This is a genomic window from Bacillus sp. NMCC4 (genome assembly GCF_002998555.1).
Lineage (GTDB): Bacteria > Bacillota > Bacilli > Bacillales > Bacillaceae > Bacillus.
In genome coordinates this window covers 1-57,671 of record NZ_PVRA01000011.1, presented here as the reverse complement: position 1 = coordinate 57,671, position 57,671 = coordinate 1, and the positions used below count along the sequence as shown (strand labels likewise).

The window sequence follows — 57,671 nt, the reverse complement described above, 5'->3', positions numbered from 1 at the left end:
AGTTCAAAGAAATACCCATCGATCAGATTCATGTACATACTGTTACCAAAATCTACGTTAAAACGAGAAATATTCAAAATTAGCTCCCCTTTTTTGTTAACATTTTTTATAACAATACCATTTATCCGTGAATAAGTCAATCATCTGATAACGTTTAAAATCCCTATATAATAAAGGTTTATTTTAAGTAAATTTGTTAATCGTTAACGGTGTTAACATCTTTTTTCGTTGTTAACGCCTGAACTCTTTACGATGCGGATGAAATCATGTATATTAAAAGCGTGAAGTTATTTTCATGAATTTTTGTTTGTTTTCCTTGACAAAAATATCCTCAAAAAAACAAAAAAAATAACCTTGCTCGATTTGAACAAGGTTAAGAATTTCAGCTTTTGTATTGTACATAAAAAACTAAATATAAACGAAAACGAAAAAGTGTTCGATGCGCCAACATCAAACACTGGTAGTGATTGAAAGATAGCGCCTTTCAACCGTTTACTTAATGGATGATTTTATTGTACTAATTTTCCTTGTTTTAGTCAAGGTTTTTTAGTGCTTTTTAAACGACAGTAAGCGATTGTTATTGCTATTTTTGACAATCATTTACTGTCGTTTTTTGTTTGTCACCCAGCTGCCGTTAAGGGGTGTAAAAAAAACACGTCAGGCGTTGCTCCGTGCACTGCAAAAACGGAGATATACCACAATAAGCGTTCCTTGCTACGCTTGTGGCGAATGGCGAGGACGGCCATAAACGGTCCGGAGAATGTGGAGAAACCACTAGGTTGCTTGGCGCACTACGGTGCGGGTAACCACAATCAAGCTTTTATTTTGCAGGTTGTAACTAAACGATTTGCGTGAGAGAACACAAGACAAACTCATAAAAGTAAGCATGTAGGACAAGCATTGCATGTAAAAAGGTTGTGGTGAGTGAAAACTCGTCGATAAGCAAGGCTGTACTGGAAACCTCAGCTGTCTCTATGACGCTAGTTTACGCTATCAGATCGATTACTTATGTTGTCTGTATTTTTTTATGCAGACAACATAGGTAATCGAATTTCGCGCCTGTTTCCTAGACTATCAGCTATTCTGCTAGTTCGCTTGTTGTAAAAGTCAAGTAAAATATGAAAATACTGCGAAATTCTTTAAAAACCGAATGGTTTTTAAATACCTTTTTGAAACGGTTTTTGAGCATAATTCGTAATAATTGTCAAGAGAACATAAATTGAAAAAATGTAAAGTGATTGTATATTTACTCGATGATATGTATACTTCGGTATATAATCATGTGTCCACACTGTGGGCTATATTAGGTGGTGTAGAGTTGAAGAAAAAAGGAGAATCCCCGATTATTAAGTTTAGAGCACCTACTTTAGAGCAAAGAATGCTTATTGACATAGTTAAACACTATAATGATGTGAAAGATCCATTAAATTCGTATGATAAGTCTAAAATTTTGAGAATGTTAATTCGGAAAGAACATAGAGAAATATTTGAGTAGTTAAGTATTCCTGTTTTGTTAAAAAGTTCTTTTAAAATTATGGCATATTTGGGATAATCAGATCATCATAAATAGATTTTTAGGAGTCATTGGAAGGGGAAAAGGTATGTTCTCTGCACAAAACAAAGCGTCTTCTGCCTATGTAGCCGAAATTATTAATGAATGGAACAATGCAATATCATTAGGATCGCGTGATGAATCACTAAAATATCAAAATAAAGTTGAAAATTTGTTAGACATTATGGAGGATAGTATTGAAGTTGTTTCCTTCTTCATGTTAACTGATTATTATCATGGAACGGTCTTTAATGTGAAGGTGAATACTTCTGCGAACAGTTTGAAAAACATCTTCTCCGATGGTAATTTTGATTTATGGAGAGAATACTATAGTGTTTACTTTAAAGGGCTTATTGAATTTGAAAAAAAGCAATTTACTGAGGCAATTAATTATTATGATTTAGCAGAACAAAAGTTAAGTGTAATACCTGGAGCTGATGAATTAAAGTTTGCTGATTTCCATTATAAAATTGCTGAAGCTTATTATCAAATCGATCAATATTTATTTTCAATTAGTCATGTAGAAGAAGCCAGGAAAATATTTTTAAAACATAAAGAATTTCAATATGAGGCAACTGAATGTGGAATATTAATTGGAGCGAACATGTATGATATGAAACGTTTTGAAGCAGCCCACAAAAATTATCAAGAAGCCTTGACCGAAGCAAAACGTTTTAGATATGATAAACTTATCTCTAAAATTTACCACAATCTTGGGTTGATTCATTGGCAACAAGAAGAAATGGATAAGGCAATCGCGTATTTTAAAAAGGCCCTAGAGGACGAAATTTTTGAGAAGAAATATGGTGTTCAACCAGTTTATATGATGTCTTGGATATTGTATGGATTGGGTGACAGAAAAGAAGCGTTTAAGCTGTATGAGGTTGGTAAAAAGAAAGCAGAGGAAACTAATAATACGGAATTTATGGCAAAACTAAATATTCTGTACCATACTTATGAACAAACAGATGTCAGCAAAATATTGACTGAACTATCTGTATTAGAAGATTTAAACACATGGCCGGATTATTCAGAAATCACTGTGCGTACAGCTAGTTATTTCGAGGAAAATTCGGATATTCTAATGAGCCATAAGTTCCTTAAACTCCACGCTTTTGCCAATACTCAAATAAAAAAAATTACGGAGGCGTTAGCATGAAGAATTTGAAAAATGTTCTTTTAGCGGTAAGTGCTGCAGCTGTCATTACTGTACTCACGAATGCGTATTTATATCAAGAACAGATTCAAGTTGCAGTGAAGGCAATTACTTGAATTTGTTCTTGACTCTCTTTATGAATTAATTATAATGGGTAGTGAAGACTATTACAATAGTCCCTGTTGTATATTTAAAACTTGGCTAACTGTCTTTGTGATAGTTAGTCCTTTTTATTTGATCCATTCAGATAGTGATAAGCGTTCTTAATTCTTAATAACTCAATATATTTTATAACATCTTTAATATCACTCTCACTTAAACCTGTGACATTGAATTCTCTTATACGAGTTGATCCATTATCCAATTCAATAGCGTCTTGTGCAGGAGAATCATCAAATCTAAAAATGTTTAACAAGTCTCTATTTGGTATCTCTAATGCAGTTCCTATTTTCTTAATAGTTTTATATGCAGGTTTTTTTTGTCCAGATTCTAACATTGAGATATAAGAAACTGACAATCCTGTTTCTGAAGCTAGTTGCGTTTTTGTCCACTTTTTCTCTTTTCTTTTTTCCTCAACTATTTTTGCAAAATCAAATTCTTCATCCAATTTCGGTACACCTCATTCACCTTTGATTGAGTTAATAATTCCAGCAAAATTTCACTAGTGGTGAAAAAATTCACTTTTAGTGAAAAAAGTTCTTTACTAAAGTGAAAAATAGTGCTAATATACAATCAAAGCTAATCTTGGTAATCTTTATAGTAGTTGGGTATAATTATCTATTGGCGTAGATAGTTTTAATAATACTGACACGGGATTACTACATAATAATATACTTTTTTGAGAAATTTTACAATTTTTCTGTATTAATTAGGAAAACATAACAAAAAAAGGGCGATCAATAAAAAGGCTGGTAACCAATTTATTGATATAGCTCACAAAAACAGTGGCATCTGTTGAGTGAACTTGCCCCATTGTTGTATTAGACATACAACACTACCCACTATAATTATTTTTAATTACTTTGTCTAGTGTGTAGTTATATGTTTGTCTTTACAATTTTTGGAGCTGTCAGTCATTATGCCTGGCAGCTTTTTTATTTAAGGAGGATCTTTTGTGAAAAAGAAAAATGCAAAAATGATGGATCTTGAAATGACAACTAAAGATATAACTACAATTGGAAAGTCTATCAAAACATTTGATGGTAACGTCTATGAGGTCTGTGGAACAAGTGTTGTTAATAGTATAACAAAAACCATTAGACCGATAAGTGAAATTTTTAGGTATGTTAGAAATGTGAAGAATGAAGATGGGATTATAATTGCAAAAAGAAAGAACAAACATAGTAAGCTTTGCTTCACTACCGAAATTATTAGAAAACCTCAAAATCGTCGGGGGCATTCTGGATCTCGTGATTTAATGTTCATAGCAACATCGTCCAGTATACGTAAGGCACCAAAACCTAATCGTAACTGTCGCGCTAAAGAAGTTGGAATCCTGCTAGAAGAAACTGTTTTTGATAGCAAATCGAAACTTCAACAAGAATTAAATAAAGCTGGTGCAAAAAAAGTGTCATTCTATGAAACATCAGTTGGTACTGTAGTTGTAGCTGATCCGTATAGTTTGCTAGCTGAGTATAAGAAAAAGTAATCTTTAGATCTTTAAGAACACCAGGGTTTGCACGTTTGTTAATGAACTCTATGTTTATTAACGATTAATTGAATATTAGGATTTGCCCTCCTCCAATGGTATAACAGCCATGCAATACTGTTGGGTTAATATTCTTCTTGCTACGAGTTTATAGATAGCAAGTTTGGCGGACATTGTCAGATTTACTTTTTAGTAAATACTTTGCTGGCATAGAGTTGGTGAGTTACAACTGCTATAAACTCACAAAAATCGGGCTTACAATCATTAATAAACGTGTGTACCTTGCTTTTTTATAGTAAAATAAAGGTAAAAAATAGCAAAGGGGATTGTTACTGTGCGTTCTAAAACAAAAAAATGGATTGTGATTTCATCGTTATGCGTGCTGACAATTGGCAGTGTTGGTGCTGCTATTAGTTTCAAGGCAGCGGAAGCTAGGACGAAAGCTGCTGAAGCAAAAGTACAAGAACAAGCTGCTACAAATTTATCGCGTAAAGCTCATGAGGTTGTAGGGAGTCTTTTTAATTCAAAAACAAACACTCTAGCAAAAAATGTTACATTGAAAGATATTACAAGTGCAAGAAATAAAGTAGAAAAACTATCAGATCAGAATGAAAAGAAGAATCTGTTAGAAAGGTTAGATTATGCGTCACATCTTTTTAATGCAGAAACATCAATTGATAAAATCATTAAGAAGGGTGTCATAGTCACCGGCATTAATTCAGAAAAAATAAATAGTGCAGAAAAAGCAGTGCAAAAAATTGACGCATTTGACCATAAGGTATTCAAAGAGCTTTTCTCAAAAATTAAAGAAGCGATCAAACAAGTAAACTTCATTGAAAAGACCGAAACTCAATTAAAAAAGGTGAAAACAAAAAAAGAATATGATCAAGTAAAACAACGAATCTCTAAAGTGAAAAACAAGGAGGTTCAAGATAAATTAAAATCTGATTTGAAAAAGGTTGAAAAATCAGTAGCTAACCCAAAAACTCGTCAAGATGGGTCTTCTCCTAGCAAAGCTCATTCTAATGATAATAAGCAAGAAGAATCAGTTTCAAATAATGACGTTTATAAAGAACCTAATTATGGTGCAAGCAATAAAAAGAGTTACACACCATCATCTGGAACTTCTAGAGGGTCAGATGGTTCGAGTTCATATAGAAATAATTCAAATTCAAGTAATTCTAAAAAACCTATTCAAAAATCAAAACCAATCCAAAAATCAAATCCTAGTCAGAATAATGCTAATAGGAATGTAAGCAAGCCAAAGACTGATTCACACTCAAACAATAATAAACAAGATTCTATTAACAATTTCGTCAATGATTTTAATTCAGGCAACTATGAGAAGACTGGATCAGGTAATAATGGTACAGGTAATAATTATGATGTATATGAGAAAAAGTAGTTTAGTTGGGATGACAATGAGGGATCATTCTGAAAAGATTCAATCAAATAATTAATTTCATCCTAAAATTTAGACAAACATCAATAAACGCCTTAAAAATATTTCTTTGGTCATTGGTCATATTGTCAATAGGTGCAATCTTCATCATTCCAACTTTAGGGTACGGAGAAAGCATGATGGAAAGCTACAATCAATGGTACGTGGTAATAACATTAATTACTCCAATTTGGTTTGGTCTAATAGTTTTTAAAATATATATGGATAGATTAGAAGGACAGAAATTGACGTTTAAAAAGGTTATGTATCTAATTGGTTCTCTTTTATTAACTTATAATGTGATTTTTCAATTAGCTACTTGGGAATCAATAACCGGTAAATTCACGGTCGCTGTTTACGTTGTTTTGATAACGTTGCTGCTGTATTTAATAATTTGTTTGTGTGATTTAATTCTCTATGCTTGGAAATTTTGGAAGGCAACGCTTAATTAATATGTGAGGCAAAAAGAGTCTAATTTTAGGCTCTTTTTTCTTTTTTAAAAACGTATGAAGAAAGGTGGTGAGAACAAATGATGGGAATGTTGGCTCTCTCTCAATTGCTCTTGTTAAAACAACAGGCAGAAAAAAAGGGATCATCAATTATTGTAATCGATCCAGCAGGAGAATTAGAAGGTATAAAGCAAGATTTAAGTTTAACTGAACAGCAAAGAGAAATTCTGGTCAAAGCCATTAACTTATTTGAAAAGAAACGAAAGGATGTTTAGAAACAATGGGAAGACAAAACATCGGCTATTCCTTTGCCATTACAACATTTTCAATCGTTTTAACAGTCTTATTTTTGTTTAGTAATGCAGATAGTGCAGCAGCAGCTAGAGCAGAAGCAAAAGGGCCATATTCATGGACTGATCCAGGTGGCATCACTCACAGTACCGCATTAATCAAAATAGGCGATAATATCGTTTTCTGTATTGATCCTGATATACCAGCACCATATGGAGGACACAATTATAAATCAGGCGAACGACAGTATGATGATGCTGTGAAAGCTATTCTATATTATGGTTATGGAGGTGACGGGAACGAGCTTGGAAACACAATGACAGATATGGTTAAGACTTATGTGGCTTTGAATAACTGGAAAAGTGGTAAAAGAACTCAAAGCACATACAGTAACCAAGATAAAGAAGTTTGGTCGTTGATTCAACACGCAAAGCGCGGTGATGCACCTAGTTACCAGGTTAGTTTTCAGAAGAAAAATCTAAAGACTACTTTGAATGGAGAGAATCAAAAATCAGAAGTGAACAAGCTCCAAGGTAAAGGATCTGTAACATTAGAATTACCCAAAGAAGTGACCATAAACATAAATGGTAATAAGAAAACCGGCGGTAAGGTTACCATTAAGGATGGACAGAGTTTTTATTTTACTGCTCCTTTAAATTATGGATCAACCTTTAAAACGGGCAATGTCAATGGGAAATATAATGAATTAGCTTCGCTATTATACATGCCTAACTCAACGAATTACCAGCGTTTAATGGGTAGTGTATTGGTAGTGGATCCTATAGTTTCTGCTGGATTTAGTGTTGAGTTTGAGAAACGCCAATCAACAATAACCATAGAACACCGTGACATTTATGATAACACTCTTCTTGAAAGCAAAAATGAATTGAAGACGATCGGTACCAAGTATAAATATCAAAGCCATAAAGAGATTAAGAAAAATAATAATGTATATGTACCTGTCAAAAAAGAGATTAAAGAAGGAACTGTTGGGGTTAATAATAAAAAAATAGTCTTTTATTATAACTTAAAAAGGGATGTAACTGTTTTACACAAGGATAACAGAGATAAGAGGTTATTAAAGAAAGAGGTATTTAGTAAGCTGCGAGGTGAAAAATATTCTTATGGGCCAAAAACAAATTTGAAAAAGGGCGAATATACTTATCGGCCAATTAAATCCGATAAGGTAGAAGGTCAAGTTGGTAGCAAGAATATAACAATCACTTTTTTTTATGACGTTCCTCTAATTAAATTAGAACTGAAAAAGCTTCAAATCTATACAGCAAAAGCAAATACTGGTTTACCTGTTAAAGTACATTTAGGAAAGGTAAACATATACCCAAATGATACTCCAGGCATGAATGACGCAAATATGAACTTGAATCTATATCAAGGTGAACAAAAGTTAGCAAGTAAAGAATTCACAGCAAAAGACATACCGAAGTTAGTGGAATTCAAGATTGAATCAAAAAACTTGAAAATCAACTCAAATAAGCCTTACACGGTGAAATTAGAAGGTTTTAACCAAAATGATATAGATGTACTAACCAACGCATCAAGCTTAACTACACATGGTTTTACGAGTTCTGAGAGGGTAATTACTGCAACCCCTGAAGAAAATACTAGAGTGAGTGAAAAAGCTGTTGTAATGACTGAAATCACTCCTACCACTAAAGAAAAGAGATATTACGAAATTTTCAGGTTTGTTCTATCTGATATACCTACCATGAAGACTGGATATGGGTTTGAAAAAGAATTTGAGTACACTTATCAAAATGAAATAGGACAAAAATTTAGGGATGGAGATTTTCATTTCAATGTACCTTCTAAACTTATAGATAGTTACTTGAAATATGATAAGAGTAGGGTGCCATTTGAAAAAATCAAGGAAACCTCAGAGAACGAAGGTGATGTTATAACAACGACATCTTTATATGCTTTACCGAAAGTGTATGTCGAAAGAATGACTGGAAATTTATTTTCAAGCAAGGACAATGATCCAAGATTGAAACATGAATTAATCGATGGCGGCAGAAAATTTTATCTCCCTATCTGGTTGGAACTGGGCGATTATAAAGTTATTACTGAATCAAACAAACTAGGTGTAAACCAAGTAATGTTTGAGATTTATGACAATATAAACGTCAAAGCTTCTATGTATGCAACAAAAGATTCTGAAACTATTGATGAAGATGAAATTCTTTTGCATCCTGTAAACGGAGACAATCCATTTCCTTCAGGTTTACCTGATGGTTGGACAATCGATGATATTAAATGGATTACAAAATAAAGTAACTAAGCCTCATTTCCAGTGAGGCTTTTTAAAATTTCAAAAGGTGGTTTTTAAAAATGTATGAAGTATTTGCCAATCTGATTATTGATCACAACCTAATTGTTCAAATTGTCGCAGCAGTGGTTTTATTATATTCCATTGTAATGCTGGTTACTGCGCCTAAAAAAAAGGAAAAGCAGCGAGTTTCTTATAGAGTGCTATTTGGTTTGTACACAATTATGCTCGTTCTATTGAATGTCTTTATCTATTGGGTTGGTCATAGATGAAACAAATTGTAATAATTATTTTAATTGTTGTTGGTGCTGCAGGCTTGATCTTTTCCTTTACTTATGGGAAAGAGCATTTGCGATACAATTCAATGATGTCAGCAATTGACGAATCCATGCGGATCGCATCGATAAAAAGCTTGGATAACAGCGCAAGGGTTAAAAGTGGAGAAGCGCGTATCTCTGAAGAGATTTTTGAAAAAACGTTTAAAAAACAAATGAAAATTAGCTCAAATTATAAAATTGATAATAAAAAATATCTGTTTGAGTATTTGAAAACTGATGATGGTGCTATAAAGGCTATTAAAGTAGCTGTCTATGATGATAAAGGTACGATGTACCCTAGAACTTATGTGGCGAATATCAGTAGCAAAAAGTAGGGAGGAAGAAATGAATAAAGAACTAGTTGCAAAAGACGTAATCAATGGCCTCAAAGCAGATTTAAGAAAGAATGATGCTGGATTATTTATTAAATCTTTTGAAGATGAAAGCAAAAAAAGTGAATTAATTGATAAACTGCATGAACTGGCACCTGAAATTATGTCAGATCCTGCAATGAAAGAGTACGTCATTCAGGAATTAATGGGGTTGGGTTTAATTGAAAGAATTAAAAAGGATAAAAGCGTTACAGACATTGGATTCAATGGAACAGACTTAATTGTAGAGGCCAATAATAAGCCTAAAGAGAGATATGATATTGCTGACATCCCAACAGATTATTTTGATAGGTTAATTCAATCATTTGCGACTGATGAGGATAAGGAGTTTAATTCAAATCATCCTATTTTAAGTGCTGCAGTCGATGATATAAGGTTGAGTGCAGTTCATCCTCATAACGCGCATTACGGGCCTACACTTTCAATGAGGGTATTAAGTAAAAGATTAGTCATTGATGATAATGCATTTGTGGAGATTGCTTCAGAAGAAGTTTCCAATCTTTTAAAAAGCTTAATCAAAGTTGGGTGTAGCACTTTAATAGCTGGCCCAACGGGTACAGGGAAAACTGAATTGCAAAAATATCTAACAAGTCCTATCCCATTTGAGGAACGTATTATAAGTATTGAAGAAGAAATGGAAACTTTCATGAAGGAACTATATCCAGAGAAGGATATTTATTCTTGGAGAACAAGAGAGAATTTAACGCAATCTGATTTGATTAAGGCAGCTATGCGTAATCACGCGGTTTGGATTATGCCAACTGAATTGCTTGGATCGGAGGCATATGAGGCTGTAGAAGCTACAATTACGGGGCACCATGTAATAAGTAGTTTACATTCTAGTTCTACTAAGACAATTCCAAGAAGAATGTTCTATATGGCTGGACAAGGCAGAAATATAAATGAATCAACATTTCTTCAAGATTTCTTTGACGGTTTTCAAATTGGTATTCATGTGACAAAAATTTATATTAATGGCATTCCATTTAGATATATTGATGAAATTGCAGAGTATACTCCAAAGCAGGAAATTAACATTTTATTCAAGAAAAATGTCTTGCATGATGGAAGGGAAAGAATTGAGTATGGCCGCATATCTTCAGATCTAGAATTAAAACTTTCTGACGCAGGTGTTCAAATTCCTTCTTGCTTTGTAGACCCAATAGAGGAGAAGGTTTTATGAAGCAGAGAGGGCGCTTATTTAATTTAGAAGAGTTAAATGCCTATAAGATTGCCTATGGTGAACCGATTAAAGGTAAGGATATTTATCGAGAGATATTTATTCCATTTTTAGTGGCTGCTGGTCTTGTTTTTTCACTCTATTACTACTGGTGGTTATCGTTACTAGCTGGATTTGCAGCTGTTTTTTATTCTTTTAAAGTTGGTTTGCCGCGAAATATAAAAAAGGCATACTATTTGGATTCGTTTGAAGAAAGGAATAGATTTGTTAATGAAATGACTCAATTCTTATCTAATGAAAATCTTACGGTCCAAAGTGCATTGAAATTATACACTTACCGAGCAACTGGAGAATTCCAAAAGGACCTGTTGTACTTGGAAGGAGGATTACGTGATGCGACTAATCAAGAGAAAATTAGTCTATTCAACGACCTTCGGAAAAAGTATTCAATGGATATTCCCTTTGATATGTTTGTTGAACAGTTGTTAACGTCAATGCTGGAAGGTAGAAGAAGCAGCGAATCAATGATGGAGATTACCAAATATCATAATGAAGTTAAAGAGATGCAAAAGAAATACATTCGAAGAAAAGATAGACATGAAAGAGAATTTAGACTTTCGGCAATGTATGGTGTAGCAGTAATAGTCGTACTCACAGGATTTCTAGGGTGGGACAAGTTTATTGATGCGTATGCTCATACACCTTTTAGTTGGGTTTTCAGTACAATTTATCTTATTTATATGGCAAAACTTTATACGCGAAAAGAAAGCCAAATGGCAGATGATAATGTGATGGAGGTAACACTTTGAGCAAAAAATCAATATGGCATACATTTGCTGAACCCGACCTATATGAGATGGTACTTAAAATGGGTTATACCGAGAAGCATTTTTTGTCCTTTCAACGAAGACGATTCTTTAAATCTTGTTTAATTACATTAGCTGCAGTTCCCCCTGGTTTACTAATTAATAAGCTATGGTTTTTGTTTATGATTGTTTTGTTTTTTTATGTTTGGTTTACCGATTACAAGAAAGCAAGGAAAGAGTATCAATTCTTTTTGTTTAAAAAACAATTGGTTTTTGCTAAGTTTATGCGAATTGTTCTCCCATATCTTAAAGACAGGACTAACAATGTCTATTCAATATTAAAGAATATTGTAAGAAGAATCGATGATGTAGTCGATAATAAGCCAGATGAGTTAGAATTGAAAAAATCCTTAGAAAAATTACTTTTTGATATAAGGATGTATCCAGGATCAATTGAACCTTATAAAAGATTTGCAATTGAATCAGGTGGAACTGATAGTGCTGTATCATTTATGACAATTCTGTATGATTATGAACAACAAGCTACGGATGAACAGGTTATAAATGAGCTTGGGAAAAAGGCAAGTAATGAGTTGTTCGATGGGATTGATGAGATTGTAAGAATTAAACTCAATAGATTTGCATTCTTCCCAACGAAAATCACACTAGCGCAATTTATAATCTTTATTGGAGTGATGAGTGCTGCAATTTATGATTTATTAACTAATTTGAATTTTGAATAGGGGGTGTGTTCATGGATGAACAAAATGTTACATTAACGAATATGATCATAGCATTCTCTCTTTTGTTTTTCGGCATCTTATCAGCTGCAACAATTGCCCTGCCCTTTACTCAGGCAATTGATATGAAAAGATATGTAAATGATCAAATAGAAAGGTATGGTGGGCTAACTAATGATGCCCAAAACCAGATAAAGTTGTACAGTGAAAAAAATTTTGGAGGAAAGTTTACTGTGGTTAGTCTATCAGGAAATCAAAAGGCGCAGTTTGGAGAAGAGATTAATTACAAACTAAAGGGAGAAGCTGAAATTAACTTTTTTGATCTTCCATCAATACCTTTTGCATTGAATGGTAGCGCGTCATCAAATGTAAGAAACGTGAGGTGATCATAATTTTTGTAGGCAATATAAAACGTTCATTAATTTTTATTGCATTGTTATCATTTTTAGCTGGTACGGTTTATATTGTGGGCGAATTTTTAGACGAAATGCCAGAATTGGTTGAAAAATATTATACTTTGTTGATACCTCGATAATACTTAAAGTTTAGGCGTAACAATGCAAAGCATTGTTTTTTTTTATGCCATTAAAGGGGGTGAGAGATTGTTTGAAGCCAACGCAGATCGTTCGATTCACGGAATTGGTTCAATCATTGTGGGATCATTGGTTATCTCAATAATGAGTGTCGCAATGCCGGAAGTTGTACAGCTAGGAGTGACATTCCTGAAGAATAAATTAAACACAGCAGTGGCGTAACAATGCAAAGCATTGTTTTTTTTATGCCATTAAAGGGGGTGAGAGGTTGTTTGAAGCCAACGCAGATCGTTCGATTCACGGAATTGGTTCAATCATTGTGGGATCATTGGTTATCTCAATAATGAGTGTCGCAATGCCGGAAGTTGTACAGCTAGGAGTGACATTCCTGAAGAATAAATTAAACACAGCAGTGGCGTAACAATGCAAAGCATTGTTTTTTTTATGCCATAAAGGGGGTGAGAGGTTTGTTTGATACAGAACAAATCCATTCCGCGCTGCAGCTACTAATATAAAAATGACCGGGGGAAGGTAAAGGTGAAGAAGAAAGTATGCAATCTGTAAAAATTACTGCGAGTTTGAAGGAAGTAAGGGACAAAAAGGTTCGGGTGCCGGTTGGCACTGATGTTCAAAAAAAGAAAAGGGTGGATGTTTATTGTAAAGATAACAATACTCTTCACCAATTTATAGTCAAAAACTTTGTTATTCAAAAGACATGCATTTTAATAAATTTAGCTTGAAGGAGGCAGTTCTATTGTTAAAAAAGCCGACTTCGAAGGAAGCACATAAAAAATCTAAAGACTATGCAACAATTACTTTAGAAAGCCAAGGACTAGACTTTGAAAACATCGTTGAAATTGAAGTAGCAAGTGAATTGAAAAAAAAACAGGATCTCAAAAGATTACACAATAAACAAATAGCCAGACGGAAGTTACATGCATTATTAAAATTTGATTATGCGCGAGTTTTAATTTTTCTCTTGAAAGTTGCTCTGTTGATTTCTATAACCCTTTTCTTTTGTAAATTGTTTTCAAGTTTACCTGTGAAAGAGGGTGTAGAGTTGCCTGGTTGGATCCAAACGACGCAAGAATACTTTAATAGAATTTATGGCTTTTTTAAAGGAGCAAAATGAGTAATTCAGATCGAATCTTAAAGCAAAAAAAAGTCTGGCTGTTGCTTGTAATTCTTTTAATCATGAGCTTATTCGTGATGATAACAAAAACGCATGAAACAAAGGTTGAAAAATACGGTGTTCAAGAAATTATTTCAGAAAATATGAAAAGTTACTCGCAAAAAAATGAGCATTATTTTGTCTTAGTTACTTGGAATAACTCACAACGAGTAAGATTATTAGACAAAATCAACGAAGCTGCGAATCAAGAAAAAGTGATTATTATGGATTTAAATCTAAATTCTTCTTCAATTCCAGTTAATTCATCTCAAACCGATTTTGGAGTTGATATAAATCAAAAATTAGACAGCCTAGCTTTCTACTCGAATGGAAAAATGAAAGACGAAATATCACTTGTCAATATTAAAGATAGTGAAGACTTTCAATCGGTCATTAACTTTATAAAAGCAAACAAAAAATAAAAAGGAGTAGATCATGAGTATTTCGCCTAAAGATAAAAAATTGACAAGGGAATTGGCAATGCGAATCTTACAAGTAAAAGGTGAAGACCATTCAATATGGCTTCACGAACAATATAAAAGCGTTGTAGAAGAAAATCAAGAGGTTATTTTACAGGGACTTAGTTCACTTTCTTCAAATACAGATAAAGGAAAAGAGGAATTTTAGAATGTTAGATCTAATGTTAAACTCACTTAATAATATGTTACTAGGTGATGCTATGAGTGATCTTGTAAGTTCAGGAAAGAGCTTTTTAAAATGGCTGCAGATCGGTGCTATTGTTGCTTCAGGTATTGCCTTTTGTTTTGGTGGTTATTTGTTAATATTAGGTGGGGCAGGAGGTAGGCAAAAATGTATTCCCTGGTTCATAGGTGGAGCTGTCGGATTAGTTATTGTTATGGGTGCATTAAAGCTAGCACAAGCTGTTGATTCTAATATTAAATTTTAAGCTATACCTACGGGTATAGCTTTTTTTAAAATTAAAGGAGAGAATATAAGATGTTATTTGTTCTGCACAGGAACCCTCTAGATAATGAAAGTGGTAATGTTATATCATTTGCTGACGCGGTTTCTGTCACTTCCAGGTATGAAAAAAAATCAAGGGAACAGAAAGAAGAAATAGCTTATGACTTTACGTTACTTAATGAAAATCAAGACGAGTTATATGATGGAACTATGCAGTTGGGGTCCGGTAAAGCAAATGATCTGTATGACCATATTGTGAAAAAGCTTAATGAATTTCCTGTTAAGGATGATGAACAAAGGAAAGAAAAGCAAATACTTTTAGAAAAAATGAAGCAGTGTCTCCCAAATGATTATGAATACGACGCCAATAAGGGAAAGAATTTGGATCTACAAGAAGATAATCAAAGGAAAAAAGTTTTAGGCATATCCTTGATGGTCATTCAAAAGGTAACACTAATAATGTGTTGTGTTTTGATTGTTTCGCTTATTGGCTTTGCAGTTTATAGCCAGTTTTCATTAATCACCAAGGATAAAATCATAACAGACTTAAAAACAGAATTAAGACATGAAAAGAAAAAAGATGATCAACAAAAAAGTCAAAGCGAAAAACTTAACGATTTACAGAATAGACTATCAAATCTCGAAAAAAACATTCAAAAAAAACAAAATGATTAGGTGAGTGCCTTGGTTAAAAAGGAAATATTAGCACAAAAAAAAGTGCTCATCCCTTTGTGTGTCTCAGTAAGCTTACTTATCATAATGATTTCGAACTTCCTATTACACATGGTTCTCCAGTTAATTTCTTCTTTAGGGAATATAACCGGGCCTTTAGAGTTTAATTTATCAGCTGCTTTTTTAATTCAAACACCTGTTTTAAAATATCCGTTTTATTATTTGATCGTAGGCGTGTTTATTTTGATAGTAAACATTAAAGTGGTATACGACATGAAAACAAATTTTGCAGCAATTGCAACGGATGAAAAAGGGTCACAAAGATTTAGCACTGAAAAAGAACTTAGAGATCAATACAAGAGAGTTCCATTAAAGAAGGAAAAATATAAAGGTAAAGGTGGAATTGTAATATCGAGAAGTTCAGATGAGCTTCTAATAGATGATGGATCTGTGAATAACTGTATAATAGGGACGACAAGAAGTGGTAAAGGTGAATTAGTTGTATTCCCAACAATTGATGTTTATTCAAGGGCTGAACATCAACCGAGTTTAATAATAAATGATCCAAAAGGCGAGTTATTCACTGCTTCAAAGAAGACATTGGAAAGTAGAGGGTATCATATTGAAGTCTTGAATCTTTTAGATCAAGATGAATCTATGAGTTATAACTTATTACAACTAATCAAAGATGCTTATTTAGCCAGAGATTTTTCAACGGCTCAAATGTTGTGTAAATCTCTTTCTTACTCACTTTATTTTGACCCAAAGGATCCGAAAAATTTCTGGGCAAGTTCTTCTATGAGTTTATGTAATGCCATAATATTGGCAGTTATAGATAAATGTATTAAAGAATCAACACCTGAAAAAATAACAATGTACACAGTAGCAAACATGTTGTCATCATTAGGATCTAAAGAATTACCGCCACTACGTAAAGGTGGGGAAACAAGAAACGCTTTGGATGTTTATTTTCAAAACCTACCAGATGGCCATGTAGCAAAAAATATGTACGCCACAAGTAACTTTGCAAAAGGTAACACAAGGGGAAGCATATTTACAACTGCAATGGATGGTCTATCATTCTTTACTTTTGATTCAACGGCCAGAATGACCTCTAAGAATTCCATTGATTTAAAAAAAGTTGGATTTGGTAAGATGCTGGAGGGTGTTGCAGAACCAAGGACTAAAATAAAAGTAACATTTCCTGATGGATCTAAACTAAACGTAAAGGCGAATGTTAGTGGCCGGTGGATATGTAATTTCACGCAAAATATTCAGGAAGGCGATATTTTATTAGTCAATGAAAAGAGGTATTTAATAAAAGAGATTAATAAAGACACAGGTGAGACTTCCTATGAAATTCAATCTGGTCAAGATAATACTTCAACAAACTTACTTCAGGTAACTTACTTCAATAAGCCGATTGCTATTTTCATGATAACACCTGATTACGATGCTTCTAATCATGTAATTGCTTCTATTTTTATAAGGCAGTTATATTTTGTGTTATCTAAAAATGCTTCTTTATCTCGTAGTGGAGAATGCCATAGGGAAGTAGTTTTTCTCTTAGATGAGTTTGGGAATATGCCGGCAATCGATAACATGGGAAGCATTATAACAGTATGTTTAGGAAGGAATATTCGCTTTAATCTTATAATTCAAGGATATGCTCAAGTAAAAAAATTATATGGGGAAGACGCTGACAATATTTTAGGTAACTGTGGTAACCACATCTATATTTTATCAACTGATCAATCAACTGTTAATAAGTTTTCAGAAATGTTAGGTGAAAAAACATATGTATTATCGTCAAGAAGTGGTCCTGCATTTTCTCTTGATAAATCTATCACACATAGCATAGATGGAAGGAGACTACTAACTCCTAGTGAATTGTTAGAACTGAAAATGGGGGAAACTGTCGTTATAAGATCTTTAAAAAGGAATGATCAAAAATTTAATCGAGTACGACCGAGACCTATATACAATACTGATAAAACAACCATGCCTTACAGATATGAATATTTAGCTGATGATTTTGATACAAATCAATCTATTTTAGATGTAGATATAAATTCAATTCATTACAATGTTAATCCAATGGATTTACTCATAGATTTCACCGGTGATCTGTATTCAGAAAATTCAGACGAATTCACAGAATTATTCAATGCGATTGAGCAAGGTGTTGCTGAACATTTGGCAAGTAAGGATGAAAAAAGGAACATAGCCGATGAACAAACTGAGTCCATAAAGGAAGTTGTACAACTAAATAAAGAGCCACATGAAGAACAGGAGAATAAGAATTTATCCCTTTCATTGACTATTGATAATTGGCAAGACTACAATGTTGAACAGTTTTTTGTGGATGATATTGTAACACTCCAATTAATTGAAAGGATATCTGATCAAAATAATATTGACTTAGTTTCAAGGTCAATGACTGATTTCCAAAACTTGTTGAAGTTATTGGCTCACTCAGATCGAGTTCAAGGAAACGTTTATAAAGTAATTCGTGGAAAAATTAAAGAAAAGATCGAAAACTTGAAGTAGCAGGGGAGGTATAAATGTTAAATGAAAGATGAAGAAATTCTTAAAATTCTAAAAAGATTTTCGGATATTTTAGAGGTTAGTAATATCCTAATGGATGTTCTCCGTTGGATAGGTTGGGCCCTTGTTAGGGGACTATCATGGCTAGTCGATAGTTTAGAAGGTATTACAGACAGTGTGCTTACTCTATCGGGTTTTTTCAAATATAAAGAAATAACAGATTTTTTAACCACAATTAAACCTGGTCTGTATATTCTTTTTGCGTTGTCTATTTGTTTTATTGGTTATCAGCTTATGTTCAACAGAAAAGGAAATAGAGATCAAATTGTGCCGGCTATTGTCATTGGTTTAATAACGGCAGCTTTACTCGGAACGGCCATGAGTAAAACAAATTCTTTTATACAGAAAGGTGTTGAAGTTGCCAAGTATGAAGAAACAGGATCCACTGCAAATAAAGTCATAAAAAAGAATTTAACCGATGTCTCTCTTTACGATAATAATGGTTGGAAAAGTACAGAATTAAAGAAAGAAAACAACATTCCTAACAAATATGCAAAAGATATAGACATCAATGAAAGGCTTGATGGGGACTTTCAAATGAATGGTGATGAAAAAATATCAAAGAAAGGCATAAAGGTTCTCGAAAAGAAGATGGCGTTTGACAGCCAAGGTAATCAAAGAATTCAACCATTAGATAGTGGTGTTATGGGATTCTTTAGTGAAAAGTATTATAGATGGAAGTGGGATTTTCTAAATACTGCAATAACCTTACTTGTTACTGCTGCCACACTTTTATTTGTATCAATAAAATTAGCTCGACTAGCATTCGAATTGGCATTTAATCATATTTTAGCTTCTATACTAGCACATGCTGATATTGCTTCAGGTGGACAGAAGTTAAAAGAAGTCCTAAAACATATATTTAACACATTTGCTGTAATTGTCTTCATCTTTATAAGTTTAAGGCTATACCTTAATTACTCTGATTACATATCGAGTAGATTAGATGGTGTAGCCTTTTTAATTGCGCTAATTGCAGGGAGTTTAGCCGTAATTGATGGACCTGTTATGTGTGAGAGAGTGTTAGGGATTGATGCTGGATTGAAAAGTGGATGGGGTACATTAGTTGGCGGTCTTGCAATGGCTAAAGGAGCTTCCAACTTAACCAAAAAAGGAGCTTCTATTTCTAAGAAAGGTGCAAGTATGCTTGCAACAGGTAGCCTTCAAACAGCAGCAGTCACAGGAGGTGCAATAGCAGGATTAAAAGGACAGAAAAATGGTCCTTCATTAGACGAAGAGATGAAAAAGAATAATAAGGGTAAACACCCCGCAAAAGATAATCTAAGTAATTCTGTAGACACCCAGCCAAGTCTTCAGTCACAAATGCCGTCAGGAAAACACCAGGAAGGCAATGAAGCAGCTGGAACGAATGTAGATGCGTCTCCAAGCCTTCAGTCACAGATGCCGTCAGGAAAAGATAAGGAAGGCGATAAAGCAGCTGGAACAAATGTAGACAAGAAGCCAAGCCTTCAGTCACAGATGCCGTCAGGAAAAGATAAGGAAGGCGATAAAGCAGCTGGAACAAATGTAGATGCGTCTCCAAGTCTTCAGTCACAAATGCCGTCAGGAAAACACCAGGAAGGCAATGAAGCAGCTGGAACGAATGTAGATGCGTCTCCAAGTCTTCAGTCACAAATGCCGTCAGGAAAACACCAGGAAGGCAATGAAGCAGCTGGAACGAATGTAGATGCGTCTCCAAGCCTTCAGTCACAAATGCCGCCAGCATACAGTGGGGAAAATCAAATTCATTCTAACAGCTATAGCCAACCTCCAACAATTCAGTCTGATGGTGGTACTATTTCTGCTGGAACTACCCCAAAAACAAACAGTCCTGTAACTAATCATCAAGTCAATTCAATATCTACTGCGGATATACCATTGACCAACCAAAATAGAACCGAGACTCGTACATTGGGGCAATATTTCAAAGAAAGTATTAAAAATAAGGCAGATAAAAATCCAAAGATACAGAATGCTAAACGAACATATCAACTTACTAAGAACACTGTTCAGAGTTTGCGAAATAAAAACAAATAGAGGGATTATTTCTCCCTCCCTCTATTAGTAAGGAGTAAAGATGAGATATAGAATACCAAATGAAATTAATTCAGAATTAAAATTAACAAGTGCTTTATTTTTATTCGATTTGTTCTTTTTGATTGGTGTACTTGGTTTTACAAGCTTATGTTCAAATTTTGTGCATGCAAAATTATCAATACCCTTTTATGTCTTTATGTTAATCGTTGGTGTGATATCGATAATTAGAACACCTCTTAACCCTAAAAAAAGAATGTATGAAGCTCTATTTTTAGCTTTGATCAGGGATCGAAATAAATATACGTCAATTGATAGAGAGAATTGAGGTGATATTCATTGGCTGTATTTAATGAAAGAGAAATGGAGAAAAAGAAGAGTTCTAAAATTAAGCTTCCTAAGCTAAAGAAAAAAACAAAAAAATCTCTTGAAAAAAAAGCTGTAACTTCTAAGCAAAAGGTTTTAAAAGAAAAGAAGAAAAGAAACCAAAAGCTTAGTTATTCAATTGTTGAACTAATGAACGAAAGAGATATTACGGATGAAGGTTATGTTGTTTTAAGTGACGGCAATTATGCTGAAATATTACAAATAGAAGGTAAGGACGTTCATTCGCGCAATGAAGAAGAAACTGCGATTGATATAAGCGCGCTGGCCCAATTTTATCGATCTCATCATCAAGGTGTCAAAATTATTTCTATGAATTTTCCAGTCAACACAACAATTCAAAAAAATCATGTGAATAAACTGATTGAAAAGTGTGATAACGAAAAATTCTTAAAGCAGCTGCATAGAAAAAAATCTGAGCTAGAAACAATAGAGTCAAAGAGAAATAATAGAGAGTATTTTTTGGAGTTGTTCTCTAATTCAAAAGAGACTCTTGAAAGCAAAGTTATAAACGCAAAAAGGATCCTTTCGAGATCATTGATGATACATGAAATTAATATTAATAAAAAGATTGACTTGTTATATAAGTTAAATAATTTAAACTCAAAAGTTGAAAATCGGGGTGATGAAAATTAAAGTCCTTGAACGATATATACGTCCGAAAAATGATGGAAGTAAACAAGGTTATAACAGCCAATTTATTTCAAAAATTCAACCACAAGGAGGCATTAAATTCAAGGAAGCTTTCATTAGAAAAGGAGATGGCTTTGAAACCACTATTCATATTTATGAATACCCAAAACTGGTTAATCGTTTTTGGCTAGAACCGATTATGAATTTTGAAGGAGCAACTACAACCCTGGATATAATAACTGAAGAGAGAAAATCAGTTATTAAAGACATTAATAAAAGTTTATCAGAGCAAGAAAATAGATATGAAAATGAAAAGCATCGCGTTTCACAGATGGAAGCAAGACATTCTTATGAAGAGTTAAGTGAGCTTGTAGAAGACATTTCATTGCATGGAGAAGTTATGAAAAGGGTCCATCTTCGGAGTTTTCTTTCCGCAAAAACAATTGCAGAATTAGAAGACAAAGTTAAAACGATACTGGAATATCTTGAAGAATATAAATTCAGGGGCAGCATATTCCTTAATGAACAAGAGTATGAATGGAAGTCAAAAAGTGCTCCTTATGAAACTCAAAATAAATACGCGAATAAAAGAAAAGGGAAGCCAATACCAGCCAATGCTTTAGCTGGAGGCTTCCCCTTTCATTTTAGCCAATTATCAGATCCCTATGGATTCTTCTACGGAACAACTCAGACTTTTGGTAACGTCTTGTTTGATTTGTTTCACAAGGATAAAAAGAGGAAGTCTTATAATGCAATATTGGTTGGTAAAATGGGCGCAGGGAAATCAACTGTTCTAAAAAAGTTAAGTGTTGATCGTTCTATTCGTAGTGATAAAATAAGAGGATTTGATATCACTGGGGAATATAGAGATGTTGTAAAAGAGCTTAATGGCCGTATGATTGCACTAGATGGTTCTGATGGTATTATTAATCCACTACAGGTATTTAAGACATCAGAATACGAAAGTGTTACTTTTGCTCAACATTTATCTAAGATGACAATCTATTATCGTAATATTGCTCCCGAAGCAAATGGTGATGAGATTAAAGAATTCGAAAATTTGTTAAGAAGGTTATATGTTATTAGAGGGTTATGGCTTGAAGGAAACAAGGATAATAGAATAAGTTCCTTACCTAAAGAAGAGTACCCAATATTTTCAGATTTTCTAGATCTGGTTCGCCAAGAATTATATGAAGACTTCGAATCGAAAAAGATGTGGGACAATTTAAGCGTCCCTAGAAAAGAAAGGCTAGAAAGAATAGAGTTAACGATAACAAATTTAATTGAGAGCTATGGGGGGCTTTGTAATGGAATCACTAGCATTGAAAACTTTGATGACGAACAAATCGTTTTTTTCTCCATTAGGAACTTATTGCAATTAAAACCTGAAATAAGACAAGCTCAACTTTTCAGTGTAATTAATTTAATTTGGGATTCTATGCTGAAACATGGGTATCCACAATTTGAAGCGTTTAACAAAGGAGAATTGAGTTTTGAGGACGCTATTCGATTCCTCTTTATAATGGACGAAGCGCATCATGTTGTAAATGCGAGAAAGGGTAATCTGGAACTTCTCAATTATTTATGTATATTTGCTAGAGAAGCGCGAAAGTATTTTGGTGGAATGATTTTTGGTAGTCATATGATTAGAGATTTTGTTCCAGAAGGTAGTGGTTCAGAAGAAGTAGAAGCAATTAAAACGTTATTCGAATTAGCACAGTACAAGCTAATCATGCAACAAGACAGTAATAACTTAGAACAGCTACAAACCATCTTTAATGGGCAATTAAGTAACAGTGAGTTAAATGAAATTCCATTCTTGGAAACAGGAGATATGATCCTTGTTATCCAGGGTGTGCAGAATATTCGTTTCTCTGTTGAGTGTTCAAGTGAGGAACTTGAACTATTTGGTGGAGGTGCATAAGAGAATATGAAAATCATTCCGAAAAAATGGCTCCTGTTTGGTATAGGGGCCTTTATTTTTTTCCTGATAATTTTGTTTGTTGGAATGTTTTCAGTGCTGTCAGGTGGATTATCAAATAAACAAAACGATTTTTCCTATTCTGAAAGTGAAGGAAAGGCCAATGTGTCTCCAGAGGTTGAACGTTATAGATCACTTGTTGCTAACTATGCTAAAGAGTATGGGATACATGAACATGTGGATTTGATGCTCGCGTTAATGATGCAAGAATCAGGAGGGCGTGGGCTGGATCCAATGCAAGCAAGTGAATCGAAATGTGGAAGAATTGGTTGTATAACTAATCCTACTGAGTCTATAAAATATGGAGTCAAACATTTCAAAAGTGTATTAGAAAAAGCGAAAGGTGATATCAAATTAACACTTCAATCTTATAACTTTGGTGGTGGTTTTATAAATTATGTTATGAAGCATGGGGGTAATTATACGAAAGAACTTGCTATAGAATTTTCAAGAATGATGTATCAAAAAGTTAAACACACAGGCAATTATTCATGTGTAAGACCAGAGTCAGCAGCTACAGGTGCATGCTACGGAGACATAGGATATGTAGACGCTGTACTTAAATATTTTGTTGGGAATTCTACTCAAGTTGGAGAATTTAAAAATTCAACGTTAAAACTGATTATGGAAGAAGGATTGAAATATAAAGGACGGCCATATGTATTCGGTGGGTCCAATCCTATTACTGGTTTTGATTGTTCAGGATTAATGCAATGGATGTTTAATAAAGGTGGCATTTCATTACCGAGAACTGCACAACAACAATACAATGCCAGCAAAAAAATTAGTAGCAGCGAAGCGAAGCCTGGTGATTTAGTTTTCTTTGAGAAAACCTATAACGCTGGCGTACCAGTAACCCATGTAGGTATTTACTTAGGTGATAATAAATTTTACAACTCGAATGGTTCAGGTATACAATACTCAACCCTTTCGGGTTATTGGAAAGAACATTTTTATGGATTTGGAAGGATTGCTTCATTTAACTAAAAGAGGTGAACAATGACTTGAAAGGGAAAAAAATTCTGTTTTTCTTGCTGGTTGCCATAAGTGTTATTTTTGTTATTAGCAACATATATTTTGGTGCAAAAAGTGACGGAATTAATTTAAATAGACAACTCAGTGAAGAAATTAAAGCGAAAGACAATGAGATTAGTCAATTGAAGAAAGAGATTAAAAATGCCAAACCAAGTGAACAAGAAAGAGAAAGAAGGAGTATCCTAGCAATTACACAACGCTTCATTGAACTCTCATATGTCCAAAGCAAAGATGGATATGAAGAAAGAAAAAAAGAAGCTGAGAAGATTATGGCGAGTGACCTATTAGAAAGGTTTTATCCATCTGATCGGTTCTATCAAGATCACGTTAGCAGCAATGTGAAAAACATAAACACGTATCTTAAAACAAAACAAAACACAGAGAATAGTATAGATGCAATCGCTGAATTTGATCATATACTTTCTGAAGAGCAAAATGGCACTACTGTAAATACGAAAATCTACGTCAATGTATCAATTAAGAAAACAAAACAGGGGTGGGTAGTTAATAATTTGAGGGATATTTACTCTCTAGAGGAATAGATCAAAATTGGAGGGAAAAAGTTGTTTAAGAAATTGAAATCAAGTGATTCATTTAAATTAAACACAAAAAAATCAAATGTTTACTACTCTATTATGCTATTCATTTTCGTGGGTCTAGCATTTTTTTTTGTCTCAAAACCACTTCTGGGTGAGGATGATCCAATTTTAAATACTACACTAAAAACTGATATCTCAATGAGATCTATGGACACCGTTTCGATTGAAAATTGGGAGTATGATTCAAAACAAAATTCGATGCGTGTTCAATTAAATTTTAAGCAGGTGAATAACACTTTAATGGATGATATTACTTTTGAAGCTGTTGAAAAAATTAATCCAGCAAAGTTATTACCCGTTAAAGTAGTGTATAAAGAAACTGAAAACTATATTATTGAAATCAACCATGTTAGTCCAGATTTTAAAGTTGTAGCATTAGATGTTGTTAACAATTCAGTTGAAGATAGCGATTATGAGATAGACATTAATCAATTTGAAAACAGAGAAGAAACTGATCAAGAAAATGCAAAAGAGTCCTCTAAATCAATTGAAGTAACATTGTATGCTGATCAAAGAAAAGTGAAGAAGAGCGCCATCAAAAATAAAAATAAGACCGAATTTGCTCTAGAAATAATTGATGCAGAACAAGAAAAAATAACAGGGAAAATCAAAGAGATAGATGCAGCATACTTAGCTCTAAAAGATGAAGAAAAAATGTTACAGCGAAAAATAAGAGACATTTCAAATGAGATGAAATATCTCGTTGATCAAGAAAAAGAAGAAGCACAATCGAACATTTCGTCAATGAAAGATGAAATTAAAAATATAAGCGATAAAGAATTTTTGTTAGAGTCAGACAAGAAAATATTGATCGAAAAAATCGAGAAATTAGAATTGAAAAAAACCGATATTAACAAATAAAAGAGCAGTGATTGAGAAGTGGTGTGGGTTTTTGATTAAAAATATATAAGTGATTAGTAAGTGGTGAGGGTAGTGATTAGTAACTGATTAAGCAAATAATTGAAGAAAAACGGTAGTGATCTACAAGTGGTGACGACCTTCTTCATGGGTACTTCGTTTTGCTAGGCACTGCCTAGCTCCACACCTCCGGTGGGGACAAAAACCTCTTATGCTCTTACTCACTAGCCCTTTCTATGAAAGAGGAGATGGTAAAAAATGAAAGGTGAAATAAAAATTAGAGGATTGGAACCGATTCTTGTAAAACAAATTGACCTTATAGCAAAAGAAAAAAGGCTATCAAGAAATGAATTTTTAAGGCGACATATAGAGAGTTTTCTTTTATTTAGGCATGAAAGTAAACAGCTGGAGGAAACAAAGGAAATTGTGAGGAAAAACATAATTGCTATGGAAAAAATGACTGATGTAACTGATGAGTTACGAAACCTCTTAAAGGTATTAATAGGTGAGGATGATGACTGATACATCTCCAGGAGTCGTTATAGTTTCTAAGTTTGTAACCTCCTCAAAAGACGCGTTCAAAAACTATGTGAATTACATCGATAGAGACGAGGCAAAGAGTAATAATAAACAAGTGAACGAAAAAATGTTTTCTATGTATCAAGACTATATGGGTGATGCTGAAAAAACATCGGCACTGTTTACAAATCACATTGATTCCCTTTCAAAAAATGAATCTAAACAGATAAAAAAACTATTTGAAGAAGCTCAAAAAAATAAGAGTATTATGTGGCAAGATGTAATTTCATTTGATTCAAATTGGTTAGAAAAACAAGGCATTATTAATCAAAACAGTAACATGATTGATGAGCGAAAAATAAAGGAGGCTACTAGAAAAGCAGTAAACGCAATGCTGAAAAAAGAAGGTTTAGATAAGAGTGCGATATGGTCAGCTGCAATTCATTATAATACTGATAATATCCATGTACATGTTGCAACTGTTGAGCCAACGCCAACACGCGAAAGAGGTAAAAGAAAACCACTTAGTATTGCAGCCATGAAGTCTAGTGTCATTAATGAACTGTTAGACAGAGATAGCCAAAGGAAATTATTGAACGATTTGGTTCGAAAACAAATTGTGAATGGAAAAAAGAAAAATAATACTTTGGCATGGCGAAACAAAGAGATGAAACCATTATTCATGTTTATTTATAATCATTTGCCTGAAGACAAAAGACATTGGCAATACAACTATAATACTCTAAAACCATTAAGGCCTTATATAGATGAACTGAGTAAAAAGTATATTGAGAAACACCACAAAGAAGAATTTGACCTGTTCAACAAAAAATTAAACGAAGAAGTTGATCAATTAAAAGCAGCTTATGGTACTGGCAAAAATGCCAAATATGAAGAATATAAAGAAAACAAAATAAATGATCTTTATACAAGAATGGGTAACTCCTTTTTAAAGGAAATGAAAGAGTATGACAAACAACAAGAAAGAATCAAAAAAAATGTCATGCCGAATAAAAACAAAAATCTACGTTCGGAATATAGGATGCAATTTGCTTTGAAAAAAGTCGAACGTGCTTTTCGTAATGAATATGAAGACTGGAAAAATCAAAGGCACTATGAAAAACTTCAACAACAAATTGAGTACGGTATGGAGAGATGATATGGATGTTTGTTCGTAGACAATTGGTAATGAAAGAGAATGTTGATGAATACATTCGTGAGGTTATGGATGAGAACAAGATTAAAAGTTATCGAGATGCTATTGGTCTGATTTGTGCCGAGCATGAGAAATTAAAAGGAACCGAATGGTCTATTTCATATGTAACAAAAGAAGTAATACAGGCCCTATCTGTTACTCTGAACAGTGAGTTAAATAAAATCAAATTGGGCGTGAATAGTGCAGATAAGAATACTCAAATTCTTCTAGAAATTATGAATGGGATCATGTACGCCCAAGAGATACCAGACATTGTAACAACGGATGATATTGAAACCGATGGATTTAAAACTGCTTCACAAATTGTAACTAAAAGAATTACAAATATGCGTCAGAATAAACTGAATAAACAATGAAGGGGGGTGAAAATGAAGTATGGAATCGAGAAATGAAAATCAAAAGATATTATGCCTATTCTCAGCTGATGTAGAATTGGGATTGATTAAAGAAGTGGGCGATAATGATTTGATAGTTGAAATTGATAATCGTACGTATGTGATTAATTTAACTCCTGAAGAACATATGCAAGTTTTAACTCACATATCAAATCAAGAAAATTTATTAGCTCCAGTCAATACAAGAACCGGTGAATTAGTGCTACTGAACACACTGGAGGATGATTATGGTTTAGATAAACTAATACTGAAGAAAGACGAGGTGAAAACAAATATATAACGAGGCAGAGTTGAAAATATTTAGTGACCAGTTCAATCAGTTAATAATTGATTATTTCTCTTCAAGTGAATCCTTTAAGAAATACCTAGACTTTAAAGCTAAAATGTTTAGGTTTACGCCATTCAACACAGAATTAATTAAATCACAATTAAGAGATGCTACAAATGTGGGTAGCATTAATCATTGGAAAAAGCTAGGGTTTGATATTAAGAAAGAGAGAGTGAAGGATGGTGCAACCATAATTGTGCCTCAATTGGAAGATGATCAATATGAATATAAGAAAGACAGCTGGCGAGCATTAAGCAACGCAACAGAAAAAGAATTAAGATTGATAAAAGACGGCCTTTTAAAAACAAAAAAAGGCCGTCTTTCATTTATTCCTGGTGTTGTTTATGACATCGAACAAACAAATGCATCTACAAAGGAAATAAAAAAGTTTAGAGAAGCGTCTTCTCCTTCCTTGAAAAAAAATATTGATATAACCCTAAAAAAATCTGTTGAAAAAATTGCTGAACTCAATGGAATTCAGGGACCTTTTGATGAGTCAAAACAATATGACTTAATCAATAAAATAGCGAGTAAATCTATCGAAAATAGTAAGGAATATAAACTATACAACAATGAAGAAAAAACATTTATTTCTGATGTTGTTTCTTATTCGACCTGTCAGGCTCTTGGATTAGAAATGGGTAAAGAAGGTTTTCAGCAGCTTGATCAGTTTAGAAAGAACAAAAATCCTGAAGATGTTAAAAATGTTCTTAGTCATATTCATGAGACATCTTTGAAGTTAATTAATTCTATAAACAGTTATCAAAAGCAACTGAACAATTCCAAAACTAGAGATAATGGAGATGTGAGAATGAAAAAGACAGTAGCAGAAAACAAAAAAGAAGCAAAAAAGAATAAAGATTTTGTTTTTATTGAATACAGGGACGATAAACTTGTAGTTGAAGAAGCTACCTTATCCGCGGTGAAGAAGGATCTTGATTATAATAAAAGTAAGAGCCTTTCACCCAAATTAATTAAAGATTATAACGAAAAATTTTCCGGCAAAAAGCTGCTTTTATCTACCAAAGAATTAAAGGTACCTCATCTATTAATTGCAAGCTCTGAAAATGATTCATTAAAACCATTAGAATTCTTACCTTTTGAGCAAGGGAATGAAGTCATTTCAGAATTAATTGAACAAAGAAAAGGTAGCGCAGGTTATGATCGAACGAAATATCATCTAGTTTATCAAAAGAATGGTGAACTAAACATCGAGCATGGAAATACAATTGACATTGGTGATGGTCTTTATGACTCCATTTATGAACAATTGAAAGAGGAAAAAAAGCTGCCAAAGGAAATAGAAAAGGCGTTAGTCAATTCGAATACGCAAGGAAAAGAAAGTGAACATTTCAAACAGAACTTCAAAAAAGAAATAGAAGCTGAAATTCTATCAAGTGAAGATATTGAAATCAGTGATCCGAAGGTTTTAAAACGACAAAATGGTGGTTATTTTATTGGAACTGAAAAAACATATCCGAATGGAAAAACAGAAATTCAAGAGAGGATTACCGGTTACTTTAGCAGAAAAGAAGACGCAGAAAATTTGTTGGAATCCCTTAATAATCAAGATAAAGAAAATCATGCTGCAATTGAGAAAGAAGATCCAGTAATTGAACAGGAAGAAAAAAAGTCTGGTTTATTCAAAGGAATGATGAAAAACTTGATAGCGCGGGATTCTGGATCTTCTCGCTCAAATATCAATAAAAACCAAGCTGAGTTCAAAAAAGTGTACAAAGAAGAAGTTAAAACGGTTATTTATTCTGAAAGTAGGGACCAACATGTTAAAGACGAAGAAAGAGACAAGAGACGAGCTGAAATACGTAAATTTGAACAGAAACATCCTTATGAAGAAGTCTATAAGCTGAAGAAGGCAGTCATAAATGAATTGAAACAAGAAGATATGCCCGAGTTTGCAAAAGAAAGATTGAAACTGTTAGAAGCTGCATTAGATAAGGAAAAAAATGAATACGTTAAGGAGCAATCCAAAGGTAAAGACAAAAATTTAAAGCCTGCTGCTAATGAAGTAGAAAGGTAAAAAGGGAAGCGTAATAAGGGAAGCGTAATACGCTTTCCTTTTTTATGTTTTAAAGGAGGATGAAATCATGACATCTAAAATTGTAATTCTAGCAGAAAAGCCATCACAAGCAGAAGATTTTGCGAAGGTATTTACTTCATATCAAAAAAAACAAGGATATATTGAAGTAACTGATAACGATTTTTTTGGTGGTGAAGTATTGATCACATGGGCAGTGGGCCATCTTCTAGAATTAAAAGATCCTGCTCATTACAGGAGTGACTGGGGAAAAGCATGGACACTCGAAAGCCTCCCTATCATGCCAAAAAATATTGAGTTTGAAGTTCAGCCTGAAAGAAGAAAACAGTTCAATATTGTAAAGCGATTACTAAGAAGCGCAACTGAAATAATTATTGGCACTGATACCGGACGTGAGGGAGAGAATATAGCATGGTCCATTATTCATCATGCCGGGGTTTCAGGAAAATCAATTAAACGACTATGGTTCAATTCTTTACAAAAAAAAGAGTTGGTCAGAGCGTTTAAAGCCTTAGATCCTGGAGAAAGGAGGTATCCACTTTATAAAGAGGCTCAAACAAGGCAAATTGCTGATTGGCTAGTTGGGCTAAATGCTACAAGATTATATACATTGATTTTGAAACAAAAGGGTATACACGGTGTTTATTCAGTTGGGAGGGTTCAAACACCGACATTATTTTTAGTTTATCAGAGGGAACAAGATATTAAAAACTTCAAAGAGAAGCCTTATTTCGAGTTATGTGGTACAGCAATTAAAGGTAAAGATGTATTTACCATAAAAGTGAAAGAAAGATTTGAAGACAAAGCCATGATCCAATCAGTCTGTTCAAAATATAATCTGAAGAAAGAAAATGAAGGTGTAGTTACTTTGTGTGAGACTGAAGAAAAGAATACTACTGCACCTAGTTTATTCTCATTGAGTGGCATACAAGAGTATGCCAATAAAAAGTGGAAGTACAGCCCGATAGAAGTAAAAGACATTGTGCAAGTATTGTATGAGAAACACAAAATTTTGAGTTATCCAAGAACTGATTGCTCATTTATAACAGAGCACGAATTTCAATATTTAAAAGATAATATTGCTGCTTATCAAAAAATTATAGGTGACAGTCAAACATTAACTAATTTACAACCCAGAAATAAATATGTAAATCCAAAAAAAGTTAAAGATCATTATGCGATTGTGCCAACTGAAAACATACCTGATCAAGAAATGATGGGCATGTTAAATCAAAAAGAAAAGAATATATACGATGCTGTATTAAGGAGAACAATTGGCATGTTTGCAGCTGATCATCATTATGATGAAACACAAGTCGTTGTAGATGTTAATGGACTAAATTCGTTTGAAACTTCAGGTAAGGTTGTGAAGTTAGAAGGATGGAAAGCCTTATACGATGATGCTGAATCTGACCCCAAAAAAGAATATCAAACTTTACCAAGCTTGAATGTTGGGGATATTTTGAAAGTTAGTGTCTTTGTTAAGGAAGGATTGACAAAGCCGCCGAAATTGTTAACCCAGGGCCAGCTTATAAATAGAATGACCAATATTGGACGGTATGTTGAAGATGAAAACCATAAAAAGATTCTAAATTCAGTAGAAGGAATAGGAACTGAAGCAACCCGTGCCAACATTTTAGCCGATCTTGTAAATAAAAAGAAATTAAAGATAGAGAAAAACAGAGTGACTTTGACACCCCAAGGGTTGATTCTCTGTGAAGCTATCCAGAATAGTCTTGAATTACTTTCTAAACCTGAAATGACTGCTAAATGGGAAAAGTATTTGCTTACAATAGGGCAGGGTAAAGGAAAACAAAGTGTATTTATAAACAATGTTGAAAAGTTCATAGAACACATGCTGGAAGTAGTGCCAGCTAAACTGATGAACCAAGATTTTTCGATTCCTACGAATGAAGTTAATTATGTAAATCAAAAAGGTGAAAAAATCGTTAAATGTCCATTATGCAAATCGGGAGATATAAGAGACGTTGGAAAATTGTACGGTTGTTCTAATTATCAAAACGGTTGCAAATGCTCATTTCCAAAAGAATTTGCAGGGAAAAAGTTAACTCAAAACATGGTGAAATCTTTAGCGACAAAAGGAGAAACGAGTAAGTTGAAAGGTTTTGTATCAAAGAAAAAGAAAAACAAATTTGATGCCAGGCTAATCTTTAAAGCAAACAAGATTCAATTTAGTTTTGATTAACAATAAGAACCTATTTTTTTAGGAGGAGTATCGATGGAAGAAACAATCGATGAACAGCAAAGTGGCCAGAAGAAGATTGTTTTGTATGAAAGACGAAATGGAGGAGGGAAAAAAAGAGTGAGTCCTGAAGAAATCGAAAAGGCGAGAAATATTGACCTGATAGATTATCTTGAAAAAAAGGGCGAAAAATTAATAAGAAAAGGGAAAAATTATATCCATTCAGACCATGACAGCCTTGTTATAAAGGAAAATGGTCTTTTTTATTGGAATTCAAGGCAAAAGGGTGGTACTAATGCTATAGATTTTTGCAGGATTTATTATGGCCTTAGTTTTGTTGATGCTGTTAATGAGTTGAATAGCAGTGATTACTCTGCGATTAGTGAAATCAAAAGGGAAACAAAAAAGACTCCACCTTTTTCCTATGAAAAGCAAAGGAAATTAGAAGTCCAAGATACAAGTAGGATTAGACATTATCTTATCAATGAAAGAAAAATTGAACCTAAGGTAGTTGATTGGTTAATCAAAAAAGGGCTGATAGCCCAAGATAAAAGAAACAATGTCATCTTTAAATGGATTAAAGATGGAGAAATCGTAGGTTTCGACCTTCAGGGAACGACACCCATGAAAGGACAGAAAAGAGCATTCAAATACATTTGTCCCAATGATAAGCCACATAATGGTTTCACAGTTGATATTGGGAAACCAAAGAGTATCGCGTTTTTTGAATCGCCAATAGATCTTTTGTCTTTTTGGAGCATAAAGAAAGGCAGTCTGAAAGACGTTAGACTTAAATCTATGAACGGTCTAAAAAAACAAACTGTCAGCACCGCGATCATCGAGGCTTTAAGAGATGACAAGTTGCCATTAACTCATATTAGTATTAACACTGACAATGATGCAGGATCTCTTGTCTTTATAAACGAAATGAAAAGACTGATTAATCGGGATGTAGTGAAAGTCAACATTCCGGAAAAAGAAGGATTTGATTGGAATGATGTACTAAAGGACCTTAGAAAGAAATTGGATAAACGTAAAGAACAAGAATTGATTGAGAATATCAAGCATGATCGCTTTAATAAACCATCGCAAAGACAAGTTCAATTTAGAGAATAGCAAACAATTAACGAATCGAAAAAGAAGGGTTGATGAATTATGAAAAAGAAAAATTATAAAAAATTGATTGTTACAATGGCGACTTTGGTTACTTTATTTGTTGGCAATACAGTATTAGCAGCTGAAGGATCAGATGATGGAAAATCATCGGCTACTACTAAGGGTAGCATTGAAATCCAAGGAGGATCGTTTAATGTAGCTTTTTTAAGCAATAAAGAAAAAATCTTTGATTTTGTTAATTTAAACAACTCATTTACATCAAATGTACCATTAGGGGGTTTGTTGGTAACGGATTTCAGTGGGACTGGAAACGGATATGAAGTTACTTTAAAAGCCACTCAATTTAAGAATGTGTCCTCTGATAAAAAAATTCCTACAGGGTCTTTGAAATTAAATAGTGTACCTATAGGTCAACCGGAAGGATCTTACATGAATCCGAACGCGACTGCACCAAAAAATATTGGCGAGAATATTATTTTAGATGGTTCAGAATCAGGAACTGGAGGCGTTATTATTTCAGCTGATAAAGGTGAAGGTATGGGGCAATTCAAGTATGTTTTTAAAAAGGACGATTTAACTTTCTCTGCTAATAGAGATGGTATCTACAAAGGAACGTATGAAACAGTGATTACGGCCGATATGCATGTTCCGGTAAAGTAGACTGTTGAACATGCAAAAGCCTACAGAAGAATAGTTATTGAAGAGCCTATTATAAAATAGGCTCTTTTAAATTCAGGGTGAAATCCCCTTCTATTGAAAGGAGAAAGTATGAAGAAGTATATAAGTATCTTTGTATTGTTTTTCATTATGTTTAGTATTTCATCAGCAGTAGGTTCTCAAAGTAATATTGCTTCAGCAGCAGTTAATGAGGATCTGCAACTAATACCATTGTTTCCTCAAAGTCAACTAAATAATAATGATTCTTATATTGATTTTAATATGAAGAACCATAGTTCTGAGAAAATTTCAGTCAAAATAAAAAACAATTCTTCTGTTGTAAAGCACGTTTTGATAAAACCTGTGAATGCTACCTCAACCGTAACAGGAATTGTTTATCAAAATGGAAATAGTGATCGAGTACAAGAGAAAGCAAAATTAACAAATATTGCTACTGTCAACACGCCTTCAATTACAATTGGTCCAAAAACAACCAAAACAATTTATGCTCTTATCAAGACTGATAATCATTCAGGTCATATTCTGGGCGGCTTACAAGTGAGTGAAATTAGAGATCACAAGAGTAATAACAAGAAACCTATTGAATCTACCGCAATACGACTTGAAACAACAAAAACACTGCCTGTTCATATTCGTATAAGTAATCCTAATAAGAAAGGAGTTACATTCCAGAATGCTTTCTTTGAGGGATCTGCAAACGGTGCATTTGTTGTAGTGAATATGAAAAATGAAAAGAATGCAATCATGAATGATATTGCTTTGACTTATGATTTGATTAATAAGGATAAAGAAGAAAAAGTGTTTTCAGGCAAAATAGAAGAGTTTCAAATGGCACCACAAAGTGCGTTTCCATTATATATTAAATGGAATTCTTCAAAGCTCGAACCTGGTTCATACGTTCTTCATGTAAAAGCAGAAGGGCAGAAAAGACAGCTTATAAATTTTGAGATTAAAAATAACGAAATTGCTGAGTACGGAAAAAAGGCGGATCTCACGCCTTCAATTTCAATCGTAATTCCTCTATGGACTTTTATTTGTGTAGGTACCTTGATTTTTATTCTTGTGTTTTTATTCTTGAAAAGAAAAAAGAAAAGGGAAGAAAAAAGATAGAAAGGTGAATTCATGGGGCAAACAAATAAAAACATTCTATTAATAATCATACTTTTATTAACAACTTTTATTTTGGGACAAGAGGTTGTAACAGCTGCAGCTAATCCAGTTTTATCTGCAAAACCACATTCTTCAGGTGAATATATTGAACTGAGTTGGACAAAACCCGACTCCAGCCAACCATATAGTTATAGAGTATTTTCAAAGAACAAAAATGAATCCCAATTTCAGAGCATACCGACAAAAGAAAAGGTGAAAGTTTTAAATGTATATCCAGATGCCAGAAACATACCAGAAGCCGGGCTTGAATCTTTTAAGAATTGGAAAGGTGAAACACATAAATTCTTAAAGTCTGCCTCAGTTAAAAAATGGATGGAAGAACCTAATTCAGAGAACCCCAAAGGCTATGGCAAGGGGTTGATTGAGGTTGATATAGTATCAATTACTGATTTCAATAACGCACCTATGAAGTACCTTATGGCAAATAACCAATATAAATATGATGTTATTTTTGCGGGTACATGGGATACAAATGCTAGGCAGGACCTTTCTGATGCTGCAGAAAAAGCAATTGAGGATTTCATTCAAACTGGAAGGGGATTTCTTGCAGGACATGATACGATCACAGAATACCATAACCTAAAAAACTTTGTGAAATTATCGAAGTTTTTGAATGTAAAGACATACTCTTTTACCAACAATATATATAAAGCAAATAGCACATATATACAAATGCCCTGGATTGGATCTGAGATGATTACGATTAGAAAGAAGGGTCTTTTAACAAGTTATCCATGGGATATTGGTGAAGTAGGGAATAATCTAAAAACACCTTATAGTCATACAAATTCGCAAGTTGCACTAGGCGATGTATGGATGTCATATAAAAATTGGAGAAGTGACTTTTCGGATACCACAGTTGGTGTTGGTCCAGAAAAGGGAGATGGATCGGGACAAGGCACCAATAACGTATATTTAACAACATGGAATAATACTGCAATGATTCAGACCGGCCACTCTAATGGGGCTGCCACTCCAGATGAACAGAAGGTACTAGCCAATACTTTGTTTTATCTTGCCCAGGTATCTGAAAATACAAGTTGGAATGACAGGAAAGCCCAGGATAATGAGGCGCCGGATAAGCCACAAATTGAATCAATAAAGCTTCAGCAAGATAACCTTGATTTAATGCTAGAGTCAAAAGATAATGCAGCAGTGTATAACTATTATGTTGAAGCTACGGGAGCTAGAAGTGGGAGATACGTATCAAAAACGATAGCAGCTGATATTGAATCCGGTTTAAAGGGGTTTGCGGTTACTGTTGATCATATTGGTGATACTGATCCGGGATTTAAAGTCAATTATAAAGAGAAAAACGCGAGAGTCAGCTTACCTAATTTGAAGACGGGATTTTATTTGCATGTCAGAGCTATCGATAATGCTGGAAATGGATCGGAAGTTGAACATATAAGACTTGAGCCACCAGAAATTAAGGTGAAAGGTTTGCAATCTAATAAGTGGACGCAATTTGTTGATTTAGAGGTAGCACCAGTTTCGATGAATCCACATTCAAATATAGTTGAAATCGAGATTAATGGAGAAAAAAGAGAAGTTAAAAATTTAAAGAAAAGAATCGAAAAAAACGGACAGTATAAAATATTGGTTAAAGATTCATTGGGATTTATTACTGAAAAGACTATTTCGATAAGCAATATCGATAAAGAGATACCTAAAATAGATATTGAAATGGATCCTAAAACAGCCAGATCAGAGATGTATAAAGGTAGGGTTATTACTGCAGCTGCAAGTGGAATAGAAGACATAAGGATAGCAAAAGGAAAGAAGAGTCTGGAAAATATGAGGAATGAAAAAAGTATATCCACTGAGGGAACATTTGAAGTGAATGATAACGGACTGTACACATTCTATGTTAAAAGTGGAAGTGGGATAGAAAACATTAAAACAATAAATATTGAAGGAATGATAGGTCAACTGGATATTGTAGACGTACCTGAAAACTTATCTCTCATAACCATACTAGGTTCTAACAAAAACATGGTAACAGTTGATGCTGCTAAAGAAGATATAGTTATTCAAGATACTTTAAGGAATCAAAATGATTCCTGGGTACTAAAAGCCAGATTGATCGAAAAACCAATCTTCTTTTCTTTTTTTGTTAGTCCAATCATTAACAAGAATAATATAGATGCGCTAATACGCCATGATGAATTCGATGAAAATTGGAAAGTGTTATACCAATCCTCTCCTGGTAATCCAAAAGGTTTTTGTAAGATACCTATAGAGGACCTAAATATCCAATTAAATTATCCAAATGATATTGTTGCGGAAAACTACAATTTTCAAATTGATTGGAAATTGGAGATTGTAAAATAAAAGAAAACACTTGCACACGATGTAAGCAAGTGGTAAAATAAAAGTATAAAAATAACATTTATGGAGTGATTCAAATGATTAATAGAACAGTTTTAATTGGTAGACTTACAAAAGATCCCGAGCTTCGTTATACACCAAATGGTGCAGCTGTAGCGACTTTTACTTTAGCTGTGAATCGTACATTTACAAATCAATCTGGAGAGCGTGAAGCAGATTTTATTAATTGTGTTACTTGGAAAAAACAAGCCGAGAACGTAGCTAACTACTTGAAAAAAGGAAGCCTTGCCGGTGTGGACGGTCGTTTGCAGACAAGAAACTATGAAAATCAACAAGGTCAACGTGTATTTGTGACCGAGGTTGTGGCTGAAAGTGTTCAATTTCTAGAGCCTAAAGAAAAGAGAGAAAATGCAGGATATGGTGGTAATCAATATCCAAATAGCCAGCAACGTAATAATAACTATAACAACAACCAACCTGATCAGAACAGTAACTTTAGAAATGATCCTTTTGCAAACGATGGAAAGCCAGTTGATATTTCTGATGACGATCTTCCTTTTTAAATTCTAATAGGGAAGATGCTCACTTGCTTAAATGGTAAGCGTGTGGTAGAGTCATCATGAAAAAACAAGTGAGGTCGATAACATGGCTAATTCAGATGTATCCAATACTGGAATTAGAGTAAACATAAAAACACATGAATTTTTGAGAGAATTTGCGTATCAGAATAGAACTAGCATTAAAGAAGCAATTACATTCATTATTACAAAGCTGAAGAGTGAAATTGAAGAAGGGAAAATTCATTTTCCGAAATATAAGAAAGTCGTTGGAGAAGAAACGAAGAATGTCAGGATCTCTGAAACTGACCGGTTGTTTCTTGAAAGTTTAGCTTTTCACAAGCACACAAAAATAAAAAACGCTCTTGAAATCATAGCAAGTGAGTATGAAAAAAGAAATAACTAATAAGAGACTTGTGTAATTCAAAAAGTAGGAGGGAATCATATTGAAGGTTAAAACATTAATACATTTGATATTGTTTATACTTTTCGTACTTATGTTAATTAAGTATAAGGCCATTCTTTTTGGATTATTGCAAGTCTTATTATTAGTCGTTATTTTATTTATTGGGTTAGTTATTGTAGGAAGGTTTGCTTTGGGATTGATAGCCTTTATTGCAACAGTGTTCGGTATATTCGCAGTATTCGGTATATTTGTCACTTACTTCGTATAAAAATATTTCTTGGTGTTCAATTTGGGTATACCTCAAATTAACAACTGTAATCACAGATTCAATAAGGGTTCAATATGTTCATTTTGGGTTGTTCATTAAATGGGAGGTAATTTATGATTTTTGGCTATGCGCGTGTGAGTAGCTCGGATCAAAATTTAGATCGGCAGGTACAAGATCTTAAAAAAAAGAATTGTGACAAGATTTACGTTGAAAAAATTTCAGGAAAAAATTTCAATCGTCCTCAATTTACAGAAATGAGAAATAAAATGAGATTTGGTGATTTATTAATAGTTCATGATCTTTCTCGTTTTGGAAGGAACAAAGAAGAGATTATGAATGAATGGAAGAAACTAATTGATGATGAAATTGATATTGAAGTTCTTGATATGCCTATTTTAAATACTAGGCAATATAAAGACTTACCTGGTGTCGGCAAACTGGTGTCAGATTTAGTTTTGACGTTATTGGCTTGGGCCGTTGAGGATGAAAGGAAAAGAAATCGAAAAGCGCAAAGAGAAGGAATTGAGATTGCAAAGGAAAAGGGTAAATACAAGGGGCAGGAGAGAAAGTATCATGCAAATGCAACAGGGAGAAATAAGCTAATATATGACGAAGTGGTTAGAGGATTGAATGCTCATGAATCTGTTATGGATATACATAGAAAAACTGGATTATCAAGAAATACAATATATAAAATTAAATACGAGATCAATAATAACGTAGAGATGTAAAGCTTCAGTAGAAGCTTTTTTTATTTGGAAAAAATAACATGTTAACTTGCACACGTTGTGAGCAAGTGGTATAATAAAGAAGAACAAAGAAATTAGGAGGTAATTGTGGTATGGAATTAAGTCTAAGAGATTATTTTTGCATTAGAAAAAAACATTTTGATTTTGAAAGATTACAAAAGGTTTTGTGTTTTGAAAAAACAACCACTGTAGATCATTTGGTTAAAAGTCATGATTTTGATCAGGATTTTGTCTATAGTCAATTAAAAGAGTTGTCAAGATTAGGGGAGATTCGTGTAGAAAGAGGAATAATAAAAAAGGTGAATAAGAACGAAAAGCAAAGAAGGGATCGAATTAAAGTAAATATTATTACTGCATTTGGTGCCTGCGGATTCTTCTTTTTCATTGCAATTTTCCCAGCTTTAGTTGAGGTGTTTTTTTAATGAGGTCAATTCAAGCAATAAGTGATCGTTTGAAAATGAAGGGGATCAAGATGGATGTTGTTAATAAAAAAAATATAATGACTGAGAGGGATTCATTTGAATGTGTTATTTACAGCTTCGAAGTTAATGAAGGCGAAAGATGTGAAACACTGGTGCCAGAAGAACAAAAATAGCTTGGCGTTTAACTTGGTTATTGAATTTGAATCAAAAGAAAAACTAATGCGTATGAAGCATTCATTGACTTTGGACGGATCTAAACAAGAAAAAAGCCAAGTCCGTGGAGCGAACTTGGTTTCTCTAAGAAAAAGTTGTTGTTAGGTTTAACAATATCAATATACCATTATTCATTCAGCATAGCAAATTTTGCGTGCTGAATGACCTATTAATTTGGAGGAATGATTTCATGAGAAGTAACAAGACCTGCCCATACTGTGCTACTAAAGTAAGTGAAGTGAAAGAGAAATTTCATTGTGGCTTTTGTGATATTTATTTAAAAATTGACCAGGTATCAAGTGATGGCGTAAGAGTTCAGGTACCTGGTCATAGATCAACAGTAGATCCAGAAGAGCTAAAGAAAACCACGTCAGAACTAATGTTGTATTCCACATGGGAATTAATTTTGTTACTTAAAGAGGCAAGGAAAAACAGAACGTATTTTTATAAAAAGCTTTATGACGTAAGGAAATCAAATCGCGGCTTAGCTGATAAGCAAAGAGGTGATGAGATCTTAGCTGCGTATAAAGATGCAACAAAAAGAATGTATGTCGTGGAAAATTTGATAAAAGTGCGTATTGGTTATATTCCAGATAACTTAAATGACAGTTATATGAAAGACTATGAAAAGAGAATGAACAACAAAAAAACTAATTCTGTAATGGAAATGTGGGATGAAAGTGATGAATCTGGTTCAAGAAGACAAGTTGATTTTCGCGAATAGCATTAGATTCGGAAATCGCAAGCAAATTAAAGCTATGCTTTTTGTATTTGAAGGTCAATTCGTTGTTGCTACTTTGGGTGTAAGATCTGAGGTCCAAATATGAAACTGTTATGCAAAATTTTAATTTTATTCTTTGTTTTTTTCATATCGGGATGTAATTCATATAACCTGAAACAAACACCAGCTAGAGAGGAAGCCACATTATTAAATGTGATAGATGGAGATACGATTAAAGTTCTTTATAAGGGAAAGAAAACATCTGTCAGATTGCTTCTAATAGATACACCTGAAACTAAAAGTCCCAAAACTTGTGTGCAGCCGTATGGACTTGAAGCATCTAAAAGGCTTCAGGAATTATTAAAAGATGATTTAGTTGAATTAGAGTTTGAGCCTGAAGAGGATGACAAGAAAGATAAATATGGTCGTTTACTTGCTTATGTCTATAGTGATGGAAAACTAATTCAGAAGCAGTTGTTAGAAGAGGGATATGCTAGACTTGCTTATATTTTCAAAAGTAACTATCTACATTTAGAGCAGTTGAAAAAATCGGAAAGCATAGCCAAAAACAAACAGATAAACATTTGGAGTACACCAGATTACGTGACATCGAGGGGTTTCAGCTATTGTGAACTTTAGAAAATGTTGATTCTGGAGGTAGCAAAAATGGAATATTTGAATTTGAATTTATTTCGTGAAATTGTTGTTGATAACTTTGCAGGAGGCGGCGGAGCAAGCACTGGAATCGAGCTTGCGACAGGTTTATCAGTAGATATAGCTATCAATCATGATCCTGCAGCTATTGCAATGCATGCAGCCAACCATCCAGACACAGAACATTATTGTGAATCTGTGTGGGATGTCGATCCAAAACAAGCAGTTAAGGGAAGGAAAGTCGGTTTAGCGTGGTTTTCCCCTGATTGTACACACCATTCCAAGGCAAAAGGCGGCAAGCCTGTAAAACAGAGCATCAGAGGACTTGCATGGATTGCTGTCAGATGGGCGATTGCTGTAAAGCCAAGAGTCATTATGCTGGAGAATGTTGAGGAATTTAAAGACTGGGGGCCTGTTTCTGAAGAAGGAAAACTGATTAAAGAGCAAAAGGGGCGGACATTCCAATCCTTCGTTAAAACGCTTGAATCACTTGGATATGAAGTGCAATTTAGGGAATTAGCGGCTTGTGACTTTGGAGCGCCAACCATACGAAAAAGATTCTTTATGGTGGCTCGATGTGATGGTAAAGAAATCGTGTGGCCAAAGCCAACACATGCGGATCCTAAAAGTCTTCTTGTTCAAACGGGAAAGCTAAAACCGTGGCGAACATCTTACGAGATTATAGATTGGTCCATAGGGGTCCCTAGTATATTCAACAGAAAGCGTCCGTTAGTCGAAAATACGATAAAACGAATCAAACGAGGCATTGATAAATTCATAGTAAACAATCCAAATCCTGTAATGATGCCGGATATAACTGATAATAAAGTAGATTTAATGCTTCTTCCAACCATGAATCTTGGTCGCGGCTCAATAGGTTTGGCTTTAACACCAGTACCACGTACTACTAAAGAAAGAACAGAGTTTACACTTCGAGTATATGCAGAGGAAAAGACCTCGACAATCGTTGTTAATGAAAAAACTTATCATACCTATATGAAAGGCGATAAAGTGTCGATACGAATGAAAAACAACAAATTTGAACTTGAAGGGGAATAATGGGGGAATAGTGAATGAAATTATTTGAGATATCCTATCCATATTATTCATTGATTCTTGAAAGTAATTTAGTTGAAAGTGATCATGACAATGTAATTAGAGAAATCTCAAAAAAGCAGGCAGTACGTTCTTTTCTTTCTATAGTGGGTTTCGAGAAAGGATGCCACTTGAAAGATGTGATTCTAGAAGGCAAAAAAGAAGGAGTAATTGTTTTGGATCATAATAGGCAATCAAGGCAATACATAGGATCCAGAAGATCCAGAATTGCTTTAGAAAGAGTAAATTCTTTAATCCTTCTTTATGCAATAATTACATGCCTTTTACTTGCGAAAATCATTGGAGATTTTTTGTTGGTGTATCTTAAATAGCTATTAAGACTATTGAATTCAATAAGGACATGGAGTGGATAGGTGGTTTTATCTATGTTGAAAACGTTTTATTTTGTTGTTATTGCGATTGTTTCTTGTATTTTTATTAACGTTCTCTTGTTTTTTTTGTTGGGTGTGACTTCAACATTTAAAATGCTGACGCAACTTTTGCAAATAACGGCTTTGTCTGCTGGCATAACTATTATTCTTATGCGACATGGCCAAGAAGATTGATTTTCATGGAGCAATTAAAGATGCTTTTTTCTAGTTCATTTATTGATCATGAATACAAGAGAAGAAAAGCAAACAATGAGTAGATTATTGATTAGTAAAAAGGAATTTGATTTGAAATTTCGATAATCAATCAAATAAAGGAGGTCATCTAGTGGATAGGGTGACAAAAACAACAACACTTATTTCAGAGCATATGACAACTCAGGATTTGAAAGAAAAAGGTTACAAAACAATAAACCTAAATCAAGCTGAAGTAACAACATACAATCCCTTTAATACAGACTTGATTAAAAATACAAAAGTTAAGGCCATCATTCATAATTTTTTAAAAGAAAGTATGCAGTACACAGCAGCTGAATTATTAGCAGCTGACAGTGATTATACTGTTAGATTAATTATGACGGATTTGTTAAAGAAATTAGTCAAGAAAGATGATAATGAAGAGTTAAATGGGGCTGAAACCGCCTTGTTCTTTATCCTTATAAATGATAGATCAAAGGGAGAAGTGGAACATGCGTACTCAGATGAATTAGTAAACTCATTTAAAAATGTGCTGAAAGATATAAGAATAGGTTGAGGGTTGCAAAATGAAAGAACACGAATTATTCAATCCGATAAAATCATTCCTCATAGAAGACATGGGATGCGAGGAAGTATTTGGTGAAGTGCTAGATTGTGATGTTTTGGGGCTTAATGGCTCTGTTAACATTATTGTAGAACTTAAAACAAACTTAACTTTTAAGTTGATAGATCAAGCTATTGAACGTTTGAGACATGGACACTACGTTTATATAGCAGTTCCAAAAAGAAAGACCCATATCCCTAGACTAGTTACAAAAATACTTAAACAGCATAAAATTGGTTTACTCTACGTCAATAATGGATTCGTTGAAATTTCATCAAAAGCGAAGTTTAACCGTTTGCCAGTTGAAAGGGTAAAAAGGGACGGACAGAATGATATAAGACAATACATCAAGCCTTATCACAGAGAACAAATGGGAGGGAAAAAGAGTGGTGAAGTTATCACTGATTATTCACTCATGGTAGATGACATAAAGCGTTATTTGAAAATGGAAAGGATGTACACCACGAATAACGATGGATGGGTAACAATAGATGATATTTTGACACATTGTGAAAAACGTATTATGTATAATAATCCAAAGCCTGCTTTATCTGCAACCCTGCGGAAAGAGTGGAATCATTCGTGGTGTGAAGTCAAAAAGGTTGGAAGAACCCCTTATTTTAGATATAAAGATGATAATCTTGAACATAAGGTGGGAAATGTTCAATAATTACATGCCTTTCACTTGTGTACAAGGAAGGTAATGTAGATCTATTGAAGAAATGAAAATAGGATAAAAATATAAAGGAAGTGGATAGAATGACAACGCTTTATACACTGCCAAAACATTTTAATACTAAAGACTTTTATGTTCAGCCGGTAACCAAAGTATTAGAAAATGCTGTTCAAGTAACAACATGGAAGTATGACAATGATCAAAGTCTATTCAATTTCGAAGTGAAATTCTCTCTAGAATTTGTGGCTAAAAACGGTATACATTATGAAGAAAAGAGTTTTTTTCTTAATAATTACCAGGACCAGATTTCAGAAATATCAGATGTTGTTGTAAGGGACGGATATCTAATCATCGGGGGTTTAAAAGATAAAGGAAATGAACATGATTTATGGACAGTGTTTCAATAAAGGTGTACTTGGAAGCCAACTTAGATTCTTTAGAAGTGTTTGATTACGGGGTTTATTGTAAGAATGGATCTACATTTACTTCGCTGGTGTAACAAGACTTCAAAAAGGGTCCTTTAATTTGTTGATACAGCAACCGGTTTTATAATAATGAACTCTTGTTCACTTCCTGCGAATAAGACAGGAAAAAGGGGTCAATGTGGACACTGGACAAAAAGAAGGGATCATTCCATTGTAAGTGCAATTATGGCCGGGTTAGTGGATAAGATTCTCTCAAAACTTCCAACATACGAAATATGAGAATATCCAATAAAAAACATTCTTCAAGAGGGGGATAATAATGAAAATATCAAAAACTATGACTAATGCAGAATTAGATGCAGAATTAGCAGAAATGGAAAAAAGGGCTAGTGCACTTTTATACAGTAAGATAAGAGCTTGGGAAAGAATAAGGGAAAAAATTATTGAAGAAATAAACCACAAATTAAATAAAACTGAAAATAGAATTTCACGCAACATAGACTTGTTGAAAGAAGAAGCAAATGATTTAGAAAAATCACTGAAAAAACAAAATATAGATGTCGAATACGTTGCAACCACATACAACGTTAATTTAACAAGGTCACTTCGTTTGTTTGGGTGTTTGATATATGAATCCAGAAAGATACACGGAGGATACGAATACAATGTGAAGGATTGCGAAACCTTGAAAACGTTATGCACACTTGAAACCATTGATGAAGCAATAGAAGAGGTGTTAACTAAAACCAAGTCGAGTTATACAGTGGATGAAATTAAAAAAAAATATTGGGATTATGAAACGGAGTGATTCACATTTGAAAGCTTTTAATCCTAGAAAGCACGACTCATTTATGTCCGATTATTTATATAACAAGCGTAAATTTTACTTAGATATTTCAAAAAAATTCTTTCATTATTTCTTTTTCTTTAGTTTTCGGTTGATACTTATAATTACAATGACAATATTAACACTCAGTGCGGCCAGTCTTCTTCTGTCATTTGTGTTAGGGATTTTGGTTAAACCATAATTCATGCCTTTGTAGAATCTTTTATACACGTCATAAATGGATCAGTATGCAGCCACTCAAAAATTTATGTATGTGTTAGAACAATGGATCCACATTTACCTTCTTGTACAATATTTGGTCTGATTTTTATAGCGTATCTTTTTTTCATCGAATTGAAGGAACGGCTTTGAAGGGTAACAAATGAAAAGGAGAGAGTAAGAGTGATGAGTTTTAAGGCTAAAATAACCCTATTGAAATGTTTGGAAAGTTTTTTCGGAAATGTTATACCTATTATCATCGCTATTTTAGGTATGAACAACATCATATTTCACCTTGCTTTCGGTGTTAAACTTTATGTTTGGTTTTTTTTAATTTCAATAACAGTTACGTTTTTAATCGCTTTATTTATTTCGAATATTATAGATGGAATAAAAAAAAGAAATTTTTTCGACTATTGCAAAGAGAATGAACTTAACCCTACTCTAGGAAATTGGAATGAATGGAAATTCAAGATGAAAATTTATGAGTGATGTAACAAGACTTGAAAAAGGGCACTTTTATAAGGAGGGGAATAAACATGAAAATGTCAGCAGATGAAGTGAACGTTGATTTATTCAATGAAGTGAAAAGGTTAAAAGAAAAATGTGAAATAGCTTCTCTGGAACTGGAAATTGCAAAGAATGAAAGAGATTTTGCAAGGAATGAAAGAGAAATTGCTAATTTGGAAATTGCTATTTTAAAGAACGATATGATATTAGTAGAATCTTTGTTAGGTAAGTTGATTCATGATAAAAAAAAGGTTGGGAAAGCCCATTTAATAAATGTATATAAAGAAGTTTTTAACTCTGAAAGGTTAAAAGATTTACAAAAACATGCTAAAGGATGGTCAATTCCAGAAGTGACAGATGTTGTTATAAAAGACGGCTTTCTTATTATCGAAGGTGTAAATGATGACGACTAAGTGGATTATAAATAACTGTGCGCGGAAGTAATGTAGATCTATTCTGGACGGAGTGATTTAATGAATCTGGTTGAAAAAATGAGAGTAGTTGAAACTGCATGTGATAAGTTGAATATAGAAATTGAAGGGAAAGTAGTAGCAAGAATTGACACTTTTCACAGGGGGAAAATTAAAAGTTTATGGGTAAAGGATAAACACGTTTGCGACATTAATGATCAAAAAGAAGCATGTGAAAAACTATTAAAGTTTTTCATTAATACCAGAAAAAGAATTGAACTGATCCATAAACACAATGACGAACTAGAGTTTGGTTGTGGAGTTTTTAGAAGCTCTTCATACGTTTGTTTTTCAGTCCTAAGAGAAAGACAGAGAGAGCTTGAAAACATAATGAGGGATATTAAAAAATATGACTATCTAGGAGAGAGAAACATGACGTTAAACGACCTTGATTTAGCTGTAACAGTTACTTTAAATGATGGCAGCATCATTGATTATTCACAGAATGAAGAGAATCAATGGATTTGGACACTTACTGATCCAAAGGGGAATAAAGAAGAAGGAGAGGCTTTTCCGACAATAGAAGACTGCTACTTGGACGTACGTGATCGTTTTAGTAATAGGTAGTGTTTTAAATGATGATTTTCTTCTGGAGCCTTGTTCATGTCCCTGCACAATTTGATACTTAATTTGTGTTATGTTTCTTTTTCTTTGTGGTCAAGGGGAAGGAAAATAAATCGGAAGATAAAGGGAGAATAAGGGCCATGAGTTTTAGAGCTGAAATAACCATATTGTTTAGATAAGAAGGTGAAGTTATGGAATTTCGTGAAGCGTTTTTGCAGTCGATTCGTGATATCGGGAAAACAATATTCGGTACTATAGTATTATTGGCATACTTTATAATACCCCCTGCAATTGGTGTAATAATTTTTGGTGTGGGATTTTTACTTTATAAAGAGGTATCTCTTTGGGTTGCAATTGTTTATTTTATTTTTCTTATTGTTATGGAACGTACTTTTTCCTTATGGTTAACCTGCGGTATCGATATAGAAGAATATATCAAGATCAAAAGGATGATGGACGAGGATAGATAAAGGGACAGTGCAATAATTGAAAGGGGAGATTTGTACAAGGCAGTAAACATAGATCCATTAGAAGTGTTTATTTACGGGGTTTATTATAAGAATGGATCCACATTTACTTCCGTTTATCGGGAGGTAAATCAAGATCCATTGTAGGCGAACAGCACGAATCTAGATCCATAATGTTCAAATAACATCAATTTTCTTCTCGCGAATCATAAAAATTAAAGATGGACCTAGATATTTCATTTATAAGTTCTACTTCCGATAGGGAACGAGTAGAGAGCATGTTAAGATGTGCGGCTATTGAAGGTTCTTCTTCTCTAACGGCAAAAAACACAAAAGGGGTAACCCCTAGAGCATTTATTAATCTGTCAAATGATTTAAGTGTAATATTTCTTTCACCTCGTTCAACATCGGCGATATAGGAGGGGTTAATACCCGATTCTTGTGACAATCTTTCTTGTGTCCAGCCCTGAGTTTTTCTTAATTCTTTAAGGCGGCCGCCAACAAATTTAATTAGTTGATCCATATTCAACACCTCTTGTTTTAGAAACAGCCCTGATTTTTAGTATTAGTATTAACAATTGAGCAGAAAAAATCTCAAAATTTATGGGTAGGTTAAAACAATGGATCCACATTTACCTTCCGAATGGATCTACATTTATCTTCTAGTACAAAATACAACCAAAAGTTGGACTTGGGCTCTTCTGGTTTACATAATCTTTATTCTCGGAAGTTATGTGTCAAGGCCCAAACTGATGTTCAAGAAGGATGAAAAATGATCTGGTGTATTAGTTTTTTCTTTGCGCTGTATTGGTTTATTGATCTGTGTACTTACAATATTGTTGAGGCTGGTAGCAGCATGATAGTACGAACAGTAGCAGAAAAAGAAGATAAATTTAACTAATGAGAGTGGAAATTACGAGGAGCGAGATTTCATGGATTGTTGCCCGGTTTTTGCAGGCCTTACAATCCATGTGCAACCCAGGTGATTTCCCTTCCCTGTATATATATAAATGCTATAATTAGGTAATTCATTTAAAGGAGAATAAGAATGCAGTCTAATACGTCATACAATAATATTGCCTACAAATGTGGTTATCAAGATGGAGAAATAGCTACATTAAAAAAGGAATTAGAAACACTCGCTGACATAAAAGCTGAACATATAACAATATATAACGCAGATAGTTTAATTAGCAGAAGAATTAAAGAGTTGAAAACCATAATTATGGAATTCAAACGTGGTTATCAAGATGGAGAAATAGCTACATTAAAAAAGGAATTAGAAACACTCATTAACATAAAAGCTGAACATATAACAATATATAACGCAGATAGTTTAATTAGCCGGAGAATTAAAGAGTTGGAAACCATAATTATGGAATACAAATGTGGTTATCAAGATGGAGAAATGGACACATTATCAAAGGAATTACAAAAATTCGTTGATATAAGATTTGAGAATAAAGATTTATATAATGAACAGAATACAATCGTTCTAAGAATTAGAAAGTTAGAGAGTATATTAAAGCTATATTGATAAGGAGAATCAAAATGAGAAACGCAATGAGAACCCCCTCTTTCTGGATCACATTCTTTATATACTGCGCCCTTTACTTTGCTTTTCTTACTGCCGGTGCTAATGGTCTTGTAGCTTTCATTGGTGCATTTACTTCGGTAATCGTCGGAGCTTACGTGAGGCTCTTTCTGTCAAGAAAACAAAAAGAAGCAAAAAGAAGCTAAAGGCAATAAAGTTGGATAGATACGGTGAAACGTTAGCATTTAAAGAAAATTATAAAATACAATCATTAGAGAAAATCCAGGATATCGATAAGAAGCTTAGAAGTTTTAAATTTAGCGAAGATGGAACATATGACTCTGTAATTAGGGTTAATCTAGAAGTGGCAATGCAATCATTATATGATGGTTTTGATTTAAAGAGTATTTTTGCAATGCCCAAGCGTTTGTATTATCGTAAATGGGCATTAGCTAAGTTGGAATTTAATTGGCTGGAATCACAAGTAGATTGATTAAATAACTTAAAACCCCCTTCTATCGCAGATGAAGGGGGTTTTACCCCATATGACCACCAACCAAATTAGATCGATGAATCATGGTTCCGGCATTGGTATATGAAGCCGCACGCATGATTGCGGTATGACCAAATTTGTTGTTGATTTCATCCATTACATGGCCCAACCGACTAACCTTTTCCTGATCAGGTTTAAAGAGATCCAGCTGCATGTAATTGGCCGGGTCTACTTTTGAAAGAGAAATGGCAATTGATCTTACTGTCCCATTAGAGTGAAATTGATCAAAGAGGGCTTCGCACACCCTGAAGATATCCATAGTGACATTAGTCGGCTGGTCAATCGTTTTAGCGCGACTAAATCCTCCCCCACCCTCTTTTACGCTGTAACCTATAGAAAGTGACACAGTTCTTCCTGCTTTATGTGCTTTTCTTGCTCTGCTGGCAACGGCTTCAGCAATTTCTAAGATAACGGTTTTTATGGCAGCTATGTCACGATCTGTTTCACCAGGATAGTCTCTCAACAAGATCTGGCTTTTTCCGAAAGAAATGTTTTCAGGAAGATCCTGATGATTGATCTCACTTGTATCGATGCCATTAGCATGATAGTGTAGCTGCAATCCCATTACACCAAACTTTCTCTGCAACAATTCTTTTGGGTAGTTAGCCAGCTGGCCGACTGTAGAAATGCCCATGCCATTCAAATTACGTTCCATACGTCTTCCTATGCCCCACATTTTAGACAAGGGTCTAACAGGCCATAACTTCTCTTTTAAATCAGCTGTGGTCCACTCAGCGATTCCAGAAGGGCTTTTTTTGCTTTCGAGGTCCATAGCAAGCTTTGACAGGAGCATATTTTCACCAATTCCAATGGTCACCGTCAAACCAAATTGCCTTAGAATAGATTCTTTTATTTTTACGGCCATGTCCTTTGGGCTGCCCCACAGACGCGGTGAACGCCATCTTATAAACGATTCATCGATGCTATAGACATAAACATCTTCAGGCGGCGCAAAACTGTAAAATAGCTCTGTTAATGCAGTTGATATGTCAATAAACTTTCTCATCTGCGGATTCACAATGTGAATTCTAGGGTCTGAAGGGATTTCATATAACCGAGATCCGGTCTTGATATGGTAGTCGCGTTTTAAAGCCGGTGAGGCAGCTAAAACTACGCTTCCAGAACGATCCTTGTTACCGACTACAGCAAGGTAGCAAGTTAACGGATCAAGATCCATCATTATGGCAGCAGCACTCGCATAGAAACTTTTCACGTCAACGGCCAGAAACTTCTTATCTCGATGATTCATTGGCCTACACTGTTTGCATCAACAATATCGTTAAAGTTAATTGTCATCTGGTCTTCGTCATTTCTTAACGTTACCTGATGGCTTTGAGCAGATATTGCAGTTAGATAACCTATTTGCTTTTCGTGAAAACCATTATGATGTGTGGTTATTTCAATCAAAGTGTTGTTATATAAGGCTTCATACAAGTTTAAGGAAATGTACTCCTGGTGTTGCTCATCGAGTATCGGTTTATCTGTTTTCTCTAGTGACAATCTTAGTTTGTTAAGTGATTCTCTATGCTCCGGCATCATAAGAGAAGTTCCCCACTTCTTACTAAACCCTCGATCCATGCTGTATTCCTCCTTAAAAATCATTACACTTATTTTAACCGAACTTACGTTCTTGTCCAACAAGAAGTTTTTTCCGGTAAATTGAAACACTCTATTAATGATTAAGGTTATTGTTTGAAAGTATTAGAAGGACATATTTTCATTTTCCCTTTAAAATATGATAATCTTTTCTTAATTACTTTATTTATGAAGGAGAAGTCTTTTCATGGGAAAAAGGATTGATTTGAAAAGAAAAGTCTTTGGAGAACTGAAAGTCATAAAGTTAAGTGATAAAACCACTAAAAACAATACACGTTTGTGGGAATGTGAGTGTGTTTGCGGAAATCTAGTCTATGTGTTGGGGGTAAGTTTACGGGCAGGATATTACAAAAGCTGTGGTTGTAAACGCTCCGAAAAACGTGATCAAGGATTAGAGGAGTATTTACATCGAGATGCTATTGATGGTACAAGAAAAAGTGCTCTTACATCAAAACTACATAAAAACAATAAAAGTGGACATAAAGGTGTGCGCTGGAACGAATCTCGCAACAAATGGACGGTAACTATAGGATTTCAACGGAAGCAAATTTTTTTAGGGAACTATGATATTTTAGATGACGCAATAAGTGCTAGAAAAATAGCAGAAGAAAAATACCATCTGCCATATTTAGGAGGACACAATGAATAAAGAAGAAATTAAAAAATGGATGGAAGAAAACTTGGTTGGAACAGATGAAGCAAGGGAGATTACAGGTCAATCAAGATCGGCCTTTAACCAAGCACTAGAAACAAAAAGGATCATCCCCTTCTTTTCTACTGGTGAAGGCACTGGAAAAAGAAATCTATATTTGAAAAGGGACCTCGAAGAATATTATAAAAACAAGAAAAAAATCAAATGAGCTATTTACTAAACTCTGTTTTAATAACAGAGTTTTTTTGTTACGAAAAACTTTTTAAAATCTTTTTGTATGTATATCTTTACATGGTAAGATATACATTATATAATGTGTTTAACAACAAAAGAAAACAGGAAAGCCATAGATCGCTGCAGACACAATAAGGTGTCGAGCATACGGAGAAGATCAAATGAAATTTAAAGAATTGAATGACAAGAACTCAACCATTGTATTCTTTGAAGAAAAAGAGTACAGAACAACCCAAAATCCATTTGTTAATAACGATGGCACTCTTTACATAGCTCATGCTGTAGATGAGTTAAATGAAGAATACTTCATTGAGTGGGAGATTACTCATCCGGATTCAGAAGACGAATCAGAAACATGTGACTGGAAAAACCCTGTTAATGTTATCAGTCTATAAGTTTCTAGGCAACTTTAAACCGCATTAAGCCTAGAGCGTACCCCTCAATGGGAAGGTTGCAACTAGTTAAACACTTACATAAAAAATGTCGCAGGTGCAATAAGGCATCGGACAATAAGGGGAGAAACGAATATGAGAGATTCATGGGAAGAGACTATGTCTCGAATGGACGATGAGATCGAAGAAATGAGAGCCCTAAAAACAAAAGAAGGGAGAAAAGCATACGCGCAGGCGTGCGGAATTGCGTCAAGAAAATATAAGATGCCGTTTGAGCTTTGCCTTGCAGTAGGAGCAAAAAACGTCGAGGTGCTAGCCAAACACAAAAGACGAATGCCAACAAAAGCACAATACTGGGCTCTTGATTATTGCGGAATCGACCGCAGAAAGAGCGCAATACTTGAATTAATAGGTGAGGAGCTATTCCTCAAGTTGGATGTGAAATGGATGAATCAAACAAATTCAAAACGGTTGGGGGATTGGCTTAAAGAACCAGCCGATGGAAAATACGTATATAACTATTGACAAATTATGTTTATCTTAGTATATTAATATCAAGGTCGCACCTCATACGTGGGTGCGTGGATTGAAATGTCTTAATAGACAAATAAAAAAGCCTTGTCCTACTAAATGGACAAGGCTTTTTTCTATTTTCTTTAATGGTTGGGTCATTCAGTGTTTCAACCTATATAACATTGAGTAAGAACCGAGGTAGCGCTAGTTTACTTTCGTCAGTAAACAAGTATTATCGCGTTTCTGTAATCCCTTTGAGTGTATTTATTTTAACTTTCTTTGCGTGTTAATATTAATGATCTTAATAGCAGTTTAAATTTCATGTAGTACGCATCCATATTTACTTATAAATGGTATTATAGATATATTGGGTTGGAGGTGAATTCTTGTACACAATGGCCAATGCTTATGGATCATCTTAGACTCACATACCTGTTCAAATTATTTAAGGAGTGAGTAATGAAATGAAAAGAATTGCTTTCTTAATGATTTTGGCTTGTTTTGTTGGATCTCAAATGTTCTCCCCTAATGTTTTTGCAGCTGCAGCAGATCCGGCAAAGATATCAACGATTAAAGAATATCAGGAAAAGCTTATTTCAGAACTTTCCTTGATCAATCCGCAAACTGATAGTGAATTGGACCAAGTGATCGATGGTTTAAAGGAAACAGTAGATGAATCGCTCATACCGAATTACTACACCTCAACTCAAAGTACAACGTTGCTGCCTAACACAAGCAATTCATCAAATGATGAGTTAGACATGAATAAATATCTTGATGACAACCTTGCTTTAGGCCAGTTCGAAAGCCACTCAATCAATGATAACCTTACAATTATCACTACAAATAGTCCTGTCTTTTACATCCACCAAACCACAGCTGAAGAAACTCCTAAAGATCCTGAAGAGAATGGAGACTTCAAAGCTGCTGCTGCTAAATACAAAAACACTAAAACCTTCACTAGCTGGTATACAGCAAAAAACTTTCTCAATATGAAGCTTTTCACCGTCAAGACAAAGGGTTACTTCCAATATAATGGTAGTAACGTTAAGGCAAAATTAAATGATGCCTGGTATACAAAAGCATTCCTTTCCATCTGGCAAGTATCAAATTGGAAGAAAGGGACCTATAAAAAGGGCAAGAATTATGCTGAAGTGTACGGAAGAGGAAATTTTCACTTTGGCCTTGAAATAAAAGGATATGGCTTGGTCGTACAAGACCAATACATCAAGGTTTATTTGACGGCCAACAAAAAAGGAACCGTATGGAAGAAATGGAGCGTTAAATAAACTGTAAGCATCAGGTTCATTTGAAAGGTGGTGAGAATTTGAAAAGATTCTTCATATCAAAATCCTTTATGATCTCATTCTTTGTAACACTTCTCTTCTTTGGCATTCAAATTAACAAAGAAGGAGCCAACTTCACAGTCTTTGCTAACCTCCTGATCACAAGCTTTATAGTGGGTGTTTTGGTTGCTGCTATCGTCAGATTGTTCACAAGACGAAAAGCTTCAACAAGCTCTTAACATTTACCTTTGACATGTTTTAAGCAGGCTTCAGCCTGCACGCAGTCGGCCGCGCGTAAAGAACCATGGAGGAACAATGCAGCTGTTGCGGCTGGTGACAACCAGGTGCTTACAGATGTTTGTTATCCCATGGTTTAGCGTGGAGCGAGATACCACGAAATGTTGGCCGGTGTTCTGTACCGGCTTACAGTTCGTGAGTAGACCCGGAGGGCAGCCCGCATTTTCTTTTCATTAAATATCAGTTATAATCTTTACAATCCATCAATCCATTAAGGATGCATACGCATTCTAACAATGTACAATATGGCTGATCAATTACATGATCAATCATTGTATAGTATTAAAGAGAGACTTGCCCCAGCACAAGGGAAGTCTCTTTTTTTATGTTTAGGTGCTGCGATGTGAACGAAGTGAACATGCAGCACAGTCTTTTTTCTTTTGCAGCGTTAGCTGCCCAAGCAGGCTCGATGCCTGCGATTCAATAAAAGGAAAGCATCAGCTTTCCTTCCAAGCGTAAGCGCGATTAATTATGATTTACTCTTTAACAAACAAAAAAACCGCGTTTATGCGGTTTTATGTTCCCCCTCTTCACACTTGCACCAAGTGTGGGTGCTTATTAAAGCTGTTTATAGCTTTTTTGATTACTTTAGCAATCGCTTTTCCGATCTCTACTGGAACAGCGTTTGCTATTTGCTGTTGCATTGAAGACAGGGAACCCTTGAATATGAAAGAATCTTTTAAACCAAACAGTCTCGCGCATTCCCGTACACTTAAAATGCGATTTTTGGTCGGATGAGTGATTAGATTTTTTCTTGGGTTTGCTATCGTGATTGATGGCTCATCCAGTTTAAGTCTTCGATACACTAGACTATGGGTCTTACCAGATAACATCCTAGCATTTTTCAATTTATTTGGTATTGCAGTCCAGTTCTCCCCCTGCTTCACATAGCGCATTCTTTTAATCGTATCTTCCCTGCTTTTTGATATATCCGTCTGATTCGGTATAGAATCATCAAGATTAGCAAAAGCTTCCCCCACTGTTTTATATTTTGCAACTGTGGTTTTTGGAAGATCGATCCGACCGATTTTCGAACCGATGAAAATGGCTCTTTTTCTCTTTTGTGCGGAACCCATATCAACGGCATTAATTACTCCATATGAAATGGTAAATTCGGACAACTCTTTTATAATCTCATCTCTAAATTGTCCATCTCCTGCCGTTAGGATTTCCGGCACGTTCTCTAGAACAAACACCTTGCAATGCGTGTTTGCTTTCACTGCTTCTATATATTTTTTTACTAATAAGTTATTTGGATTTTCAAGGAATGATGTTTTTCTGTTCGAGCTTGAAAACCCTTGACAGGGGCTACCTCCAATCATGATAGGAGCCTTAATGTCGTTTAACTTTGTGAAGTCGTAGTTAGTTAGATCGGCTTGCTGAATATGATCACCTAGATTAGCTCTATACGTCTTGCTTGCCTCTGCATCCTTTTCTAACGCTAGTTTTACAGTGAACCCTTCTTCAACAAAGCCTTGGTCGAAGATACCTGCCCCACTAAAAAGACTAATAATCTGTAGTGGTATTTTAAGATGATCGACTAATTTTGTAGTAGTAGCATTGTTTTCAACGCGAGTTGTACTGGCATCTAAGTAGTCGAATATAGAAAATTGCTGGTAGCTGTCTCCGACTACTTGATCCAGTTGCTTTCTTGAAAGCAACACTTCTAGTCTGTTTTGCTTTAAGACCTTTTTCTCTTTCTTTTTGAAGGAGAAAAAATCTTTTATAGCACCTAACTTATTGTTTATTGAATTTTTTTTTTGAATTCCTCGAATGAGGATTTGATCATCAAAAATCTCGATCTCTAGATGATCAACACCTGCGAATGCTTCCAATGCATCTTTTTTCCGAATATCAATCACAGGTTTATAACTGCCGTTATAGGCTCTCTTTGAAACAGTATTTCTAGTTTGTTCCGCAGGGACAATCGTCAATGTATGATTTTCAGGATCAATGATATAGTCAAAATTTCGACCCACTTCAAATTTTGTTTGAAGTAGCTGGGCATCCTGGATGTAAATGCCTCTTTTGCTGGGTTTCGCTGTTCTTTTTTTAATCAACATTTTGCATTGCTCCTTTTTCCTTTTTACCTCCGAAGGGGTTGGTCCCCATAGGGGATGAATTTTCCCTTTTGACAGGTAGAACGGACAACTGAGGATAGACGCATGACAAGAGGGCCGCAGGCATCGCGTTAGCGACAAGTGCTGATTTGCCTTTAGGTAGCGTAACCGTTGCTTCAGGGATGTTTAGCATAGGCTCTACTGCTAAACATTCCTGGGGCTTACGAGTTACGACTGATCAGCATTTGCTCTTGTCATGTGGCTGGCCGTCTTATCAAAAAGTGTGGTAAAGAGCCGGAGGCGCAAACTTTGGCACGCTTTTTGATTAGCCGGCCCCGAATGTTGTACGCTTCGGAGGTCAAAAGGGAAATGTCACTTTAACGGCAGCCGGAGGCTGGCTACCGATGGTTTTAGGAAGC

At 34.3% G+C, this 57,671-nt stretch carries 67 protein-coding genes and 1 pseudogene (1 of these 68 running past the window's edge); 62 read left to right on the top strand and 6 right to left on the bottom strand.

Annotation, left to right across the window (positions count from 1 at the left end):
- On the bottom strand, window positions 1-77 hold the 5' end (the start) of the coding sequence (locus C6Y02_RS17145; protein ID WP_106031817.1) for an Alp7A family actin-like protein. Its footprint begins 1,126 nt before the window's first position; the window shows 77 of its 1,203 coding nt (coding positions 1-77); it begins with the start codon at window positions 75-77; the stop codon falls past the left edge of the window.
- 1,524 nt (window positions 78-1,601) lie between these two features.
- Between C6Y02_RS17145 and C6Y02_RS17135 the strand changes: the two genes are divergently transcribed.
- Window positions 1,602-2,711, top strand: coding sequence for a tetratricopeptide repeat protein (locus C6Y02_RS17135; RefSeq protein ID WP_106031815.1), 1,110 nt, complete (start codon window positions 1,602-1,604; stop codon window positions 2,709-2,711).
- Between the two features lie 217 nt (window positions 2,712-2,928).
- Here the strand turns inward: C6Y02_RS17135 and C6Y02_RS17130 are convergent, their stop codons facing one another.
- Window positions 2,929-3,315 carry a helix-turn-helix domain-containing protein gene (locus C6Y02_RS17130; protein WP_106031814.1) on the bottom strand — a complete coding sequence of 129 codons (387 nt, stop codon included), beginning with the start codon at window positions 3,313-3,315 and terminating at the stop codon, window positions 2,929-2,931.
- A gap of 507 nt (window positions 3,316-3,822) precedes the next feature.
- Between C6Y02_RS17130 and C6Y02_RS17125 the strand changes: the two genes are divergently transcribed.
- From C6Y02_RS17125 to C6Y02_RS16865, 53 genes and pseudogenes are all read left to right on the top strand, one after another.
- Window positions 3,823-4,356, top strand: coding sequence for a hypothetical protein (locus C6Y02_RS17125; RefSeq protein WP_106031813.1), 534 nt, complete (start codon window positions 3,823-3,825; stop codon window positions 4,354-4,356).
- 334 nt (window positions 4,357-4,690) lie between these two features.
- Complete coding sequence (locus tag C6Y02_RS17120) at window positions 4,691-5,761, top strand: toxin Cry1Ac domain D-VI-related protein (RefSeq protein WP_106031812.1); 1,071 nt, start codon at window positions 4,691-4,693, stop codon at window positions 5,759-5,761.
- Window positions 5,762-6,326: 565 nt separating this feature from the next.
- Window positions 6,327-6,521: a hypothetical protein gene (locus C6Y02_RS17110; RefSeq protein ID WP_106031810.1), complete on the top strand. Its 195-nt coding sequence runs from the start codon at window positions 6,327-6,329 to the stop codon at window positions 6,519-6,521.
- 5 nt (window positions 6,522-6,526) lie between these two features.
- Window positions 6,527-8,827 carry a thioester domain-containing protein gene (locus C6Y02_RS17105; RefSeq protein WP_106031809.1) on the top strand — a complete coding sequence of 767 codons (2,301 nt, stop codon included), beginning with the start codon at window positions 6,527-6,529 and terminating at the stop codon, window positions 8,825-8,827.
- A 59-nt stretch (window positions 8,828-8,886) separates the two neighbouring features.
- Window positions 8,887-9,096 carry a hypothetical protein gene (locus C6Y02_RS17100; protein ID WP_106031808.1) on the top strand — a complete coding sequence of 70 codons (210 nt, stop codon included), beginning with the start codon at window positions 8,887-8,889 and terminating at the stop codon, window positions 9,094-9,096.
- On the top strand, window positions 9,093-9,476 hold the full coding sequence (locus tag C6Y02_RS17095) for a hypothetical protein (RefSeq protein ID WP_106031807.1): 384 nt from the start codon (window positions 9,093-9,095) through the stop codon (window positions 9,474-9,476). Before C6Y02_RS17100 ends, C6Y02_RS17095 begins: the two co-directional genes overlap by 4 nt.
- Before the next feature lie 10 nt (window positions 9,477-9,486).
- On the top strand, window positions 9,487-10,716 hold the full coding sequence (locus C6Y02_RS17090) for an ATPase, T2SS/T4P/T4SS family (protein ID WP_189318278.1): 1,230 nt from the start codon (window positions 9,487-9,489) through the stop codon (window positions 10,714-10,716).
- Entirely contained in the window at window positions 10,713-11,522 is an 810-nt protein-coding gene (locus C6Y02_RS17085; RefSeq protein ID WP_106031805.1) for a hypothetical protein, read from the top strand. The genes C6Y02_RS17090 and C6Y02_RS17085 overlap by 4 nt, the downstream gene beginning before the upstream one ends.
- The gene (locus tag C6Y02_RS17080; protein WP_106031804.1) at window positions 11,519-12,262 is read left to right on the top strand and encodes a hypothetical protein; all 744 of its coding nucleotides are present in this window, start codon (window positions 11,519-11,521) and stop codon (window positions 12,260-12,262) included. Before C6Y02_RS17085 ends, C6Y02_RS17080 begins: the two co-directional genes overlap by 4 nt.
- 11 nt (window positions 12,263-12,273) lie before the next feature.
- Window positions 12,274-12,645, top strand: a complete 372-nt coding sequence (locus tag C6Y02_RS17075) for a hypothetical protein (RefSeq protein WP_106031803.1) — start codon at window positions 12,274-12,276, stop codon at window positions 12,643-12,645.
- Window positions 12,646-12,861: 216 nt separating this feature from the next.
- On the top strand, window positions 12,862-13,014 hold the full coding sequence (locus C6Y02_RS19370) for a hypothetical protein (protein ID WP_189318277.1): 153 nt from the start codon (window positions 12,862-12,864) through the stop codon (window positions 13,012-13,014).
- 46 nt (window positions 13,015-13,060) lie between these two features.
- On the top strand, window positions 13,061-13,213 hold the full coding sequence (locus tag C6Y02_RS19365; protein WP_189318277.1) for a hypothetical protein: 153 nt from the start codon (window positions 13,061-13,063) through the stop codon (window positions 13,211-13,213).
- A gap of 333 nt (window positions 13,214-13,546) precedes the next feature.
- Window positions 13,547-13,924, top strand: a complete 378-nt coding sequence (locus C6Y02_RS17065; protein ID WP_106031801.1) for a hypothetical protein — start codon at window positions 13,547-13,549, stop codon at window positions 13,922-13,924.
- 77 nt (window positions 13,925-14,001) lie between these two features.
- A complete protein-coding gene (locus C6Y02_RS17060) occupies window positions 14,002-14,385 on the top strand; it encodes a hypothetical protein (RefSeq protein ID WP_142393583.1) in 384 nt (127 codons plus the stop codon).
- A 13-nt stretch (window positions 14,386-14,398) separates the two neighbouring features.
- The gene (locus C6Y02_RS17055; RefSeq protein WP_106031799.1) at window positions 14,399-14,590 is read left to right on the top strand and encodes a hypothetical protein; all 192 of its coding nucleotides are present in this window, start codon (window positions 14,399-14,401) and stop codon (window positions 14,588-14,590) included.
- Between the two features lies 1 nt (window position 14,591).
- Entirely contained in the window at window positions 14,592-14,870 is a 279-nt protein-coding gene (locus C6Y02_RS17050; protein WP_371930248.1) for a hypothetical protein, read from the top strand.
- 50 nt (window positions 14,871-14,920) lie between these two features.
- Window positions 14,921-15,562 (top strand): hypothetical protein, encoded by a 642-nt coding sequence (locus tag C6Y02_RS17045; protein ID WP_106031798.1) that lies wholly within the window; start codon window positions 14,921-14,923, stop codon window positions 15,560-15,562.
- A gap of 9 nt (window positions 15,563-15,571) precedes the next feature.
- Window positions 15,572-18,109, top strand: a complete 2,538-nt coding sequence (locus tag C6Y02_RS17040; RefSeq protein WP_223256609.1) for a VirD4-like conjugal transfer protein, CD1115 family — start codon at window positions 15,572-15,574, stop codon at window positions 18,107-18,109.
- Between the two features lie 21 nt (window positions 18,110-18,130).
- Window positions 18,131-20,203 (top strand): pLS20_p028 family conjugation system transmembrane protein, encoded by a 2,073-nt coding sequence (locus C6Y02_RS17035; RefSeq protein ID WP_106031797.1) that lies wholly within the window; start codon window positions 18,131-18,133, stop codon window positions 20,201-20,203.
- A gap of 40 nt (window positions 20,204-20,243) precedes the next feature.
- A complete protein-coding gene (locus C6Y02_RS17030) occupies window positions 20,244-20,528 on the top strand; it encodes a DUF5592 family protein (protein ID WP_106031796.1) in 285 nt (94 codons plus the stop codon).
- 11 nt (window positions 20,529-20,539) lie between these two features.
- Entirely contained in the window at window positions 20,540-21,220 is a 681-nt protein-coding gene (locus C6Y02_RS17025) for a hypothetical protein (RefSeq protein ID WP_106031795.1), read from the top strand.
- Window positions 21,210-23,141 carry a VirB4 family type IV secretion system protein gene (locus tag C6Y02_RS17020; protein ID WP_106031794.1) on the top strand — a complete coding sequence of 644 codons (1,932 nt, stop codon included), beginning with the start codon at window positions 21,210-21,212 and terminating at the stop codon, window positions 23,139-23,141. Before C6Y02_RS17025 ends, C6Y02_RS17020 begins: the two co-directional genes overlap by 11 nt.
- Window positions 23,142-23,147: 6 nt before the next feature.
- Window positions 23,148-24,185, top strand: a complete 1,038-nt coding sequence (locus tag C6Y02_RS17015; protein ID WP_106031793.1) for a bifunctional lytic transglycosylase/C40 family peptidase — start codon at window positions 23,148-23,150, stop codon at window positions 24,183-24,185.
- Window positions 24,186-24,202: 17 nt separating this feature from the next.
- The gene (locus C6Y02_RS17010; RefSeq protein WP_106031792.1) at window positions 24,203-24,775 is read left to right on the top strand and encodes a hypothetical protein; all 573 of its coding nucleotides are present in this window, start codon (window positions 24,203-24,205) and stop codon (window positions 24,773-24,775) included.
- Window positions 24,776-24,796: 21 nt separating this feature from the next.
- Window positions 24,797-25,693, top strand: coding sequence for a hypothetical protein (locus C6Y02_RS17005; RefSeq protein WP_106031791.1), 897 nt, complete (start codon window positions 24,797-24,799; stop codon window positions 25,691-25,693).
- A gap of 255 nt (window positions 25,694-25,948) precedes the next feature.
- Entirely contained in the window at window positions 25,949-26,212 is a 264-nt protein-coding gene (locus tag C6Y02_RS17000; protein ID WP_106031790.1) for a hypothetical protein, read from the top strand.
- Window positions 26,205-27,368 (top strand): MobP2 family relaxase, encoded by a 1,164-nt coding sequence (gene mobP2 / locus C6Y02_RS16995; protein ID WP_106031789.1) that lies wholly within the window; start codon window positions 26,205-26,207, stop codon window positions 27,366-27,368. Before C6Y02_RS17000 ends, mobP2 begins: the two co-directional genes overlap by 8 nt.
- Window positions 27,369-27,373: 5 nt before the next feature.
- Window positions 27,374-27,781, top strand: a complete 408-nt coding sequence (locus tag C6Y02_RS16990; protein ID WP_106031788.1) for a hypothetical protein — start codon at window positions 27,374-27,376, stop codon at window positions 27,779-27,781.
- A 19-nt stretch (window positions 27,782-27,800) separates the two neighbouring features.
- Window positions 27,801-28,100, top strand: a complete 300-nt coding sequence (locus tag C6Y02_RS16985) for a hypothetical protein (protein WP_106031787.1) — start codon at window positions 27,801-27,803, stop codon at window positions 28,098-28,100.
- Between the two features lie 10 nt (window positions 28,101-28,110).
- Window positions 28,111-30,186: an LPD25 domain-containing protein gene (locus C6Y02_RS16980; protein WP_142393582.1), complete on the top strand. Its 2,076-nt coding sequence runs from the start codon at window positions 28,111-28,113 to the stop codon at window positions 30,184-30,186.
- Window positions 30,187-30,253: 67 nt separating this feature from the next.
- Entirely contained in the window at window positions 30,254-32,410 is a 2,157-nt protein-coding gene (locus C6Y02_RS16975) for a type IA DNA topoisomerase (RefSeq protein ID WP_106031785.1), read from the top strand.
- A gap of 33 nt (window positions 32,411-32,443) precedes the next feature.
- A complete protein-coding gene (locus tag C6Y02_RS16970) occupies window positions 32,444-33,523 on the top strand; it encodes a DUF3991 domain-containing protein (RefSeq protein WP_106031784.1) in 1,080 nt (359 codons plus the stop codon).
- Window positions 33,524-33,562: 39 nt separating this feature from the next.
- The gene (locus C6Y02_RS16965; protein ID WP_106031783.1) at window positions 33,563-34,183 is read left to right on the top strand and encodes a WxL domain-containing protein; all 621 of its coding nucleotides are present in this window, start codon (window positions 33,563-33,565) and stop codon (window positions 34,181-34,183) included.
- 108 nt (window positions 34,184-34,291) lie between these two features.
- Window positions 34,292-35,311, top strand: a complete 1,020-nt coding sequence (locus C6Y02_RS16960; RefSeq protein ID WP_106031782.1) for a WxL protein host-binding domain-containing protein — start codon at window positions 34,292-34,294, stop codon at window positions 35,309-35,311.
- A gap of 12 nt (window positions 35,312-35,323) precedes the next feature.
- Window positions 35,324-37,705 carry a DUF5057 domain-containing protein gene (locus tag C6Y02_RS16955; RefSeq protein WP_106031781.1) on the top strand — a complete coding sequence of 794 codons (2,382 nt, stop codon included), beginning with the start codon at window positions 35,324-35,326 and terminating at the stop codon, window positions 37,703-37,705.
- A gap of 74 nt (window positions 37,706-37,779) precedes the next feature.
- Window positions 37,780-38,265: a single-stranded DNA-binding protein gene (ssb, locus tag C6Y02_RS16950; RefSeq protein WP_106031780.1), complete on the top strand. Its 486-nt coding sequence runs from the start codon at window positions 37,780-37,782 to the stop codon at window positions 38,263-38,265.
- Window positions 38,266-38,347: 82 nt separating this feature from the next.
- Window positions 38,348-38,665, top strand: coding sequence for a hypothetical protein (locus C6Y02_RS16945; RefSeq protein ID WP_106031779.1), 318 nt, complete (start codon window positions 38,348-38,350; stop codon window positions 38,663-38,665).
- 381 nt (window positions 38,666-39,046) lie between these two features.
- Window positions 39,047-39,664, top strand: a complete 618-nt coding sequence (locus C6Y02_RS16935; RefSeq protein ID WP_106031777.1) for a recombinase family protein — start codon at window positions 39,047-39,049, stop codon at window positions 39,662-39,664.
- A 110-nt stretch (window positions 39,665-39,774) separates the two neighbouring features.
- Window positions 39,775-40,104 carry a hypothetical protein gene (locus C6Y02_RS16930; RefSeq protein ID WP_106031776.1) on the top strand — a complete coding sequence of 110 codons (330 nt, stop codon included), beginning with the start codon at window positions 39,775-39,777 and terminating at the stop codon, window positions 40,102-40,104.
- Entirely contained in the window at window positions 40,104-40,277 is a 174-nt protein-coding gene (locus tag C6Y02_RS19360; RefSeq protein ID WP_189318276.1) for a hypothetical protein, read from the top strand. The genes C6Y02_RS16930 and C6Y02_RS19360 overlap by 1 nt, the downstream gene beginning before the upstream one ends.
- Window positions 40,278-40,507: 230 nt before the next feature.
- Window positions 40,508-41,041, top strand: a complete 534-nt coding sequence (locus C6Y02_RS16925) for a hypothetical protein (RefSeq protein ID WP_106031775.1) — start codon at window positions 40,508-40,510, stop codon at window positions 41,039-41,041.
- Window positions 41,042-41,140: 99 nt separating this feature from the next.
- Window positions 41,141-41,677 (top strand): thermonuclease family protein, encoded by a 537-nt coding sequence (locus C6Y02_RS16920; protein ID WP_106031774.1) that lies wholly within the window; start codon window positions 41,141-41,143, stop codon window positions 41,675-41,677.
- 27 nt (window positions 41,678-41,704) lie between these two features.
- Window positions 41,705-42,499, top strand: a pseudogene (locus tag C6Y02_RS16915) (DNA cytosine methyltransferase); the annotation flags it as partial.
- 266 nt (window positions 42,500-42,765) lie between these two features.
- The gene (locus C6Y02_RS16910; RefSeq protein WP_106031773.1) at window positions 42,766-43,119 is read left to right on the top strand and encodes a hypothetical protein; all 354 of its coding nucleotides are present in this window, start codon (window positions 42,766-42,768) and stop codon (window positions 43,117-43,119) included.
- A gap of 54 nt (window positions 43,120-43,173) precedes the next feature.
- On the top strand, window positions 43,174-43,353 hold the full coding sequence (locus C6Y02_RS16905; protein WP_106031772.1) for a hypothetical protein: 180 nt from the start codon (window positions 43,174-43,176) through the stop codon (window positions 43,351-43,353).
- Between the two features lie 151 nt (window positions 43,354-43,504).
- Window positions 43,505-43,930, top strand: coding sequence for a hypothetical protein (locus C6Y02_RS16900; protein WP_106031771.1), 426 nt, complete (start codon window positions 43,505-43,507; stop codon window positions 43,928-43,930).
- Window positions 43,931-43,940: 10 nt separating this feature from the next.
- Window positions 43,941-44,648 carry a hypothetical protein gene (locus tag C6Y02_RS16895; RefSeq protein ID WP_106031770.1) on the top strand — a complete coding sequence of 236 codons (708 nt, stop codon included), beginning with the start codon at window positions 43,941-43,943 and terminating at the stop codon, window positions 44,646-44,648.
- An 89-nt stretch (window positions 44,649-44,737) separates the two neighbouring features.
- Window positions 44,738-45,061 (top strand): hypothetical protein, encoded by a 324-nt coding sequence (locus tag C6Y02_RS16890; protein WP_106031769.1) that lies wholly within the window; start codon window positions 44,738-44,740, stop codon window positions 45,059-45,061.
- Window positions 45,062-45,398: 337 nt separating this feature from the next.
- Complete coding sequence (locus C6Y02_RS16885) at window positions 45,399-45,887, top strand: hypothetical protein (protein WP_106031768.1); 489 nt, start codon at window positions 45,399-45,401, stop codon at window positions 45,885-45,887.
- 420 nt (window positions 45,888-46,307) lie between these two features.
- Window positions 46,308-46,616, top strand: coding sequence for a hypothetical protein (locus tag C6Y02_RS16880; RefSeq protein WP_142393581.1), 309 nt, complete (start codon window positions 46,308-46,310; stop codon window positions 46,614-46,616).
- 47 nt (window positions 46,617-46,663) lie between these two features.
- Complete coding sequence (locus C6Y02_RS16875; protein WP_106031766.1) at window positions 46,664-47,047, top strand: hypothetical protein; 384 nt, start codon at window positions 46,664-46,666, stop codon at window positions 47,045-47,047.
- 60 nt (window positions 47,048-47,107) lie between these two features.
- Window positions 47,108-47,671 carry a hypothetical protein gene (locus C6Y02_RS16870; protein WP_106031765.1) on the top strand — a complete coding sequence of 188 codons (564 nt, stop codon included), beginning with the start codon at window positions 47,108-47,110 and terminating at the stop codon, window positions 47,669-47,671.
- Between the two features lie 188 nt (window positions 47,672-47,859).
- Window positions 47,860-48,138 (top strand): hypothetical protein, encoded by a 279-nt coding sequence (locus tag C6Y02_RS16865; RefSeq protein WP_106031764.1) that lies wholly within the window; start codon window positions 47,860-47,862, stop codon window positions 48,136-48,138.
- Window positions 48,139-48,322: 184 nt separating this feature from the next.
- On the opposite strand, the gene C6Y02_RS16860 is transcribed toward C6Y02_RS16865, so the two are convergent.
- On the bottom strand, window positions 48,323-48,658 hold the full coding sequence (locus tag C6Y02_RS16860; RefSeq protein ID WP_106031763.1) for a helix-turn-helix domain-containing protein: 336 nt from the start codon (window positions 48,656-48,658) through the stop codon (window positions 48,323-48,325).
- A 525-nt stretch (window positions 48,659-49,183) separates the two neighbouring features.
- On the opposite strand from C6Y02_RS16860, the gene C6Y02_RS16855 reads away from it, so the two are divergent.
- Window positions 49,184-49,672 (top strand): hypothetical protein, encoded by a 489-nt coding sequence (locus tag C6Y02_RS16855; RefSeq protein ID WP_106031762.1) that lies wholly within the window; start codon window positions 49,184-49,186, stop codon window positions 49,670-49,672.
- Between the two features lie 214 nt (window positions 49,673-49,886).
- Window positions 49,887-50,162, top strand: a complete 276-nt coding sequence (locus C6Y02_RS16845; RefSeq protein ID WP_106031760.1) for a hypothetical protein — start codon at window positions 49,887-49,889, stop codon at window positions 50,160-50,162.
- A 43-nt stretch (window positions 50,163-50,205) separates the two neighbouring features.
- On the opposite strand, the gene C6Y02_RS16840 is transcribed toward C6Y02_RS16845, so the two are convergent.
- The gene (locus C6Y02_RS16840) at window positions 50,206-51,471 is read right to left on the bottom strand and encodes a Y-family DNA polymerase (protein WP_106031759.1); all 1,266 of its coding nucleotides are present in this window, start codon (window positions 51,469-51,471) and stop codon (window positions 50,206-50,208) included.
- Complete coding sequence (locus C6Y02_RS16835) at window positions 51,468-51,800, bottom strand: YolD-like family protein (protein ID WP_189318275.1); 333 nt, start codon at window positions 51,798-51,800, stop codon at window positions 51,468-51,470. The genes C6Y02_RS16840 and C6Y02_RS16835 overlap by 4 nt, the downstream gene beginning before the upstream one ends.
- 205 nt (window positions 51,801-52,005) lie before the next feature.
- Here C6Y02_RS16835 and C6Y02_RS16830 point away from each other — a divergent pair, with 205 nt between their 5' ends.
- The 6 genes from C6Y02_RS16830 to C6Y02_RS16805 all read left to right on the top strand — a co-directional run bounded on the left by C6Y02_RS16830 (window position 52,006) and on the right by C6Y02_RS16805 (window position 55,134).
- Complete coding sequence (locus C6Y02_RS16830; protein ID WP_106031757.1) at window positions 52,006-52,467, top strand: HNH endonuclease; 462 nt, start codon at window positions 52,006-52,008, stop codon at window positions 52,465-52,467.
- Window positions 52,460-52,678: a hypothetical protein gene (locus C6Y02_RS16825; RefSeq protein WP_106031756.1), complete on the top strand. Its 219-nt coding sequence runs from the start codon at window positions 52,460-52,462 to the stop codon at window positions 52,676-52,678. The genes C6Y02_RS16830 and C6Y02_RS16825 overlap by 8 nt, the downstream gene beginning before the upstream one ends.
- Before the next feature lie 187 nt (window positions 52,679-52,865).
- On the top strand, window positions 52,866-53,099 hold the full coding sequence (locus C6Y02_RS16820; RefSeq protein ID WP_106031755.1) for a hypothetical protein: 234 nt from the start codon (window positions 52,866-52,868) through the stop codon (window positions 53,097-53,099).
- 132 nt (window positions 53,100-53,231) lie between these two features.
- Entirely contained in the window at window positions 53,232-53,621 is a 390-nt protein-coding gene (locus C6Y02_RS16815) for a hypothetical protein (RefSeq protein ID WP_106031754.1), read from the top strand.
- Window positions 53,622-54,073: 452 nt separating this feature from the next.
- The gene (locus tag C6Y02_RS16810; protein ID WP_106031753.1) at window positions 54,074-54,898 is read left to right on the top strand and encodes a hypothetical protein; all 825 of its coding nucleotides are present in this window, start codon (window positions 54,074-54,076) and stop codon (window positions 54,896-54,898) included.
- Window positions 54,899-54,936: 38 nt separating this feature from the next.
- Window positions 54,937-55,134: a hypothetical protein gene (locus tag C6Y02_RS16805; RefSeq protein ID WP_061410344.1), complete on the top strand. Its 198-nt coding sequence runs from the start codon at window positions 54,937-54,939 to the stop codon at window positions 55,132-55,134.
- 588 nt (window positions 55,135-55,722) lie between these two features.
- Here the strand turns inward: C6Y02_RS16805 and C6Y02_RS16800 are convergent.
- Window positions 55,723-57,255 (bottom strand): DNA cytosine methyltransferase, encoded by a 1,533-nt coding sequence (locus C6Y02_RS16800; RefSeq protein ID WP_223256607.1) that lies wholly within the window; start codon window positions 57,253-57,255, stop codon window positions 55,723-55,725.
- Window positions 57,256-57,671 lie beyond the last annotated feature (416 nt).

Bases quoted from the DNA above. Each gene is read 5' to 3' on its own strand.
- C6Y02_RS17090 (WP_189318278.1), top strand. From the start codon at position 9,487: ATGAATAAAGAACTAGTTGCAAAAGACGTAATCAATGGCCTCAAAGCA.
- C6Y02_RS17095 (WP_106031807.1), top strand. From the start codon at position 9,093: ATGAAACAAATTGTAATAATTATTTTAATTGTTGTTGGTGCTGCAGGC.
- C6Y02_RS16975 (WP_106031785.1), top strand. From the start codon at position 30,254: ATGACATCTAAAATTGTAATTCTAGCAGAAAAGCCATCACAAGCAGAA.
- C6Y02_RS17045 (WP_106031798.1), top strand. From the start codon at position 14,921: ATGTTATTTGTTCTGCACAGGAACCCTCTAGATAATGAAAGTGGTAAT.
- C6Y02_RS16855 (WP_106031762.1), top strand. From the start codon at position 49,184: ATGCAGTCTAATACGTCATACAATAATATTGCCTACAAATGTGGTTAT.
- C6Y02_RS17020 (WP_106031794.1), top strand. From the start codon at position 21,210: ATGAAAATTAAAGTCCTTGAACGATATATACGTCCGAAAAATGATGGA.
- C6Y02_RS16990 (WP_106031788.1), top strand. From the start codon at position 27,374: ATGTTTGTTCGTAGACAATTGGTAATGAAAGAGAATGTTGATGAATAC.
- C6Y02_RS16965 (WP_106031783.1), top strand. From the start codon at position 33,563: ATGAAAAAGAAAAATTATAAAAAATTGATTGTTACAATGGCGACTTTG.
- mobP2 (WP_106031789.1), top strand. From the start codon at position 26,205: ATGACTGATACATCTCCAGGAGTCGTTATAGTTTCTAAGTTTGTAACC.
- C6Y02_RS16840 (WP_106031759.1), bottom strand. From the start codon at position 51,471: ATGAATCATCGAGATAAGAAGTTTCTGGCCGTTGACGTGAAAAGTTTC.
- C6Y02_RS17050 (WP_371930248.1), top strand. From the start codon at position 14,592: ATGTTAGATCTAATGTTAAACTCACTTAATAATATGTTACTAGGTGAT.
- C6Y02_RS16860 (WP_106031763.1), bottom strand. From the start codon at position 48,658: ATGGATCAACTAATTAAATTTGTTGGCGGCCGCCTTAAAGAATTAAGA.
- C6Y02_RS16955 (WP_106031781.1), top strand. From the start codon at position 35,324: ATGGGGCAAACAAATAAAAACATTCTATTAATAATCATACTTTTATTA.
- C6Y02_RS17100 (WP_106031808.1), top strand. From the start codon at position 8,887: ATGTATGAAGTATTTGCCAATCTGATTATTGATCACAACCTAATTGTT.
- C6Y02_RS16905 (WP_106031772.1), top strand. From the start codon at position 43,174: ATGTTGAAAACGTTTTATTTTGTTGTTATTGCGATTGTTTCTTGTATT.
- C6Y02_RS16930 (WP_106031776.1), top strand. From the start codon at position 39,775: ATGGAATTAAGTCTAAGAGATTATTTTTGCATTAGAAAAAAACATTTT.
- C6Y02_RS17035 (WP_106031797.1), top strand. From the start codon at position 18,131: ATGAAAGATGAAGAAATTCTTAAAATTCTAAAAAGATTTTCGGATATT.
- C6Y02_RS16800 (WP_223256607.1), bottom strand. From the start codon at position 57,255: ATGTTGATTAAAAAAAGAACAGCGAAACCCAGCAAAAGAGGCATTTAC.
- C6Y02_RS16890 (WP_106031769.1), top strand. From the start codon at position 44,738: ATGACAACGCTTTATACACTGCCAAAACATTTTAATACTAAAGACTTT.
- C6Y02_RS17110 (WP_106031810.1), top strand. From the start codon at position 6,327: ATGATGGGAATGTTGGCTCTCTCTCAATTGCTCTTGTTAAAACAACAG.
- C6Y02_RS16910 (WP_106031773.1), top strand. From the start codon at position 42,766: ATGAAATTATTTGAGATATCCTATCCATATTATTCATTGATTCTTGAA.
- C6Y02_RS16895 (WP_106031770.1), top strand. From the start codon at position 43,941: ATGAAAGAACACGAATTATTCAATCCGATAAAATCATTCCTCATAGAA.
- C6Y02_RS17015 (WP_106031793.1), top strand. From the start codon at position 23,148: ATGAAAATCATTCCGAAAAAATGGCTCCTGTTTGGTATAGGGGCCTTT.
- C6Y02_RS16920 (WP_106031774.1), top strand. From the start codon at position 41,141: ATGAAACTGTTATGCAAAATTTTAATTTTATTCTTTGTTTTTTTCATA.
- C6Y02_RS16970 (WP_106031784.1), top strand. From the start codon at position 32,444: ATGGAAGAAACAATCGATGAACAGCAAAGTGGCCAGAAGAAGATTGTT.
- C6Y02_RS16885 (WP_106031768.1), top strand. From the start codon at position 45,399: ATGAAAATATCAAAAACTATGACTAATGCAGAATTAGATGCAGAATTA.
- C6Y02_RS17075 (WP_106031803.1), top strand. From the start codon at position 12,274: ATGGATGAACAAAATGTTACATTAACGAATATGATCATAGCATTCTCT.
- C6Y02_RS16865 (WP_106031764.1), top strand. From the start codon at position 47,860: ATGGAATTTCGTGAAGCGTTTTTGCAGTCGATTCGTGATATCGGGAAA.
- C6Y02_RS17105 (WP_106031809.1), top strand. From the start codon at position 6,527: ATGGGAAGACAAAACATCGGCTATTCCTTTGCCATTACAACATTTTCA.
- C6Y02_RS16815 (WP_106031754.1), top strand. From the start codon at position 53,232: ATGAGAGATTCATGGGAAGAGACTATGTCTCGAATGGACGATGAGATC.
- C6Y02_RS17135 (WP_106031815.1), top strand. From the start codon at position 1,602: ATGTTCTCTGCACAAAACAAAGCGTCTTCTGCCTATGTAGCCGAAATT.
- C6Y02_RS17000 (WP_106031790.1), top strand. From the start codon at position 25,949: ATGAAAGGTGAAATAAAAATTAGAGGATTGGAACCGATTCTTGTAAAA.
- C6Y02_RS19360 (WP_189318276.1), top strand. From the start codon at position 40,104: ATGAGGTCAATTCAAGCAATAAGTGATCGTTTGAAAATGAAGGGGATC.
- C6Y02_RS16960 (WP_106031782.1), top strand. From the start codon at position 34,292: ATGAAGAAGTATATAAGTATCTTTGTATTGTTTTTCATTATGTTTAGT.
- C6Y02_RS16835 (WP_189318275.1), bottom strand. From the start codon at position 51,800: ATGGATCGAGGGTTTAGTAAGAAGTGGGGAACTTCTCTTATGATGCCG.
- C6Y02_RS16810 (WP_106031753.1), top strand. From the start codon at position 54,074: ATGAAAAGAATTGCTTTCTTAATGATTTTGGCTTGTTTTGTTGGATCT.
- C6Y02_RS16985 (WP_106031787.1), top strand. From the start codon at position 27,801: ATGGAATCGAGAAATGAAAATCAAAAGATATTATGCCTATTCTCAGCT.
- C6Y02_RS17060 (WP_142393583.1), top strand. From the start codon at position 14,002: ATGATAACAAAAACGCATGAAACAAAGGTTGAAAAATACGGTGTTCAA.
- C6Y02_RS17030 (WP_106031796.1), top strand. From the start codon at position 20,244: ATGAGATATAGAATACCAAATGAAATTAATTCAGAATTAAAATTAACA.
- C6Y02_RS16935 (WP_106031777.1), top strand. From the start codon at position 39,047: ATGATTTTTGGCTATGCGCGTGTGAGTAGCTCGGATCAAAATTTAGAT.
- C6Y02_RS16830 (WP_106031757.1), top strand. From the start codon at position 52,006: ATGGGAAAAAGGATTGATTTGAAAAGAAAAGTCTTTGGAGAACTGAAA.
- C6Y02_RS16825 (WP_106031756.1), top strand. From the start codon at position 52,460: ATGAATAAAGAAGAAATTAAAAAATGGATGGAAGAAAACTTGGTTGGA.
- C6Y02_RS16945 (WP_106031779.1), top strand. From the start codon at position 38,348: ATGGCTAATTCAGATGTATCCAATACTGGAATTAGAGTAAACATAAAA.
- C6Y02_RS16820 (WP_106031755.1), top strand. From the start codon at position 52,866: ATGAAATTTAAAGAATTGAATGACAAGAACTCAACCATTGTATTCTTT.
- ssb (WP_106031780.1), top strand. From the start codon at position 37,780: ATGATTAATAGAACAGTTTTAATTGGTAGACTTACAAAAGATCCCGAG.
- C6Y02_RS16870 (WP_106031765.1), top strand. From the start codon at position 47,108: ATGAATCTGGTTGAAAAAATGAGAGTAGTTGAAACTGCATGTGATAAG.
- C6Y02_RS17055 (WP_106031799.1), top strand. From the start codon at position 14,399: ATGAGTATTTCGCCTAAAGATAAAAAATTGACAAGGGAATTGGCAATG.
- C6Y02_RS16925 (WP_106031775.1), top strand. From the start codon at position 40,508: ATGAGAAGTAACAAGACCTGCCCATACTGTGCTACTAAAGTAAGTGAA.
- C6Y02_RS17085 (WP_106031805.1), top strand. From the start codon at position 10,713: ATGAAGCAGAGAGGGCGCTTATTTAATTTAGAAGAGTTAAATGCCTAT.
- C6Y02_RS16875 (WP_106031766.1), top strand. From the start codon at position 46,664: ATGAAAATGTCAGCAGATGAAGTGAACGTTGATTTATTCAATGAAGTG.